Source organism: Kitasatospora sp. NPDC094028 (assembly GCF_049543595.1).
GTDB lineage: Bacteria > Actinomycetota > Actinomycetes > Streptomycetales > Streptomycetaceae > Kitasatospora.
This window is the reverse complement of record NZ_JBMVFA010000026.1, coordinates 56,210-113,880: the sequence shown is the minus strand read 5'-3', so window position 1 is coordinate 113,880 and position 57,671 is coordinate 56,210. Positions and strand designations below refer to the sequence as shown.

The window sequence follows — 57,671 nt, the reverse complement described above, 5'->3', positions numbered from 1 at the left end:
GCCAACAGGCCGTCCAGGCCGAAGCGTTCGACGGCGGCCCGGGTGCGCGGGTGCATCGGGAACAGCACCGGGGTGCCGGCGCGGGCGATCCGGTCCAGCTCGGCGAGGACGGCGCCGAGCGCCTCGGCGGTGTCGGTGTTCTCCGGGCGGTGCACGGTGGCCAGCACGTACGCGTCGGGGCTCAGCCCGTGCGCGGCGAGCAGGGCGGCGCGGACGGCCGCGTCCGGCAGCCGGCGCCGGACCACCTCGACGACGGTGTTCCCGGTGAGGGCGATCCGCTCCTCCGCGAGCGCCTCGGCGCGCAGGTTGTCGACGTTGTCCCCGGTGGCGGCGCAGAGCAGGTCGGAGACGTGGTCGACCATGACGCGGTTGTGCTCCTCGGGCATCGCCCGGTCGTGGCTGCGCAGCCCGGCCTCGACGTGCACCAGCGGGATCTCCCGGGCGTTGGCGGCGAGCGCGCCGGCCAGGGTGGCGTTGGTGTCGCCCTGGACGACGACGGCGGCGGGGCGGTCCTCGGCGAAGGCGGCGTCGAGCTGGGCGAGGGACTGGGCGATCTGGCCGGCCCGGGGGCGGCCGCCGACGCCGGTGAGCAGTTCGGGCTCGGGCAGGTCGAGGTCGCGCAGGAAGGCGCCGGACATCGCCTCGTCCCAGTGCTGGCCGGTGTGCACCAGGCGGGTGGCGTCGCCGAGTTCGTGGATCAGCGGGGCGAGCTTGACCAGCTCGGGGCGGGTGCCGAGGACGACGGCGACGCTGGACGGGGGCAGGCACGTGCTCATGGGGAACTCCGGAGAGGCTCGTGGGGGAGGAAGCTCGGGGGAGGGGCTCAGGATTCGAGGGCGGTGGGGGCGCCCACGGCGACCTTCTCGGCGTTGCGCCGGGTCTTGGCCCAGCCGTTGCGGCCGAGCAGCATCCGGGCGGCGGCGCGGGTCGCGACCACGAAGAGGTGGTAGGCGTACAGCCAGACCAGGACGCCCCAGAGCAGCCCGGTGAGCCGGCTGCGGTCGGGGTGGACGAGCGTGCGGTAGGCGAAGCCCCAGAGCACCATCGGCAGCGCGGCCAGCACGAAGGCGAGCAGCATCCACGGCCCGTACCGGAGCTGGAAGTCGGCGGTCTCGGCGGGGAAGAGCACCAGCCCGGCGGTGGTGATGGCGAGCGAGAGCGGGACGAGCAGGACGAGCAGCACGCAGACCACCGGCTGCAGGAAGGTGTACATCACCTCGGCCTTGCCGGCCGGGGTGTAGTGCGGGGAGCGCAGCACCCGGCCGGTGTAGCGCAGGCACTGCATGTTGCCCTGGGCCCAGCGGGTGCGCTGGGTGAGGAAGCGGCGCACCGAGATCAGGCCCTCCTGGGAGACGTTGGTCTCGGTGACGTGGGTGAGCCGCCAGCCGGCCAGGCGCAGGTCGAGGCCGGACTCGTAGTCCTCCAGCAGGGCGCGCTCGGGCCAGGGGCGGCCGGCCCGGCCCTCCTCGGCGGTGAGCGAGTCGAGGGCGGTGAGCCGGACGAACTGGCCGTTGCCGCCGAGGCCGACGCTGCCGGTGCGGCGGCGCAGCAGCTGCATGCCGGCGTTGTTGGCCTGGAACTCGACGTCCTGCATCCGGACGAGGGCGCGGGCGAGGGCGTTGGCGGCGCGGCCGCGGCCGGGCAGCGGGAGCTCGTCGTCGGCGTTGCGCATCCGGACGCCGATCTGGACGGCGCCGGTGTCCTCGCGGCCGAGGGCCTTGGGGTTGCAGACCTGGCCGAGGGTGCCGGGTTCGAGCTGCCCGTCGGCGTCGACGACGCCGATCACCACGCGGGAGCGGTCGGTGCCCTCGGGCAGCCGGGCGGAGATCTCGCGGTAGGCGGCGTTGAGGGCGGCGCCCTTGCCGATCCGGGCGTGCGGGCGGCGGCGCTGGACGAGGTGGACGCGCGGGTCGCGCCCGGCGGCGGCGAGGACGAGGTCGCGGGTGGCGTCCTCGCTGTCGTCGTCGATGACCCACAGGTGGGCCTCGGGGGCGGCGGCGCGCAGGCCGTCGAGGGTCTGGGTGACCACGGCCTCCTCGTCGCGGCAGGGGATGACCAGGTGCCACTGGAAGGCGGCGGGGTCGCCGGGCTCGGCGGGCGCGTTGTGCCGGTACGCGTGCCGGGAGCCGGCCCAGTAGACGAGGAATCGGCCGAAGACGAAGGCCATGTAGCCGACGAGGGCGACGGAGATCAGTGAGGCGAACCGGACCACCATGTCCTGGCGGAGCACGATCCAGTCGTGCAGGGCGTCGGGCATGGCGCAGTTCTCCTCATGATCAAAGGTTTGCGGCTCCTTGTGGTTGCGAATCGATGCTTCGTTGCGGTTCAAACTCGCAGGATCGATAGTAGAGGGAGAAATGTCCGAACATCGGGCAAAGTGCGGGCAAAGTGGTCGGTCTCACCCCGGCCCCACCCCGGCCTCACCCCGTGAGGACAAGCCGCCGACCCTCCGTAGACTGTGGTCGTGAGCGACAAGGCCGACCCGAACCCGTACACCCTTCGCCCCGCGGACGGCTCCGCCGGCGACGCCCTGCGCGACGTCGAGGTGGAACTCTCCAAGCGCTGGCCGGAGAACAAGCTGGAGCCCTCGCTCGACCGGATCGAGGCGCTGATGGACATCCTGGGCCAGCCCCAGCGGTCCTTCCCGTCCATCCACATCACCGGCACCAACGGCAAGACCTCCACCGCCCGGATGATCGAGCAGCTGCTCAACACCTTCGAGCTGCGCACCGGCCGCTACACCAGCCCGCACGTGGAGTCCGTCACCGAGCGGATCAGCCTGGACGGCGCGCCGATCGCCCCGGAGCGCTTCGTCGAGGTCTACCGCGACATCGAGCCGTACGTGCAGATGGTCGACGCGGCGCAGCCGGTGCCGATGTCCTTCTTCGAGGTGCTCACCGGCATGGCCTACGCCGCCTTCGCCGACGCGCCGGTGGACGTCGCCGTGGTCGAGGTCGGCATGGGCGGCTCCTGGGACGCCACCAACGTCATCGACGCCGCCGTCTCGGTGATCACCCCGATCGGCCTGGACCACACCGACAAGCTCGGCGACACCACCGGCGAGATCGCGGTCGAGAAGTCCGGGATCATCAAGTCCGGTGCGGTCGCCGTCGTCGCCCAGCAGCAGCTGGACGCCGCCCAGGTCATCCTGCGCCGGGCCGTCGAGGTCGACGCCACCGTCGCCCGCGAGGGCATGGAGTTCGGCGTGATCCGCCGCGAGCTCGCGGTCGGCGGCCAGCTGGTGACGCTGCGCGGGCTCGGCGGCGAGGAGTACGAGGACGTCTTCATCCCGCTGCACGGTGAGTACCAGGCACACAACGCGGCCCTCGCGCTCGCCGCCGTCGAGGCCTTCTTCGGCGTCGGCGGCGCCCGCGGCGGGCAGCTCGACGTCGACAAGATCCGCCAGGGCTTCTCCGGCGTCTCCTCGCCGGGCCGCCTGGAGGTCGTCCGCCGCAGCCCCACCATCGTCCTGGACGCCGCGCACAACCCGCACGGCGCCCGCGCCACCGTCGCCGCGCTCGGCGAGTCCTTCGGCTTCACCCGGCTGGTCGGCGTGATCGGCACCTCCGGCGACAAGGACGTGGCCGGCGTGCTGGAGGCCTTCGAGCCGATCCTGGCCGAGGTCGTCATCACCCAGAACTCCACCCACCGCGCGATGGACGTCGACGCGCTCGCCGCGCTGGCCGTCGACATCTTCGGCGAGGACCGGGTGCAGGTCGAGCCGCGGCTCGACGACGCCATCGCGGCCGCCGTCACCCTGGCCGAGGAGGAGGGCGACCTCGGCGGTGCCGGGGTGCTGGTCACCGGTTCGGTCATCACGGTGGGCGAGGCCCGCCTGCTGCTCGGGAGGAAGTGACATGAGGACGCTCTGCTCCTCGACGCTGATCGGCGAAGCGCTGCTGATCATGTTCGCGGCGCTGGTCGCGATGCGGCTCTCCGACGTGTCCACCGGCACGATCTGGCTGGTCAGCGGCATCGCGATGGCCCTGTGCATCGCGCTGTGCGGCATGATCAACCGCCCCGGCGCGGTGCCGCTCGGCTGGGCGCTGCAGATCGGCCTGATCGCGAGCGGCTTCGTCCTGCCGACCATGTTCGCGCTCGGCGTGGTCTTCGCCGGCCTGTGGTGGTGCTCGGTGCACTACGGCCGCAAGGTCGACGAGTTCAAGGCGGCCCGCGCCGCCGCCGAGGCCGCGTACGCCGCCGCGCGCGCGTAGAGGTCCAGACCGGCAAGCCGACACGCCGTGCACGCAAGGTAACCTCTGCCGTGTCGGCTGCCGCCCGCCGGCCCGACCGCCCGCATGACCCGATCCCCAGGAGACGCACCGTGTCCCAGCGCACTCTCGTCCTGCTCAAGCCCGACGCCGTCCGCCGCGGTCTGGCCGGCGAGATCATCAGCCGCATCGAGCGCAAGGCCGGCTGGCAGCTGGCCGCCGTCGAGCTGCGCACCTTCGACCGGGAGATCCTGGAGCAGCACTACGCCGAGCACGTCGGCCGCCCGTTCTACGAGCCGCTGCTGGAGTTCATGACCTCCGGCCCGTCGATCGCGCTGATCGTCGAGGGCGAGGAGGTCGTGAAGGGCGTCCGCATGCTCGCCGGGGCCACCAACCCGCTGGAGGCCGGCGCCGGCACCATCCGCGGCGACTACGCGACGATCACCCGCGAGAACCTGATCCACGCCTCCGACTCCCCGGAGTCCGCCGAGCGCGAGATCAAGATCTTCTTCCCGGCGCACGCCTGAGCCGCGGCCCCGGGCGACACGCCCGGGTGCCCTTCGGCATGCCCCGGTCGGGACCATTGGCCCGGCCGGGGCATTCTTATCGTGAAATAAGCAACCGCGGGCGCCGACACGGCGTCCCAATGCTCGGAGAAGCGATCACGCTCCGGACAATGGACGGTATGCCCCACCTCGCCGTCCGTACCGCACGGCGTGACTACGATGGACGCGACTCGAGGGCCCGGTACCGCAGCTCAACTGGTCTCCGGCCAAGCGTGGGCGCACGCATTCGTCCACCCTCCAAGAACTCCGAGCCCGGGAAGGCACCCACACCCCATGGCGAGCAACCTGTCGTTCATCGGCCGCGACTTGGCGATCGACCTCGGAACTGCCAACACGCTGGTGTACGTCAGGGGCAAGGGGATCGTCCTCAACGAGCCGTCGGTCGTCGCGGTCAACACCAACACCGGCGGCATCCTCGCGGTCGGCGCCGAGGCCAAGAAGATGATCGGCCGCACCCCCGGCAACATCGTCGCCATCCGCCCGCTCAAGGACGGCGTGATCGCCGACTTCGAGATCACCGAGCGGATGCTGCGCTACTTCATCCTCAAGATCCACCGCCGCCGCTACCTCGCCCGCCCGCGCGTCGTGGTCTGCGTGCCCTCCGGCATCACCGGCGTCGAGCGCCGCGCCGTCATCGAGGCCTCCTCGCAGGCCGGCGCCCGCCAGGTGCACATCATCGAGGAGCCGATGGCCGCCGCCATCGGCGCCGGCCTGCCCGTCCACGAGGCCACCGGCAACATGGTCGTCGACATCGGCGGCGGCACCACCGAGGTCGCCGTCATCTCCCTCGGCGGCATCGTCACCGCCCAGTCCATCCGGGTGGCCGGCGACGAGCTGGACAACGCCATCGTCCAGCACATCAAGAAGGAGTACTCGCTCCTCCTGGGCGAGCGCAGCGCCGAGCAGATCAAGATGAGCATCGGCAGCGCCTACGGCCTGGAGGGCGAGAAGGACGAGCACGCCGAGATCCGCGGCCGCGACCTCGTCAGCGGCCTGCCCAAGACCGTCGTCATCTCCGCCGCCGAGGTCCGCGAGGCCATCGACGAGCCGGTCAACTCGATCATCGACGCGGTCAAGACCACCCTCGACCAGTGCCCGCCCGAGCTCGCCGGCGACGTCATGGACCGCGGCATCGTCCTCACCGGCGGCGGCGCCCTGCTGCGCGGCCTGGACGAGCGGCTGCGGCGCGAGACCGGCATGCCGATCCACATCGCCGAGAACCCGCTCGACTCCGTCGCGCTCGGCTCCGGCAAGTGCGTCGAGGAGTTCGAGGCGCTCCAGCAGGTACTCGACGCCTCGCCGCGGCGTTAGCACCACGACGACACCCGACACCGACTCAACTGAACGGGCCGCCGCCCGGGTCCCACAGCCCCGGGCGGCCGCCAGGTACGAAGGGGCAGCACCAGCACCGTGAGGGACACACGAGAGAGCCGGCTGCTGCTGATCCTGCTGGTGGCCGTCGCCTTCGCGCTCATCACCGTGGACATCAAGGGCGGTGAGGACTCCCCGCTCGGCGGCGCCCGGCGCACCGCCGCGAGCCTCCTCGGCCCCGTCGAGCGCGGCGCCGCCACCGTCGTCGACCCGGTCGCGAACACCGTCCGGGCCTTCCGCGACGCCGCCACCGACAGCGGCCGCAGCGACCAGCTCGCCCGCGAGAACACCGAGCTGCGGCAGAAACTCGCCTCCTCCGACATGGCCGCCGGCCGCACCAAGCAGCTCGACGACCTGCTGCGCACCGCGGGCGCCGGCGGCTACACCATCAAGGCCGCCCAGGTCATCGCGATCGGCCCGGCCCAGGGCTTCTCCTGGACCATCACCATCGACGCCGGCAGCGACGACGGCCTCACCCGCGACATGACGGTCATCAACGGCCAGGGCCTGGTCGGCCGGATCACCACCGTCGCCCCGACCACCGCCACCGTGCTGCTCGCCTCCGACCCCGGCTTCTCGGCCGGCACCCGGCTGGAGGGCAGCGGCGAGATCGGCTTCGCCTCCGGCGGCGGCGACAGCCCGATGAAGGTCTCCCTGCTCAACGGCAAGGCCCAGGTCAAGGCCGGCGACCGGCTGGTCACCTTCGGCTCGCAGAGCGGTCGCCCGTTCGTGCCCGGCGTCCCGGTCGGCAAGGTCGTCGAGGTCCAGGCCAACGCCGGACAGCTCACCAAGACCGTCCTGGTCGAGCCCTTCGTCCAGTTCACCCGGCTCGACCTGGTCGGCGTCGTGGTCGTGCCGCCGCGCGCCGACCCGCGCGACGCCGTCCTGCCGCCCGCCCCCGGGCAGCCGCAGGCCCCGGCCGCGCCCGCCCAGCCGCAGGCCACCGCGCCCGCCGCCCCGCCCGCCAAGCCCACTGGGGGGAACTGAGCCATGCGCCTCGCCCGCATCCCCGTCTCCGCCGTGCTGATCCTGCTCGGCCTGATCCTCCAGGTCAGCGTCTTCGGCCGGCTCCAGCTCCCGGGAGCCACCCCGGACATACTGCTGCTCGTCGTGGTCGGCCTGGCCATGGTCTACGGGCCGACCGGCGGCTGCCTGGTCGGCTTCGCCGCCGGCCTGCTCGCCGACCTCGCCCCGCCCTCCGACCACGCGATCGGCCGCTACGCCCTGGTGCTCTGCCTGATGGGCTACGCGGCCGGACTGCTGCGCCCCGAGCACGGCCGCCAGCGCTCCGTCTCCAGCGCGCTGCTGGTCGTCGGCGCCGCCGCGATCGCCTCCACCCTGCTGTACGCGATGGTCGGCGCCCTGGTCGGCGACACCGCCGCCCGGCACGTCGGCCTCGGCGGCCTGGTGATCAGCGCCCTGCTGTACGACCTGCTGCTGGCCCCGTTCGTGGTGCCGCTGGTGATGCTGCTCGGCCGCCGCTTCGGCCGCGACCCGGTGGCCGCCGCCAGCGGCGACGACGACGCCGGCGGCCCGGGCCTGGGCTCGCTGGCCCGCTACCGCACCACCCGTGACGTGTCGACCGGCCCGACGTACAAGAAGCGGCGCGTGCCCGGTTTCGCCCGCCGCCCGTGACCCGCCGGGCCCCCGACCTGACGACCTCCCCGCACCCAGGAGCGCACGAGACGTGAGCAACATCCCCGAGACCGGCCGTACCCGGCGGGTGACGATCCGTCTGGTGGTGCTGCAGATCCTCGTGCTGTCGCTGCTCGCCACCCTCGGCGGACGGCTGTGGTACCTGCAGATCCGCAACGCCAGCGTCTACACCGCCAAGGCGACCGGCAACCACATCCGCGAGGTGGTCGAACCGGCCGTCCGCGGCGAGATCCTGGACGCCTCCGGGCGCATCCTGGCCGGCAACGAGACCCGGCTGGTGGTGTCCGTCAGCCGCACCTCGCTGATGCAGCAGAAGGACGGCGGCAAGGCGGTGCTCGGCCGGCTGGCCGGCGTGCTCGGGATTCCCGCCAAGGACGTGCAGGAGAAGGTCCGGCTCTGCGACGCCAAGACCCAACAGCCCTGCTGGAACGGTTCGCCGTACCAGCCGATCCCGGTCACCAAGGAGGCGACCACCCAGCAGGCGATGCAGATAATGGAGCGCCGCGAGGACTTCCCCGGAGTCACCGCGCAGCCCACCGCCGTGCGCCGCTACACCGGCGCCGAGGGCGCCAACCTCGCCCAGGTGCTCGGCTACCTCTCGCCCGTCACCGACGAGGAGGTCAGCAAGACCGCCGACAAGAAGGGCCTCGACCGCTACCTGCCGGCCGACCAGATCGGCCGGGCCGGCCTGGAGTCGGTGTACGACCGCGACCTGCGCGGCACCGCCGGCATCACCCAGCTGGAGGTCGACAACCTCGGCCGGGTGATCGGCACCGCCGGCACCGTCGCCCCGCAGACCGGCGACAACCTGGTCACCAGCATCGACGCCCGGGTGCAGAAGGTCGTCGAGGACAATCTGGCGCAGGCCATGAACGACGCCCGGAACACCTTCGACAAGGTCACCAACCGCAACTACGAGGCCGACTCCGGCGCCGCCGTCGTGATGGACGTGCACACCGGCCGGATCGTCGCGATGGCCAGCGCGCCGACCTACGACCCCAACCTCTGGGTCGGCGGCATCAGCGGCAAGGACTACCAGTCGCTGACCAGCAAGGACTCCAACTTCCCGCTGCTGAACCGCGCCATACAGGGTCAGTCCGCCCCCGGCTCGACCTTCAAGGTCATCTCCACCACCGCCGCCGTGCAGGCCGGCTACTCGCTGGACGGCCACTACGACTGCCCGAAGAGCATGACCATCGGCGGCCGCGAGTTCAAGAACTTCGAGAGCGAGAACTTCGGCGCGATCTCCCTGGAGAAGGCGCTGGAGGTCTCCTGCGACACCGTCTTCTACGGCCTGGCGTACGACCAGTGGATGAAGGACGGCGGCATCAAGCCGAAGAAGGACCCGGGCGACTGGTTCTTCAAGACCGCCCACCAGTTCGGCCTCGGCGCCAAGACCGGCATCGACCTGCCGGCCGAGGTCCCGGGCCGGGTGCCCGACCGGCAGTGGAAGCAGTCCTTCTACGACAACAACAAGGACGCCTGGTGCGCGCAGGCACAGAAGGGTGGCACCAGCTTCTCCGACCAGATCGCCCGCGAGAACTGCGTCGACGGCTACCAGATGCGCGCCGGTGACGCCGTCAACTTCGCGATCGGCCAGGGCGACACGCTCGTCACCCCGGTCCAGATGGCCCGGATCTACTCGGCGCTCGCCAACGGCGGCACCTTCTACCGGCCGACCATCGCCAAGGCCGTGATAAGCCCGAGCGGCCAGCTCGTGCGCGACATCGCCCCGCACGAGGACGCCAAGTTCCCCGGCGACCAGAAGCTGCTCAGCTACATCGACCAGGCCACCGCCGGCGTCATCACCAGCGGCACCGCCGCCTGGAAGTTCGCCGGGGCGGGCTGGCCGCAGGGCAAGATCGAGCTGCACGCCAAGACCGGCACCGCCGAGGTCGAGGGCAAGCAGACCACCTCCTGGCTGACCACGTACAGCAAGGACTACGCCGTCGTCATGACGATCAGCCAGGGCGGCACCGGCTCCGGCGGCTCCGGCGACGCCATCCGGCGGATCTACCAGTCGCTGTACGGCGTGGACGACAAGGGCAACGTCGACAACGGCAAGGCGCTGCTGCCCGCGCCGCAGACCGAGCTGCCCAAGTTCAACCCGGACGGCACCGCGATCATCAAGCCGGTCTCCTACCCCGGCACCGCGCCTGCCGCCGGTGCCGAGCAGGCGCCCGGCACCCTGCTGGCGCCGGTGACCGCGGGCGCCCAGCCGCTGACGTTCCTCGACCCGGCGCAGCCCACCGGCACCCCGGTGCCGTACGCCGCCGCCGACACCGCGCTGGAACCGACCCGAAGCACCGGAAGGGGGCGGGCATGACCTCCTACGGCTCCTACCGGCAGCTGCGGCTGACCCCGCAGCGCACCGGCGTCTCCAAGGCCCTGGCCAAGGACTCCCCGCTGTGGCGGCTCGACTGGATACTGCTGCTGGCCGGGCTCGCGCTCTCGCTGTGCGGCTCGCTGCTGGTCTGGTCGGCCACCCGCGGGCGCGACAACCTCACCCACGGGGACCCGCAGTACTTCCTGTACCGGCACCTGACCAACTTCGTCATCGGCCTGGTGCTGTGCGCCGTGGTGATAGCGATAGGGGCCCGGCGCACCCGCACCCTGGTGCCCTTCGTCTACGTCGCCGTGATCCTCATGCTGCTCGCGACGCTCAGCCCGCTCGGCTCGACCGTCAACGGCGCGCACTCGTGGATCCAGCTCGGCGGCGGCTTCTCGATCCAGCCCGCCGAGTTCGCCAAGCTCGGGATCCTGCTGGCGATGGCGGTCGTACTGTCCGACCAGGTGGACGCGGGGGAGCGGGAGTTCCCCTCGCACCGGGCCGTGTTCCGGGGCCTGTTCTGGGCCTGCCTGCCGATGGGCCTGGTCCTGCTGATGCCCGACGCCGGCTCGACCATGGTGATGTCGGCGATCGTGCTGGGCATCCTGCTCGGCTCCGGCGCGGCCAACCGCTGGGTGCTCGGCCTGCTCGCGGTCGGCGTCGGCGGCAGCATCGCGGTGTGGAAGCTCGGGCTGCTGAGCAAGTACCAGATCGACCGCTTCGCGGCCTTCGCCAACCCGCAGCTCGACCCCAACGGCGTCGGCTACAACACGGCGCAGGCCCGGATCGCGATCGGCTCGGGCGGGCTGACCGGCAAGGGGCTGTTCCACGGCACCCAGACCATAGGGCAGTTCGTGCCGGAGCAGCAGACCGACTTCGTGTTCACCGTGGCGGGCGAGGAGCTGGGCTTCGTCGGGGCGCTGGCGATCATCGCGCTGGTCGGCGTGATCCTCTGGCGGGCCTGCCGGATCGCCCGGCAGGCGACCGACCTGTACGGCACGATCGTGGCGGCCGGGATCATCGCCTGGTTCTCCTTCCAGGCGTTCGAGAACATCGGGATGTGCCTGGGCATCATGCCGGTGGCGGGCATCCCGCTGCCGTTCGTCTCGTACGGCGGGTCGTCGATGTTCGCGGTGTGGATCGCGATCGGATTGTTGCAGGCGGTGCGCAGCCAGCGGCCGATAGCGGCCTGAGCGGTCTCCGTGGCCTGAGCGAGGGCCGGTCCGGGGTGTCCCGGGCCGGCCCTCGCCGTCGCTCCCGGGCCCTCAGAGCAGCAGGTCGGCCGTGCTCAGCACCGCGCGGGTCTGGTGGGCCAGTTGCTCCTGCACGGGCACCCAGCGGGCGCCGAAGCGGTGGCGCAGCTGGTCCAGGCTGTCCGCGACCACGGCGCGGGCGCGCTCCCGGGCGGCCTGGGCGCCCGGGCCGCGGGCGCCCGCGAGCAGGCGCAGCAGCAGCGAGGCCACCCGCAGCGGGAGCCGGGCCGCGACCAGCCCGGCGGTGGTGACCCGGGCCACGGTGAGCGGCTGCACGTGCCAGCGCTCCAGCCACTCGTCGGCCATCCCGGGGCCCACCGCGAGGTTGAACTCGGCGGTGCGCAGCAGCGGCGCGTGCTCGTCCCGGGCCCGGGACGGGATGTACGGGAGCAGCGCGGCCAGTTCCTCGGCGCGGGCCTTGAGGGCCCGGGCGGCGGCACCGACCGCCTGGTCGGCGGCCGGGTGGGGGCGGGCGTCGCCGACCGCGTCGACGGCCCACATCGGGACCTCCAGTACGGCGGTGACCGCGCCGTACCGGGCGGCGTAGGACCAGGTGGACAGCTCGGGCTCGTCCGGCAGCGCCTGCGGGCCGCTGCCGGGGGCGGGCATCAGGTAGGTGCCGGGGGCGGGGCTGGGCCAGCCGATCGCGTCGTAGCAGTCCAGGTCCAGCGGCAGGCCGGCCCGCTCGGCGGAGCGGGCGAGGCGTTCGGACAGGCCGGGGACGGGGCCGGTGAGCTGGACGAAGGCGCCGCCGAAGTCGACCCCGTGCAGCGAGCACTGCAGGAACGGGCGCAGCTCGTCGATCAGGTCGGTCAGCGCCCGGCTCTCCGGCATCGGCGGGCGGCCGGAATCGGGGGCGGGCAGGAGTTCGGGCTGCTCCTCGAAGGAGGGGCGGAAGAAGTGCTCGTAGTGGCGGCCCATGGTGAGCGGGCCGTCGAGCCAGCCGGCGCCGAGCGCGGCGCCGTCCGGGTCCAGGCAGAGCAGCAGGTGCCAGGACAGGCCGGGGCGGGCGGGCCGTTCGAGCAGTACCTCGGCCAGCCGCAGGGCGCCGGCGGTGCCGATCGGCTCGTTGGGGTGCGGGCCGCCGACCACCAGCGCGGCGCGCGGGCCGCGGTCGACGGAGAGCAGCAGCAGCGGACGGCCGGCCCGGGAGCGGCCCACCTCGCGCAGCCGGCAGCGGTCCGGGTGGCGCAGGGCGAGCCGCCGGGCGGCGGCCTCGGCCTGCGCCTGCGTGGGGTAGCGGGCCGGCCGGGTGTCGAGGGTCCGCAGCGGGCGGATCCGCCGACCGGTGTCGGTCATGGTTCTCCTTGCGCGGGGCGCACGGCCGCCGGGTGGCGGTGGGCACCGGGGGACGGGGGCACGGCCGGTGCGGGGGACGGGTCTGCACCGGGGACGGGCGGTACCGGGGACGGGGTGCGGGGAGACGGCCGGCACCGGGGGACGGGTGGTACCGGGGTTGCGGGGACGGCGTGCCGGGACTACCGGCGCGGGCCCGAGCGTACGACTCAACTCGGGTGTCCGGAAGGGGCGCAGAGTTGTCTGACGGGGCCCTGCCAGGACGGTGGCGGCGCTCCCGGCGCGCCGGCGGCGGTCGGCGGCCCGCCCGGTGGGGTCGCACGGCGGGCACACCCCGGGCGCAGCGCGGGCACGCCCCGGGCGCCCGGGCCCGACGGGCCGTTCCCCGGATTGGGCTACCCTTGAGGGTCACCCCTCCCGTGCCGACTCGCGGCACCGAATCACGTCGTAAGGGTTCCTAGTACATGACTGTCGAATCGGTCTTCCCACGCCTGGAGGCCCTCCTCCCGCACGTCCAGAAGCCGATCCAGTACGTCGGCGGCGAGCTCAACTCGACCGTCAAGGACTGGGACGCCTGCGACGTCCGCTGGGCGTTGATGTACCCCGACGCCTACGAGGTCGGCCTGCCCAACCAGGGCGTCATGATCCTCTACGAGGTGCTGAACGAGCGCGAGGGCGTGCTGGCCGAGCGCACCTACAGCGTCTGGCCGGACCTCGAGGCGCTGATGCGCGAGCACGGCGTCCCGCAGTTCACCGTCGACGCCCACCGCCCGGTGAAGGCCTTCGACGTGTTCGGCCTGTCGTTCTCCACCGAGCTCGGCTACACCAACATGCTCACCGCGCTCGACCTGGCCGGCATCCCGCTGGAGGCCAAGGACCGCACCGACGAGGACCCGATCGTCCTCGCCGGCGGCCACGCCGCCTTCAACCCGGAGCCGATCGCGGACTTCATCGACTGCGCGGTGATCGGCGACGGCGAGCAGGCCGTCCTCGACATCACGGAGATCATCCGGGCCTGGAAGGCCGAGGGCCGCGCGGGCGGGCGCGACGAGCTGCTGCTGCGCCTGGCCCGGACCGGCGGGGTGTACGTCCCGAAGTTCTACGACGTCGAGTACCTGGCCGACGGCCGGATCGGCCGCGTCGTGCCGAACGCCCCCGGCGTGCCGTGGCGGGTGTCCAAGCACACCGTCATGGACCTCGACGAGTGGCCGTACCCGAAGCAGCCGCTCGTCCCGCTCGCCGAGACCGTGCACGAGCGGATGTCCGTCGAGATCTTCCGCGGCTGCACCCGCGGCTGCCGCTTCTGCCAGGCCGGCATGATCACGCGCCCCGTGCGGGAGCGAAGCATCACCGGCATCGGCGAGATGGTCGAGCGCGGGCTCAAGGCGACCGGCTTCGAGGAGGTCGGCCTGCTGTCGCTGTCCAGCGCCGACCACACCGAGATCGGCGACATCGCCAAGGGTCTGGCCGACCGCTACACCGAGGACAAGATCGGCCTGTCGCTGCCGTCGACCCGCGTCGACGCGTTCAACATCGACCTCGCCAACGAGCTGTCCCGCAACGGGCGCCGCTCGGGCCTCACCTTCGCCCCCGAGGGCGGCAGCGAGCGCATGCGCAAGGTGATCAACAAGATGGTGTCGGAGGAGGACCTGATCCGCACCGTCGCCACCGCCTACGGCAACGGCTGGCGCCAGGTGAAGCTGTACTTCATGTGTGGCCTGCCCACCGAGACCGACGAGGACGTGCTCCAGATCGGCGAGATGGCGAAGAACGTCATCCAGAAGGGCCGCGAGGTCACGGGCCAGAACGACATCCGCTGCACCGTCTCCATCGGCGGGTTCGTGCCCAAGCCGCACACCCCGTTCCAGTGGGCCCCGCAGCTGTCCGCCGAGGCCACCGACGCCCGCCTCGCCAAGCTGCGCGACTCCATCCGCGGCGACCGCAAGTACGGCAAGAACATCGGCTACCGCTACCACGACGGCAAGCCCGGCATCATCGAGGGCCTGCTCTCCCGCGGTGACCGCCGCGTCGGCGCGATCATCCGCGCCGTCTACGACGACGGCGGCCGCTTCGACGGCTGGCGCGAGCACTTCTCCTACGACCGCTGGATGGCCTGCGCCGAGAAGGGCCTGGCCGGCACCGGCGTCGACGTCGACTGGTACACCACCCGCGAGCGCGGCTACGAGGAGGTGCTGCCCTGGGACCACCTGGACAGCGGCCTCGACAAGGACTGGCTGTGGGAGGACTGGCAGGACGCCCTGGAGGAGGTCGAGGTCGACGACTGCCGCTGGACGCCGTGCTTCGACTGCGGCGTGTGCCCCCAGATGCAGACGTCCATCCAGATCGGGCCCACGGGCAAGAAGATGCTGCCGTTGACGGTCGTCAACAAGTAGCGAGCGTCACATCCTTCGGCCCCCGTCCGGTGCGTTCCGGGCGGGGGCCGTTGTCGGGTGGGGGCGAGGGGGCGGGCGGGGCGCGTACCCTTGCAGGTGACAGAGTCCGGGCAGTGGCGGGAATGGGCCACGCCGGACGGGGACCACTGATTAAGGACTGAGCGACCCTGGCACGCCGTACGCCCGACGGTCCGCCGCCCGCGCCGACGGTGCAGCGGATTCGCCTCCGCTACACCAAGCGCGGTCGGCTGCGCTTCACCAGCCACCGCGACTTCCAGCGCGCCTTCGAGCGCGCCCTGCGCCGGTCCGCCGTTCCGATGGCCTATTCGGCCGGGTTCACGCCGCACCCGAAGGTCTCGTACGCCAACGCCGCCCCGACCGGGGTGGCGAGTGAGGCGGAGTACCTGGAGATCGGCCTGGCCGCGCACCGTGACCCGGAGGCGCTGCGGGCGCAGCTGGACGAGTCGCTGCCGAAGGGCCTGGACGTCATCGACGCGGTCGAGGTCCGGACGCCGAACTTCGTGGAGCGCCTGGAGGCCTCCGAGTGGCTGGTCCGGCTTGACGGGGTCGAGGAGGACGAGGCGGCCCGCGCGGTCGCGGTGTTCCTGGCCGAGGAGCGGGTCGAGGTCGAACGCCTCACCAAGAACGGCCTGCGGGTCTTCGACGCGCGCGGTGCCGTGGCGGCGCTGCAGGTCGTCCCGCCGCAGGTCGGCGACGGTGCGCAGGCGGGTGCCGGGACGGGGCGCGATGTTCGGACCGGCCGTCCCTGTGCGATACTGCGCCTGGTAGTACGACACGCCACACCCGCCGTACGACCCGACGACGTATTGTCCGGTCTCCGTGCGACGGCCGACCTGGCGCCGCCGGTCCCCGCAGAGGTGACCAGGCTGGCGCAGGGGCCGCTCGACGAGGGGGCCGGCACGGTGACCGACCCGCTGGCGCTCGACCGCGCCGCGGCCCCGACCGGCTCGGAGCCGGCTGCCGGGCCGCGCGCTACCGCGTCCGCCTAGCGGGCGGGGGCCGGGTCCAGTGACTCACTGGGCCCGAAGGTCCTCCAGGTTCCCGCGGCTCCCCAGGGGAGCGAGCGTCGTCGCAGCACAGGCCGGCCACTCGGGGCCGCCGACCAGGACGGTCGGCGAGCCCGGGCGCCCCGTCCGGGAGCCACCCGGGACCGGGGACGGCGCAGCTTGCGAAAACCTCAGAAGACTGGTCAGACCAGAAGACTTTCGACACCCCGCCTAAGCGCGGGGCGCCGAGCGAGACTACGAGCCCCTGTGCGGCTTCGTGTCCGCGCGGTGGCACCGTGAAAGGGTCCGGCCCGAGCATCCTCGCGATGCCGGCCGCCCACCGGTGCCGTGCCGTGCCCGGACCTGGAGCCCGGGGGCCTGACGGGAGATCCACCCGCATGCTCGAGAACACCGATCCGCAGCAGTCTGCGGCCACGGAACACAACGAGACCACCGCGACCGGCGAGGGCGCGGCCGCCGCGCCGCCGCGCCGCCGTCGCCGGGCGGTGTCCCGCCCGGCCGGTGCGCCGCAGGGCGCCGCCGCCGAGACGGCCGAGACGGTCGTCCCGGCCGAGGCGCCCGCTGAGCGGGCTCCGGAGGCGGAGCCGGCCCCGGCGGCCGAGAAGCCCGTCCGGGCGCGCCGGACCCGCAAGCGTGCCGAGGCCCCGGCCGGGGCGCCGGAGGCGACCGCGATCGTGGTCACCGCGCCGGACGCCGCCGAGCAGCCGGTCGAGGCGAAGGCCGAGAAGGCCGCCAAGGCCGAGGAGAAGAGCGAGGAGAAGGCGGAGAAGCCCGTGCGGGCCCGCCGGACCCGCAAGCGGGCCGAGGCGCCGGTCGTGGCGGCCGAGGAGCCCGCCGCGCCCGCCGTCGAGGAGCCCGCCGCGCCCGCCCCCGTCGCCGAGCCGGTGGCCGAGGAGGCCCCGGCCGCCCCGGCCCGCCGGGCCCGCCGCCGTCGCGTGGTCGAGGCCGCGCCGGTCGTGGAGCCGGTCGTCGAGGAGCCGGTGGCCGAGGAGCCCGCCGTCGAGGAGGAGCCCGAGGAGGAGGCCGCCGTCGAGCAGCCCGCCGCCGTCGAGCCCGCCCCGGCCGCCGCGGCCCCCGCCGTCGAGGCCGAGCCGCCGCACCGCTCGCGCCGCCGCGCCGTCCGCCCGGCCACCGCGGTCTTCCAGGCCCCGGTGTTCCAGGAGCCGGCCCCGTTCACCGCCGCCCCCGCCGCGGCTGCGCCGCAGCAGGCCGCCGCGCCGGCCCCGGTGTCGGCTCCGGCCGAGGTGGAGGCCCCGGTCGCCGTCGACCGCGAGGAGGAGGACGAGTTCGAGTACAGCGGTGTCGGCCGCCGCCGCCGGGTCCGCACCCGGGTGGAGCCGACCCGTCGCAAGCGGGCCGCCGCGGCCCCGGCCGAGGCCCCCGCCGCGAAGGCCGCCGCGACGAAGGCCCCCGCGAAGGCCGCCGCCGTGAAGGCGCCGGTGGCCGAGGTCCAGGCCGTCGAGGCCGTCGTCGAGGCGCCCGCCGCCGGTCCGGAGACCGAGGACGAGTGGGAGGACGGCCGTCCGTCCCGCCGTCGCCGCCGGGGCGGCCGCCGCCGTCGCCGTGGCGAGGCCGAGGAGTTCGAGGCCGCCGAGACCGTCGAGCAGCCCGCCGCCGAGGAGCCGGCCGAGGGCTTCGAGGAGGAGGGCGACGAGGACGACGACCTGGCCGCCGGCCTGTCCTCGTCGCGCCGTCGCCGCCGCCGTCGCCGCCGCAGCGGTGAGGCCGGCGCCGTCGAGACCGCCGAGACCACCGAGGACGGCGTCCGCACGGTGGTGAAGGTGCGCGAGCCGCGCCGCCGCTCCACCGAGCCGTCGTTCGACCCGGACGAGGTGCAGTCCATCAAGGGCTCGACCCGTCTGGAGGCGAAGAAGCAGCGCCGCCGCGAGGGCCGCGAGCTGGGCCGCCGCCGGGTGCCGATCATCACCGAGGCCGAGTTCCTGGCCCGCCGCGAGTCGGTCGAGCGCGTCATGGTGGTGCGCCAGAACGGCCAGCGCACCCAGATCGGCGTCCTGGAGGACGGCGTGCTCGTCGAGCACTACGTCAACAAGGAGCAGGCCACCTCGTACGTCGGCAACGTCTACCTGGGCAAGGTCCAGAACGTGCTGCCGTCGATGGAGGCCGCGTTCGTCGACATCGGCAAGGGTCGCAACGCCGTGCTGTACGCCGGCGAGGTCAACTTCGGTGCGCTGGGCCACGGCGGCCCGCGCCGGATCGAGTCGGTGCTGAAGTCCGGCCAGTCCGTGCTGGTGCAGGTCTCCAAGGACCCGATCGGCCACAAGGGCGCCCGCCTGACCAGCCAGATCTCGCTGCCCGGCCGCTACCTGGTGTACGTGCCCGAGGGCTCGATGACCGGCATCTCGCGCAAGCTGCCCGAGAACGAGCGGGCGCGCCTGAAGCAGATCCTCAAGAAGATCGTCCCGGACGACGCGGGCGTGATCGTGCGCACCGCCGCCGAGGGCGCCTCCGAGGAGGAGCTGACCCGCGACGTCCAGCGGCTGCAGCAGCAGTGGGAGGACATCCAGAAGAAGGCCGCGACCGGCAACGCCCCGGCGCTGCTGTACGGCGAGCCGGACATGACCGTCCGGGTCGTCCGCGACATCTTCAACGAGGACTTCACCAAGGTCATCGTCTCCGGCGACGAGGCGTGGTCGACCATCCACGAGTACGTCTCCAACGTGGCCCCGGACCTCGCCGAGCGGCTCCAGCGGTGGACCTCCGAGGTGGACGTGTTCGCCACCTACCGGATCGACGAGCAGCTGATGAAGGCGCTGGACCGCAAGGTCTGGCTGCCCAGCGGCGGTTCGCTGGTGATCGACCGCACCGAGGCGATGGTCGTCATCGACGTCAACACCGGGAAGTTCGTCGGCCAGGGCGGCAACCTGGAGGAGACGGTCACCCGGAACAACATCGAGGCGGCCGAGGAGATCGTGCGCCAGCTGCGGCTGCGCGACCTCGGCGGCATCATCGTGATCGACTTCATCGACATGGTGCTGGAGTCCAACCGGGACCTGGTGCTGCGCCGTCTGCTGGAGTGCCTGGGCCGGGACCGGACCAAGCACCAGGTGGCCGAGGTCACCTCGCTGGGCCTGGTCCAGATGACCCGCAAGCGGGTCGGCCAGGGCCTGCTGGAGTCCTTCTCCGAGGCCTGCGTGCACTGCAACGGGCGCGGCGTGATCGTGCACATGGAGCAGCCGAGCGCGCACGTCCACAACCACGCCCCGGCCGCGGTCGAGGCGGGCTCGGGCGGCGGCAAGCGCCGTCGCCGGGGCAAGGGCGGGGCGGGCCACGAGGAGCCGCAGGCCGTCGAGACCGTGCTGGTCGAGGCCGTCGAGGCCGAGGTCGAGGCCGCGGAGCCGGTGCGCGAGGAGATCGAGGGCCAGCTGGCCCTGGAGGTCCCGGGTGTCGAGGCGCCGGCCGCCGAGGCCGAGGTCGTCGAGGCGCCGGTGGTGGAGGCCGTCGTCGAGGCCGTGGTCGAGGCGCCCGCCGAGCCGGCGGCCGCTCCGGCGGCCCGGCCGCGCCGCCGCGCGGTGCGCAAGGCGACGGCTCCGGCCGGTTCGCCGCAGGGCGCCGAGATCGTGGTGCTGCAGGCGAAGGCCGACGCGGCGCTGGAGGCGGCCCTGCAGGCCGCCGAGAGCGCCGTCGAGACCGCCGAGGAGCCGGCCGAGCCGGTCGCCGTCGCGGAGGCCGTGGTCGTCGAGACCCCGGCCGAGGCTCCGGCGGAGGCGCCCGTCGAGGCCGCCGCCGAGGAGGCCCCGGCCGAGGAGGCGCCGGCCCCGAAGAAGCGGGCCGCCCGCAAGACCGCCGCGAAGAAGACCGCCGCCAAGAAGACCACCGCGGCGGCCAAGAAGACCACCGCCCGCAAGACCGCGACCAAGCGGACGAGCGCGGCGGCCAAGAAGGCCGCGGCCGCCGAGGGTGATACGGCGGCCGAGTAGTGCCCACGCCCGGGGCGGACGAGGTTCCGCCCCGGGCCGTACGGGCCGGTTTGCCCCTCGGGCGGCCGGTCCGTATTCTTGACCACTGGCGTGTCTACGCCACGCTCCCGAGCACATCACCTTCCCGGAGTGGCCGCGTCCGCGCGGTGCCGAGGGGAGAGGCTCCTGTGTCCGTACCCAGGTGGCTGGCGTCGGGGGTTCCGACCGAGCAAGGAAAGCAGGTACCGCATGTACGCGATCGTTCGCGCAGGCGGCCGCCAGCACAAGGTCGCCGTCGGCGACGTGCTGGAGATCGACCGTATCGAGGCCAAGCCGGGTGACTCGGTCGAGCTCTCGACCATCCTGGTCGTCGACGGCGAGGCCGTCACCTCCGACCCGTGGGTCCTGGCCGGCGTCAAGGCTCACGCCGAGGTCGTCGACCAGACCAAGGGTGACAAGATCGTCATCCTGCGCTACAAGAACAAGACCGGCTACCGCCGTCGTCAGGGTCACCGTCAGCAGCACACCGCGGTGCGCATCACGAGCATCGACTCGGTCAGCAAGTAAGGGGATAGCGAAAAATGGCACACAAGAAGGGCGCAAGCTCTACTCGTAACGGCCGTGACTCGAACGCCCAGCGCCTCGGCGTGAAGCGCTTCGGCGGCCAGGTCGTCTCCGCCGGCGAGATCCTCGTCCGCCAGCGCGGCACCCACTTCCACCCGGGTGCCGGTGTCGGCCGTGGTGGCGACGACACCCTGTTCGCGCTGACCGCCGGTGCGGTGCAGTTCGGCAACCGTCGCGGCCGCAAGGTCGTCAACATCGTGGCCGTCGAGGCCTGAGTCCCCGCGGACTCCCGAGTCGTCTGACGACTCACACTGAAGGGTGGGCCGGAATTCTCCGGTCCACCCTTCGCGCTTTACGCAGGTAGCAAGCAGACTCTCGCGCACTGGAGGCACACCCATGACCACCTTCGTGGACCGCGTCGAACTTCACGTCGCCGCGGGTAACGGGGGCCACGGCTGCGCCTCCGTGCACCGCGAGAAGTTCAAGCCGCTCGGCGGCCCGGACGGCGGCAACGGCGGGGAGGGCGGCAGCGTCATCCTCACCGTGGACTCGCAGGTCACCACCCTGCTGGAGTACCACCACTCGCCCAAGCGCAAGGCCACCAACGGCAAGCCCGGCGCCGGCGGCAACCGCACCGGCGCGGACGGCGAGGACCTCGTCCTGCTGGTGCCGGACGGCACCGTCGTGCTGGACCGCAAGGGCAACGTGCTCGCCGACCTCGTCGGCCACGGCACCAGCTTCATCGCCGCCCAGGGCGGCCGCGGCGGCCTCGGCAACGCCGCGCTCGCCTCGGCCCGCCGCAAGGCCCCCGGCTTCGCCCTGCTCGGCGAGCCCGGCGAGGCCCGCGACATCGTGATGGAGCTCAAGTCCGTCGCCGACGTCGCGCTGGTCGGCTACCCGAGCGCCGGCAAGTCCTCGCTGATCTCGGTGCTCTCCGCCGCCAAGCCGAAGATCGCGGACTACCCGTTCACCACCCTGATCCCCAATCTCGGCGTGGTCACCGCCGGCGACACCGTCTACACCATCGCCGACGTGCCCGGCCTGATCCCGGGCGCCAGCCAGGGCCGCGGCCTCGGCCTGGAGTTCCTGCGGCACGTCGAGCGCTGTTCGGTGCTGGTGCACGTGCTGGACTGCGCCACCCTGGAGCCCGGCCGCGACCCGCTGACCGACCTGGAGACCATCGAGGCCGAGCTCTCCGAGTACGGCGGCCTGGACGACCGCCCGCGCCTGGTCGCGCTCAACAAGGTGGACGTGCCGGACGGCCAGGACATCGCCGACCTCACCCGCGCCTCGCTGGAGGAGCACGGCTACCGGGTCTTCGAGGTGTCCGCCGCCTCCCGCAAGGGCCTGCGCGAGCTGAGCTTCGCGCTGGCGGGGATCGTCGCCGAGGCGCGCGCCGCCAAGCCGGTCGAGGAGTCCACCCGGATCGTGCTGCGGCCCACCGCCGTCGACGACGCGGGCTTCACCATCGAGGAGGAGGACGGCGCCTACCGCATCCGCGGCGTCAAGCCGGAGCGCTGGGTCCGCCAGACCGACTTCTCCAACGACGAGGCGGTCGGCTACCTCGCCGACCGGCTGGCCCGCCTCGGTGTCGAGGAGAAGCTGTGGAAGGTCGGGGCGCACGAGGGTGACACCGTCATCATCGGCCCCGACGAGAACGCCGTCGTCTTCGACTGGGAGCCGACCATGGCCGCCGGCGCCGAGATGCTCGGCCGCCGTGGCGAGGACCACCGCATGGAGACCCAGCGCCCGGCGGTCGACCGCCGCCGCGAGAAGCAGAAGGGCCGGGACGCGGCCGAGGCCGAGTTCCTCGCCTTCGAGGCGCTCTCCAGCGGCCGGCAGGCCGCCGTCGAGGGCGACGACGAGGACCACTGAGCGGGCGAGTAGCGAACGGCCCCGCCACCTTCCGCAGGTGGCGGGGCCGTTCGCCGTTTCCGTGCTGACGCGGCGTCACTTCGTCCAGGCGGCCTGGACCTTGGTCGGGTCGCTGGAGTCGCCGAAGCCGACGAACGCCGGGGTGGCGCCCGCGGCGAAGGTGACGATGTCGCAGCCCTTGAAGGCGACGCCCTTGGTGGCGCCGGACCAGCTCGGGGTCGAGCACTTGGCGACCGGCGTCGAGCTGGTGGGGTTGTTGAACATGCCCAGGTTGCCGCCGGCGTCCATCACCTTGAACTTGGAGTCCGGGGCGCTGAAGGTCAGCTTGGAGTCCCCGAGGTTCTTGACGGTCCAGCTGACGTAGAAGATCGCGCGGCCGTCCAGGCCGGTGGTGGGGGCCTTGGCGTCCTGGAAGTCCTTGACCGAGCCGGGCTGGACGCCGGTGACGGTGATCTCCAGCTTCGCGGCGGAGTTGGAGGTCTTGTCCGCGAAGTCCACGGTGGCCGGCTGGCCGAACTTCACCGAGGTGCCGGCCTGCGGCAGCTTGCCGCCACCGGCACCGCCGCCCGCCGCGCCGGCCGTACCGGCGCCGCCCGCGGCGGCACCGCCGGTGGCCGCGCCCGAGGGGGCCGCGGTCGAGCCGCCGGCCGCACCGCCGGTGGCCGCACCCGGGGCCGCACTGGTCGGCGCCGGGGCCGCCCCGGTCGAGGCGCCGCCGGCCGGGGCGTCCGAGTTGTCCGGGCCGCAGGCCGCGAGCGAGAGGGCGGTGGCCGCCGCCAGGGCGGCGACGGTCAGCTTCGTGGTGTACGAACGCATGAGGCGCTTTTCTCCTGGGCGTGGCCGCGAACCGTTTCCGGCCTGCCCAGTGCGGCGCCGCCCGATGGCAGGAACGTCGAAGACGATGGGTCCAGCGGGCAAGAAGCCGTCCCCCGACATGGCTTTCGGTCAGGGACCATACCAGTCGGGCGGATCGGTGTTCGGATCCTTTCCCGGCCGGTCCAGCGGCTGGAACACCCCGGCGGCGACCTGCGCGGATCGCGTAGATTTCGGTGATGGCGGCCGGGCCGGGGCCGGCCGTACCCGCACCACACCGGAAGGGCGAGCAGCGAGATGAGCCAGGACGCACTGCGGCAGGAGGTGCTGACCGCACGGCGGATCGTCGTCAAGGTCGGCTCCTCCTCACTGACCACGGCCGCCGGCGGGTTGGACGCCGACCGGGTCGACGCCCTGGTCGACGCGCTCGCCAAGGTGCGCGCCCGCCCGGACGCGCCCGAGGTGGTGCTCGTGTCCTCCGGCGCCATCGCCGCCGGGCTCGCCCCGCTCGGCCTGGAGAAGCGGCCCAAGGACCTGGCCCGCCAGCAGGCCGCCGCCAGCGTCGGCCAGGGCCTGCTGGTCGCGCGCTACACCGCCTCCTTCGCCCGGTACGGCATCCGCGTCGGCCAGGTGCTGCTCACCGCCGAGGACGCCAGCCGGCGCGCCCACTACCGCAACGCCTACCGGACGCTGGACCAGTTGCTGGCGATGGGCGCGATGCCGATCGTCAACGAGAACGACACCGTCGCCACCGCCGAAATCAAGTTCGGGGACAACGACCGGCTGGCCGCGCTCGTCGCCCACCTCGTCCGGGCCGACCTGCTCGTCCTGCTCTCCGACGTGGACGGCCTCTACGACGGCGACCCGTCCCGCCCCGGCACCAGCCGGATCGAGCGGGTGAGCGGCCCGCACGACCTGGACGGCATCGAGATCGGCAGCGCCGGCAAGGCCGGCGTCGGCACCGGCGGCATGGTCACCAAGGTCGAGGCGGCCCGGATCGCCACCGGCGCGGGCATCCCGGTGGTGCTCACCGCCGCCAGCCAGGCCGCCGACGCGCTGGCCGGCCGGCCCACCGGCACGCTGTTCGAGCGCACCGGCAGCCGCGGCTCCGACCGGATGCTCTGGCTGGCCCACGCGAGCAGCCCGCGCGGCGCCCTGCACCTGGACGCGGGCGCCGTCGCGGCCGTCGTCTCCGGCGGCGCCTCGCTGCTGCCCGCCGGGGTCGTCAAGGTCGACGGGGACTTCGCCGCGGGTGATCCGGTGGACCTTCTTGCCGAAAACGGCCACATCGTGGCTCGCGGACTGGTCAACTTTGATGCGAGGGAGTTGCCCCGCCTGCTCGGCCGGTCCACCCACGACCTGGCCCAGGAGTTCGGCGCCGCGTACGAGCGCGAGGTCGTCCACCGCGACGACCTGGTCGTTCTGCGCGGCTGACCGGCCGGCGGGCCGGCGGCGCGGCCGATCGGTCCCGGCCGATCGGCGGAGTACGGCCGGCGGTCCGCCCCTGCGCGGGAGCGGCCCGGCCGCGGGCGAGGAGGGGCGCAGCCGTACCGGTCGGCCGGGTCCGGTCGGCGCGGGGACGACACGAGATCGCCGAACAGGAGGCCGCCGGTGGAACGCAGGCACGACGCAGCGCTGACCGCAGGGGCGGGCCGACGGCTGACCAGCATCGACGGCGGGCGCGGGGACGGGCCCGCCGAGCCGGCCGGTCCGCCGCAGGGCCCCGCCGGGGTGCGCAGGCTGCGGCCGCAGCAGGCGGAAGCGGTGCGGCCGCCCACCGTGCCCGAGCAGGCCCGGCTGTGGCACGTGGTGCTGAGCGTGGCCGGGCAGGCGACCCCGCTGCCGTCGCTGCGCGCCTCGCTGGAGCGGCTGGCGCACGACCACTCGTTCTTCCTGACCGCCCGCTACGCGGCCGACCACGCCGAGATCCGCTACTGGGAGCAGGCCCGGGACCTGCACGACGCGGCGGCGATCGCGCTGCGGCTGTGGGGCGAGCACAAGGTGACCGCGAGCCTGCCGCCGTGGGAGATCGTCGGGCTGGAGGTGGTCGACCGGGCGACGTACCACAAGCGGGTGGCGGAGGGCTTCGGCGATCCGCCGCCGCAGCCGGGCGGCGTGCACCCGTACTAGCGGCCCGCTGTTCGGATGGCGAAACGGCAGCTCGGCGGGCCCGGTGCAGTCGCTACCCTGGGTCGCATGACCAGCGACCTCGCCCCCGCCGACAGTCCCGTCCTCGCCGCCGCGCGCCGCGCCCGTACGGCGGCCGCCGTGCTCGCCCCGCTGCCGCGCCGGGTGAAGGACGCCGCGCTGCTGGCCGTCGCGGACGCCCTGGTGGCGCGCGCCGCGGAGATCGTCGCGGCGAACGCCGAGGACGTGGCCCGGGCCCGCGAGGCCGGCACGCCCGAGTCGGTGATCGACCGGCTGACGCTGACCGCCGAGCGGATCGCCGCGATCGCCTCCGACGTGCGCGACGTGGCCGGCCTGCCCGACCCGGTGGGCGAGGTGCTGCGCGGCTACACCCTGCCGAACGGCCTGGACGTGCGGCAGGTACGGGTGCCGCTCGGCGTGGTCGGCATCATCTACGAGGCCCGGCCGAACGTCACCGTGGACGCCGCCGCGCTCTGCCTGAAGTCCGGCAACGCGGTGCTGCTGCGCGGCTCCGCCTCCGCCTACCGCTCCAACACCGCGCTGGTCGCGGTGCTGCGGGACGCCGTGGCCGGGGCCGGGCTGCCGGCCGACGCCGTCCAGCTGGTGCCGGGGGAGAGCCGCGACTCCGTCCAGGAGCTGATGCGCGCCCGCGGCCTGGTCGACGTGCTGATCCCGCGCGGCGGCGCCTCGCTGATCCGCACCGTCGTCGAGGGCTCGACCGTGCCGGTGATCGAGACCGGCACCGGCAACTGCCACGTGTACGTGGACGCGCACACGGACCTGGCGATGGCGGTCGGCATCCTGCTGAACTCCAAGGCACAGCGGGTCAGCGTCTGCAACGCGGCCGAGACGCTGCTGGTCCACCAGGACGTCGCGGACGCCTTCCTGCCGCTCGCGCTGGCCGCGCTGGCCGAGGCCGGGGTGACGGTGCACGGCGACGAGGCGGTGCTCAAGGCCGCCGAGGGCGGCGCCGCCACCGTGGTGCCGGCCACCGACGAGGACTGGGGCGCCGAGTACCTCTCGCTGGACCTGGCCGCGGCCGTGGTGCCCTCGCTGGACGCCGCCGTCGAGCACATCCGCCGCTGGTCCTCCGGCCACACCGAGGCGATCGTGACCACCTCGCAGGCCGCCGCCCGGCGCTTCACCCAGCTGGTCGACTCGACCACGGTGGCCGTCAACGCCTCCACCCGGTTCACCGACGGCGGTGAGTTCGGCTTCGGCGCGGAGATCGGCATCTCCACCCAGAAGCTGCACGCCCGCGGCCCGATGGGCCTGCCGGAGCTGACCAGCACCAAGTACATCGTCACTGGTGACGGGCACGTGCGGGGCGAGGCGGCGCAGACCGTGGGCGGGGGCGCGGACGCCCGCTGAGCGGGGCCGCGGCGGCGGCCGTCACACGTGTGAAGGACCAACTGCGATGAGCCCCAGACAAATCGCCCGGCCGGTAATACGCTGAATCCGTGGCTGAGGATGTGGGGGGCTTGCCGTACCCCGACGGCGCCGACCACGGTGATGCGGACGACGAGTTCGCCACCGTGGTCTTCGATGAGGCCTTCGTCCGGTCCGCCGCCGTGCACGAGCCGACTGCCAAGGAGCGGCAACTCGCCGCCGCCGAGGCCCGGTTCGAGCCGGACACCGCGGGCCCGGGCTGGGGCTGTGACGTCACCGCAGCGGACGGGCTGCCGCTGGAGCTGCGCCCGTACCCGAGCGGACTCGACGAGGACCATCTCTACCCCGATCCGTGGTCGGGCCCGGGCCGGGCAGCCGGCGGACGGGCCCGGCGATGGGGGCGGCGCGGCTACGATCCGGCGCGCTCGCGGGGCCGGTACGTGGCCCAGCAGCGCTGGCACCGGCCGGTGGCCTGGGTGCTGGCCGTGATCATGGGCGTGAGTCTGGTCGCGGTCGCGGTCGCGGCGGTGTACCAGGGCGTGGGCGGCTCCTCCGGGACGCCCCGGCGCCCGGACTCCGGCAGCAGCAGCGCGGGGGTGGACCCGCGGCCCGCTCCGGCCGAGCCGACGCCGGTGGTCACCGCTCCGGCGGGTTGATCGGGCGCCGGGGCGTACGCCCGGGGCGGGTGGTCACGGAGCGTTCCGGGCAATCGCTCCGGGGCCCTGTGGCGGCGCCGGTGCACGGCCTACCCTGGTGGTATGGGTGACCCGCGCGAGCCTCCCGAGGGTGCGCCCGAGGGCGGTTCCGGAAACGAGGACGAGTACCGGTCCGTCGTGTTCGACGAATCGTTCGTCCGGGCTGCCCGGATCCAGGAGCTGTCGGCCCGCGAGCGGTTGTCGGGCGCGTTCGGCCGGGCCACCCGGCCACGGGTGCGGCTCGGCCCGCTGGGCACCGTGCCCCGGCAGGCGCTGGCCCTGCTGCTGATCGTGCTGCTGGCCTTCGGGGCCGCCGTGTACTTCGGCGTCAGCTCCCCGAAGGGTGTCCCGGCCCGGCCCGAGGGCAGTCAACTGACCGTCAGCCTGGTCGCGTTGAGCCCGGCTTCGGCGGTGCGGCCGGTGGCCGACCCGGCGAGGCCGTTCGCGGCGTTGCCGGCCGGGTACGGGGACGGGACGCTCGCGCTGAACACCCCGGCGGGGGCCGCCACCGAGCACTACAGCCGGGTCGAGGTGACCAAGGCGCTCGACACCGTCCAGCGCTACCTGGTCGCGTCCTCGCTGGCGCCGGCCGCGCTCGTCCAGGGCGCCACGGCGGACGTCCGGGCCTTCGTCACGCCCGGTGAGCAGGCCCAGTTCGACGCCAGCACGGCCCAGCCGGTGGACGACCGGCACCACGCGCTGACCGGCTGGGTGGTGCGCTTCGACCCGGCGCGGGTCGCGCTGGCCTCCGACACCGTGAAGGTGGCCGGGGCGATGCGGGTCGACGAGTCGGACGCCGGCACGCTGCAGATCACCACCGACCACACCTTCGTCTACGCGCTGAAGCCGGCCGGCGCCCCGGCCGGGGCGCCGGTCACCCTGGAGTCGGTGCGCCGGCAGCTGACCTTCGAGTTCGACCGGATCGACCTCTCACAGGCCCAGCTGCGGCTGGTGGACTCGGTGCTGCAGGCCGGGCCGCAGCCCTGCGCCGTCTCGATGGCGGGCTTCCTGCAGCCGGTGCTGGCCGGCCCGCAGGGCGGCGCGGCCGCGCCCGTCCCGCCGCCCTCGCCGGTCGACCCGGGCGACCACGGGCACCCGGCCTGGCAGGTGTGCGGGGTGCTGGCGGGGAGCTGAGGGGGTGCGGACACGGCGACGGCCGGCGCCCGGGCGGGCGCCGGCCGTTCCTCGCGGCGGTGAGGGGCTACTTGTCGTCGCGGTCGGACGGGCGGTCGGCGGAGCCGCTCCGGGAGCCGCCGCCGGTGAAGGTGTCGCGCAGCTTGCCGCCGACGTTCACGGCGCCGCCCGCGACGTCCCGCAGCAGGCCCATCAGCGGGTCCTTGCTCTCCTTCACCGAGGTCGTGTAGTGCTCGGCGGCGGCCTTCCACTGCTCGGAGACGGAGGCGTTCGGGTCGTCCGTGCGGCGCGGGTAGGCGCCGGCCAGGATCGAGCGGTACTCGTCGCTCTCCGCCCACTTCTTCAGCCGGGCGACCCGCACCACGGCGAACGGGTGCGTCTGCGGCAGCAGTTGGAGCAGCTTGAGGACGCCGTCGCGCAGGTCCCCGGCCCGCTCGTACTCCTCGGCCTGCTCCAGGAACGCGTCCACGTTCATCTCGCCCAGGTTGTGCCCGCCGGCCAGCTTCATCAGGGCCCGCATGGACGCGTGCAGGTCCTGCCCGGCGAGCAGGCCGGCCCGGTCGCTGGACAGCTCCGCCTTGCGGAACCACTCCTTGAGCGCGGTGATGATCGCGGTGATGGCCAGGTTGCCGAGCGGCACCCAGGCGATCCGGGTGGCGATGTTGGTGAGGATCAGCAGCATCGTCCGGTAGACGGCGTGGCCGGACATCGCGTGGCCGACCTCGTGGCCGATGACCGAGCGCAGCTCCTCCTCGTCGAGCAGCTCGACCAGGCCGCTGGTGACCACGATGATCGGGGTGTCGATGCCGATGCAGAACGCGTTGACGTTCGGGTCCTGGCTGACGTACAGGTCCGGGACCTGGTCGAGGTCGAGCACGTAGGCGGCGTCGCGGACCATCCCGTACAGCTCGGGGAACTGGCGCTCGGAGGTCTTCACGGCGGTCGCCAGGAACATCAGCCGGATCGCGCGCTCGGAGACCAGCCCGGCCAGCTTCTTCAGCACGTCGTCGAAGCCGGTCAGCCTGCGCAGCGCGACCAGGGCGGAGCGGTCGGCCGGGTGCTCCCAGGCGCGGGTGGAGATCTCGGGGAAGCGCTGGCGGCGCCGGCTCGGGGTCTTCTCGAAACTGTGGGTCATGGGTCTGAGTACCTCCTGGTCGACGGCGGCCCCGGCTCGACGGCCGGCCCCCGCTGCTCTTCGCCTGTGACGACTGACTGTGCAACGCTCGCGGTTGCGTACTCGTCCCCGGAGTCAGCGTACGCGCGGGGCGTCGGCCCGGACCGGGGCGGTCGGTGGGTGTGCGGAGCGCGCGCGGGAGGCGGCGGACGGGCCGGCGGGAGGCGGCGCGCAGGGGCCGGTGACAGGCGCGGGTGTGAGGCCGGTTTACCCTGATTGCCCTGGAGAACCGAGACCGGACCCGGCCGCGGTACCGAGAGTTCGAGGAGCCCCGCAGATGTCCACCGACGCGCTTGTCAGCCTGGCCGCGCCCATCTCCGACGACGCCGGACCGGGCCTGTTCCTGCGGATCATCGTGGTCGGGTCCTTCGTCGGGATCGGCCTGCTGGTCTGGATCATGGCCAAGGCCTTCCGCGGCAACTAGGACGCCCCTCCCGGCCCCGCCCCCTGCCACGTCGCTCACGTCCGGTCAGCGGCGGTGGGCCGCCGAGCGGTTGCCGTGTGACCCCCCGTACGATGACGGTGGGCCCTCACCGGCCCGGAGCAACCCCCAGGTCCGTTCCCCCGAGCCGAGAAGGTCCCGCCGACCATGAACACTGCCGCACTCCCCGTTCTGAACCTGCTCGCCGAGGGTGGCGAGGGGGGCAACCACGACAGCCTGAACCCGGCGCTGACGGGCGGCGCCGCGCTGTTCATCCTGCTGCTCCTGCTCTTCATCGTCACCCGCTTCAACAAGGACCGCTGAACCGGCCCCTGGAGCCCCTCGGGGAGCGCCCGGCCGGCGGCCGGCCGCTCCCTCGCGTGTGTCCGCGGGGCCCCCGACCCCGGCGCTCCCGCCCCGTAACGGGCGTCGCGTAAGGTGTGTCGGCATGGGAGAGCAGGCCGGGAATCCCGGCGGACCGGAACCGGTGAAGAAGCGCCTCGGCGTGATGGGCGGCACCTTCGACCCGATCCACCACGGCCACCTGGTCGCCGCCAGTGAGGTGGCGAGCGCGTTCCACCTGGACGAGGTGATCTTCGTCCCCACCGGGCAGCCCTGGCAGAAGAGCGACCGGCGGGTCACCCCGGCCGAGGACCGCTACCTGATGACGGTCATCGCCACCGCGGAGAACCCGCAGTTCTCGGTGAGCCGGATCGACATCGACCGCCAGGGCCCGACGTACACCGTCGACACCCTGCGCGACCTGCACGCCATGCACCCGGACGCCGACCTGTTCTTCATCACCGGCGCCGACGCGCTCGCCCAGATCCTCTCCTGGCGCGACTCCGACGAACTCTTCTCGCTGGCCCACTTCATCGGATGCACCCGCCCGGGGCACACTCTCTCGGACGCCGGGCTTCCGGTGGGCGGGGTCTCCCTGGTGGAGGTCCCGGCGCTGGCCATCTCCTCCACGGACTGCCGCAACCGGGTCGCCAAGGGCGAGCCGGTCTGGTACCTCGTCCCGGACGGCGTGGTCCGCTACATCGACAAGCGGGCGCTGTACGCCCCGCACGGGACCTGACCCAGGAGCGGGCGCATGAGTGATCGCAACGGCGGCCACCAGCCGGAGGACTGGTCCACCGGGCAGTACCGGCAGGCGTACGAGCAGCCGCACCAGCAGGGGTACCAGCAGCAGCCGTACGAGCAGCAGCCGTACGAGCAGTACGATCAGTACGGGCAGCCGGTCTACGGGCAGGGCACGTACACCGCCGGTTACCAGGAGCAGGGCTTCCAGGAGCAGCCGCACCAGCAGGGGTACCAGCAGCAGGCGTACGAGCAGCCGCACCAGCAGGGATACCAGCAGCAGCCGTACGAGCAGTACGACCCGTACGGGCAGCCGGTCCAGCAGGCCTACCAGCAGGGCGGGTACGGGTACCAGGAGCAGTCCTACGGCTACGAGGGCCACCAGCAGCCGTACCAGGCCGCGCCCCTCGCGCCCGTCGCCCCGGCCGCTCCGGTGGTCGCCCGGCCGGAACCGGAGCCGCAGGCCGCCCCGGTCGCTCCCGCTCCCGCTCCCGCCGCCGTGCCGCCGCCGCGCCGGGGCGCGTCCCGCCCGGCCGGCGAGGCGGCGCCGGCCAAGGCCGAGCCGCCGTCCGAGCAGGTCGCCGGGGCGCGCGGCGGCAAGGGCGCCGGGAGCAGGGCGCCCAAGGACTCGTACGCCACCGGCGAGTTCACCTTCGTCGACGAGGAGACGGAGGAGTCCGAGGACGTCATCGACTGGATGAAGTTCACCGAGTCCCGCGGCGAGGTGCGGGCCGAGCGGCGCCGCAAGCTGCGCACCCGGCTGATCGCCCTCGGCGTGGTGGTCGGGCTCGCGGCCGCCGGCACCGGCGGGTACCTGTGGTTCTCCGGCGACCAGCCGACCGCGGCCGCCGCGGCCGGGGGCCGCCAGGTCAACGTCGTGCACCTGCGCGACCTGCAGGGCAAGGTGTCCAGCGCGCTGCTGGTCGACGACACCGGCGGCAAGAAGGGCACCGTGCTGCTGCTGCCCGACAACCTGCGACTGCCCGGCCCCGGCGACCCGCCGGTGACCACGGTCGGCCAGGCCATGGACAGCATCGGCGCCTCGGCCACCCGCGACGGCCTGTCCACGGTGCTCGGCGCCCCGGTCGCCGGCACCTGGCGGCTGGACACCCCGTACCTGGAACTGCTGGTCTCCCAGCTCGGCGGCATCCGGGTGGACGCCAACGCCGAGACCAAGGACGCCGCCGGCAAGCAGCTGTCCCCGGCCGGCAAGAACGTGCTGCTCAACGGCAAGGCCGCGGTCGCGTACGCCACCCTGCAGGCGCAGGGCGAGAACCGGGACGCCCAGCTGGCCCGGTTCGGGCAGGTCATGGACGCGGTGGTGCGCACCATGCCGACCGAGTTCAAGGACGCCAAGGACGACGTGCACCGGATGAACGCGGTGCTCGACCCCTCGCTGCCCGAGGACGCCCTCGCCGGGGTGCTGGTCCAGCTCGCCCAGCAGGCCAAGGACGGCCACTTCGGGACCGCCGCGCTGACCGTCAAGCCGGACGGCGGGCTGGACGAGGCCACCGCGGGCAAGCAGGTCAAGGACGTGCTGGGCGGCACCGTGAAGTCCGCGGGCGCCGGCGACTCGGCCCCGGCCCGGGTCTCGATCCAGGACGCCACCGGCAACGACCAGGCGGCGGCCGCCGCCCAGGTCCAGGTCACCAACGCCGGTCTGACCTTCATCCCCGGCGGCTCGAAGACGGCGCCGCAGGCCACCAGTGAGATCCGCTACACCGACGACGCCCGGCAGGCCGCGGCGAAGTCGCTGGCGACCAGCCTGGGGCTGCCGGACACGGCGGCGAAGAAGGTCGGCGACGCGCAGAACGCGGACCTGGTGGTCGTGCTCGGCAGGGACTACCAGCCGCCGAAGAACCAGTAGGCCGGTTCCGGCCGGGCGGCCCTCGGTCCGCCTGGCCGCCCGGTCGGCGCCGGTGCCCGGCCGAAATGCGTTCCGGGGGCGCCCGGGCGGCGTGAGATCCTGGAAGGCGACCCCCGGCCAAGTGCCGGGGGCACTCCCAAGCCGCCGATCCGGAAGAACACCGTGACCGTCACCGACCACAGCCAGCAGCTCATCACCGTCGCCGCCCAGGCCGCGGCCGACAAGCTCGCGCACAACATCATCGCGTTCGACGTCAGCGAGGTGCTGTCGATCACCGACGCCTTCCTGATCGCCTCCGCGAACAACGACCGCCAGGTCCGCTCGATCGCCGAGGAGATCGAGGACCAGCTGCGCGAGCAGCTGGACATCAAGCCGGTGCGCCGCGAGGGCGAGCGCGAGGGCCGCTGGATCCTGCTCGACTACCTGGACATCGTCGTCCACGTCCAGCACTCCGAGGAGCGCTCCTTCTACTCGCTGGACCGGCTCTGGAAGGACTGCCCCGAGCTGCCCCTGCCCGCCGACGCCGTCGAGTCGCGCAACCGCCCCGACGCCCACACGGACGAGGCCGGCAACGCCGTCGCCCCGGCCGACGACTTCGGCAAGCCCGAGGACCTGCACTGAGCCGGGCCGCGCGGGGCCCGCGCATCGTCTTCTGGCGGCACGGTCAGACGTCCTGGAACCTCGAATCGCGGTTCCAGGGCACGACCGACATCGAGCTGACCGAGCAGGGCGTCGAGCAGGCCCGGCGGGCGGCCCGGCTGCTCTCCGGGCTCCGGCCCGACCTGCTGATCTCCTCGGACCTCCAGCGCGCCCGGCGCACGGCCGCGGAACTCGCGGCGGTCACCGGGCTGGACGTGCAGCACCACGAGGGCCTGCGCGAGACGTACGCGGGCTCCTGGCAGGGCCTGACCAACGCCGAGATCCGTGCTCGCTACCCCGAGGAGTACGCGGCCTGGGCGGCCGGCGAGCCGGTGCGGCGCGGCGGCGGCGAGCTGGCGACCGAGGTCGCCGACCGCTCGGTACCGGTGGTGCTGGAGGCCGTCGAGAAGCTGCCGGACGACGGCACGCTCGTCGTGGTCAGCCACGGTGGGACGATCCGCACCATGCTCGGGCGGCTGCTCGGCCTGGAGGCGCCCGTGTGGGAGCGCTTCGGCGGACTGTCGAACTGCTGCTGGTCCGTGCTCGGCCGGGGGGCGCGCGGCTGGCGACTGCTGGAGCACAACGCGGGCACGCTGCCGCAGCCGGTCATCGGCGACGACACCTGAGCGGTGCCGGCGGGGGCGCGGCAGGGGTGGAGCGGGGGCCCGGGGGAGCGGATTTCGCAGTTCCGGCCCTGACCAGCTAGAGTCTTCCTCGTTCGCAGGGAAGGAACGCGGCCCGGAAGGGAAGCGGGAGATCCGGTGAGTGCGGGGCTATAGCTCAGTTGGTAGAGCGCTTGCATGGCATGCAAGAGGTCTGGGGTTCAATTCCCCATAGCTCCACTCCGCATCGGCGGTCGTGGAAAGCATCCAGGGTCGCCCGCGTCGCGGGGCTATAGCTCAGTTGGTAGAGCGCTTGCATGGCATGCAAGAGGTCTGGGGTTCAATTCCCCATAGCTCCACAGCAGTTCGGAAGGCCGTCACCCGGTGGGTGGCGGCCTTCCGGCGTTCCGGACCGCCGGTGGCCCCGGTGGCCCCGGCGGTCCTACGGCGTGCAGGTGTGCGTCCAGCCGCCCGGCGCCAGGGAGTTGAGCCGCTCGACCAGCTCCCGGTCGGACGGGCCCTCCGGGACGTACACGACGATGTAGCACTCCGGGACGCCCGGCATCGTCAGGTAGGTCGCGTTCAGCCGCATCACCCCGAGCACCGGGTGGCGGAAGATCCGCAGCAGGGTGTGCGGCGGCGCCACCTCCTGGCGGGCCCACAGCTCCCGGAACACCTCGCTGCCCGCCGACAGCCGCTGCACGTGCGCCTCCCAGACCGGCTCGCCGACGTGCTTGCCGTACGCCGAGCGCAGCACCGCCACCATCCGGGGCAGCGTCTCATCCGGGTTCTCGCACGGGTTGCAGCACTCCGGCGAGGTCAGCATGCACCAGAGGCTGTTGAAGTAGGCCCCGTGGGCCGGGCGCATCCGCTCGGTGCCGAACAGCGAGCGGTAGGGCGGGTTGAAACCCAGCACGTCGAACCGGGTGTTGGAGACCGCCGCCGGAAGCGGGGCGAGCGAGTCCAGGATCACCTGGATCGACGGGTTCAGCTCCGGCGCGTCCGGCTGCGCGAGCGGTGAGGGCTCCATCCCGGCGAGCCGGAACAGGTGCTGCTGCTCGGTGCCGTCCAGCCGCAGCGCCCGGGCCACCGCCACCAGCACCTGCTCGCTCGCGTTGATCGGCCGCCCCTGCTCCAACCACGTGTACCAGGTCACCCCGACCCCGGCCAGCTGCGCGACCTCCTCGCGCCGCAGCCCCGGGGTGCGGCGGCGCAGCCCGGGCGGCAGGCCGACGTCCTCGGGGGTGACCCGCGCCCGGCAGGCCTTCAGGAAGCGGGCCAGCTCGGTGCGGCGGTGGCCGCGGCCGGCCGCCGCGGCGGGGAGTTCCTCCAGGACGGTCATGGACTCCATCGTGCCGCAGGGCGCGCGGGCGAGACAGGTGCCGGCAGTACCAGGATCAGCAGGCTCTAACCACTGGTACCGGCCCGCCCGCAGGCTGGCGGCCATGACCGACCTTCAGACCCGGCCCGGCGTGGCGGCGGGCCCCGGCGCGGCCCCGGCCGTCCGGCCCGGGCTGCTCCTCGCGCTCGTCCTGTGCGGGCAGTTCATGGCCGTGCTCGACGGCTCCATCGTCAACGTCGCGGTGCCCACCATCCGCACCGACCTGGGCGCCTCCGGCGCCGCCCTGCAACTCGTGATCGCCGGGTACTCCATCGCCTACGCGGTGCTGCTGATCACCGGTGCCCGGCTCGGCGCCCGGTACGGGTACAGCCGGCTGTTCCAGGCGGGCCTGGCCGGCTTCACCGCCACCTCGCTGGCCTGCGGCCTCGCCCCGAGCACCGGCTGGCTGATCGCCTTCCGGCTGCTCCAGGGCGCCGGGGCGGCGGTGATGGTGCCGCAGGTGATGAGCCTGCTGCAGCGCACCTTCACCGGTGCCGCCCGCACCCGCGCGATCGGCCTCTACTCGGCGGTGCTGGCCGTGGCCGTCGCGGCCGGGCAGGTGCTCGGCGGAGTGCTGGTCAGTGCCGACCTGTTCGGCACCGGGTGGCGGCCGGTGTTCCTGGTCAACGTGCCGATCGGGCTGGTGCTGCTGGCCGCCGGCGCCCGGCTGCTGCCGCGGCTGCCCGGCGACGCCTCGCGCGGCTTCGACCTCCCCGGCCTGGTGGCACTGGCCACCGCGCTCGGCCTGCTGGTGGTGCCGCTGGTGCTCGGCCGCGAACTCGGCTGGCCGGACTGGGGCTGGGCGGCGCTCGCGGGCAGCGTGCTGGTGTTCGGCCTCTTCGTGGCGGTCGAGCGCGGCGTCGCCCGGCGCGGGGGGCAGCCGCTGATCCCCGCGCGGGTGCTGCGGGCCCCCGGGCTGCGCCCGGCCGTGGCCGCGCTGTTCACGGTGATGGCCGCCTACGCGGGCTTCATGTTCACCTTCGCCCTGCACCAGCAGGCGGCCCTCGGCCACGGCGCGCTGGAGGCCGGGCTCTGCTCGGCGCCCGTCGCGATCGGCTTCGGCCTGGGCAGCCTGCGCTGGCACAGGCTGCCGGCCCGGCTGCACGGGGTGCTGCCGCTGCTCGCCGGGGCGCTGCTCGGGGGCGGCTACCTGGTGCTCGGGCTGCTGCTCGGCGGCGGCGCCGACACCGGGCCGCTGGTGCTCGCGGAGACGGGCGCGCTCGGCCTCGCCGCCGGCTGCACGTACGCGCCGCTGTTCGCCCGGGCGCTCGCGCACGTGGCGCCCGAGGACGCGGCCGACGCCAGCGGGGTGACGGTGACCGTCCTGCAGCTCGGGCAGGTGGTCGGGGTCGCGGCCCTCGGCTCGGTGTTCCTCGGGCAGGTGGACCTGCCGGCGCCGGCCGCCGACTCGGGGCACGCGGTGCTGGTCACCCTGGCGGTCAACGCCGTCATGGTGCTGGTGGGGGTCGGCTTCGCGTCGCGCAGCCGGCGGGCGGGCGCGGCGAAGGGCTGACGGGACGGCGCCCGGGCCGGGCCGCGCCCCGGTCCGGCCCGGCCGCGGGAAACGGATTTCAGGAGCACGCCCGGGACCGTGTAAAGTAGTCGATGTCGCCGAGGGAAACGGACGGAAACGAACCGGAACCACGGTGACATCGCAGGTCAAGGGGCTATAGCTCAGTTGGTAGAGCGCTTGCATGGCATGCAAGAGGTCTGGGGTTCAATTCCCCATAGCTCCACAGTGGTTGAAGGGCCGCCTCCCGATGTGGGAGGCGGCCCTTCGCCGTTGTGTCCAGGTGTGTGCATGCCACCGGCGCCCGGGCCGCGAATCCCGCTACCGTCGTCCCATGGCCGATCTGCAGCGAAGGCGGAACGAGGAGCTGGCCCGGATACTGCACCAGCTCGGCTGGAGCCCGGAACGGCTGGCCCGCGAGGTCAGCCTGGCCCTGCCGCCGGGCCTGGCGATCAGCTCCACCGCCCCGTACAAGTGGCGCGACCGCGGCATGGTGCCGCGCAGCCCGCACGACCAGGCGGTCTGCGAGGTGCTCAGCCGCACCCTCGGCATCGCCGTCACCTACGAGCAGCTGTGGGGCCGGATGGGCGGCCACCGAGGCGCCAAGATCCTCTCGCCCGGGCTGCTCAGCGACGCGTGGACCGCCGACACCGCGCAGACCGCGCTGCGCGAGGCCGCCACCGACGCCGGGCCCGTCCGGCTCACCGACCTGTTCCGCAGCGCCGACCTCGACCAGGCCGCCGAACGCCTCAGCACCTCGCCCCCGCCGGTCGGCGGCGGCGAGGGCGCGCTGCGCGTCGACCCCTCGCTGGTCGGCGACCTCGGACTCTCCTACCGCAGCAAGCAGCGCCTCGAACGCTCCTGCGGCGGCGGCCTCGTCCTCGGCCCCACCCGGGCCGAACTCGCCATGCTGGCCAAGCTGCTGGAACTCGGCGCGTACGACGAACGGCTCGGCCGCGAGCTGTACGGCACGGCCAGCAGGCTCGCCCGGCTGGCCGGCTGGGCCGCCTACGACCTCGGCCACGACGCCGCCGCCCAGCGGGCCTTCGTCGCCGCGCTGCGCGCCGCGCACGTCAGCGGCGACGTCCGGCTCGGCGTCGCCGTGCTCGGCGCGCTGGTCGTCCTCGCCACCCAGGGCGCCGGCGGGCGCGGCCTGGACGCCGTCTCCGCGCTCAGCGCCGCCCTCGACAGCCACGGCGAGGCACTCAGCCCCACCGGCCGGGCCCGCCAGCTCGGCCGGATCGCCCGCGCGCACGGCCGCCGCGGCGAGGCCGAGCAGGCCGAGGACGCCGCCGCCCGGGCCTTCGCCGAACTCGACGGGGTGCCCGGCGCCGAGGAGGCCCGGGCCTGCCTGGCCGGGATGGTGGGCGAGGGGCGGCTCGCGCTCGGCCGGCACCGGATGGCCAAGGCGCAGCTCGCCGAGGCCGTCGCCGGGCTCGGGCCGGGGCGAGCACGGACCAAGGCGCTGCTGATGGTGCGCCTCGCCGAGACCCACCGGCGGCTCGGCGACCGGCGGGAGGCGGCGCGCACGGCGGAGCTGGCGCGCGGGCTGGCGGCGGGCATGCAGTCCGAGCGGCTGGCCCGGGCGCTGCGGGACTTCGACGCGGCGGGGCGGGTGGGGGCGTAGGCCCCGGGGGCCTTGGCGGGGGCACGGCGGGGGGCTTGGTGTGGGCGCTGCCGGGGGGCCTTGGCAGGGGCGTTGACGGGGGTTTCGTACGGGGCCGGGGGAGTGCCGGGGAGGGGCCCTCGGGCGGGGACGGGGGAGTGCCGGGGAGGGGCCCTCGGGCGGGGGCGGGGTAATGCCAGGGAGGCCGTCGAGCCGCTTGCGGTACCCTGAGCCCATGCGAACCGTGCGCCTGCTCCTTAGCCGGCCGCGCTGACCAGGACCGGCTGAGCCCACGGGCGGTGCCGGAGTCGGCGTGGCGTCCCCTCCTGCGAGGGGCTTTTTTGTTTTTCCGCTTTGTTTCTCCGCCCCCATGCCCCGTGCCCGGCCCGTCCGCGGCCGCGCCGAGGGGCGGGCCCACGGGACGGCCGCGCCGCGCGGTTCGCCAACTGACATCGATGGAGCTTGAAGGACCATGAGCGAGACGACCCCTGCGTCCGGCGCGGCCGAGGCCGCCACCGAGCCGTTCCGGTACAGCGCCGCGCTGGCGGCGGAGATCGAGTCCCGCTGGCAGGACATCTGGGAGAAGGAGGGCACCTTCCACGTGCCCAACCCGGTCGGGCCGCTGGCCGACCCGTCCGCCGGTGACGTCGCCGCGAAGCCGCACAGCTTCATCATGGACATGTTCCCGTACCCCTCGGGCGCGGGCCTGCACGTCGGCCACCCGCTGGGCTACATCGCCACCGACGTCTTCGCCCGCTACCAGCGGATGACCGGCCACAACGTCCTGCACACCCTGGGCTACGACGCCTTCGGCCTGCCCGCCGAGCAGTACGCCGTCCAGACCGGCACCCACCCGCGGGTCTCCACCGAGGCCAACATCGCCAACATGCGCCGCCAGCTGCGCCGGCTGGGCCTGGGCCACGACCCGCGCCGCTCGTTCTCCACGATCGACCCGGAGTACTACCGCTGGACGCAGTGGATCTTCCTGCAGATCTTCAACTCCTGGTACGACGCCGACGCGGCCAAGGCCCGTCCGATCGCCGACCTGGTCGAGCAGTTCGCGGACGGCTCGCGCCGGCTGCCCGGCGACCGCGAGTGGGCCTCGCTGACCGGTGCCGAGCGCGACGAGGTGCTGGCCGAGTACCGGCTGGCCTACGCCAAGGAGGTGCCGGTCAACTGGTGCCCGGGCCTGGGCACCGTGCTGGCCAACGAGGAGGTCACCGCGGACGGCCGCTCCGAGCGCGGCAACTTCCCGGTGTTCAAGTCCAACCTGCGCCAGTGGATGATGCGCATCACCGCGTACTCGGACCGGCTGATCAACGACCTGGACATGCTGGACTGGCCCGAGGCCATCAAGCTGCAGCAGCGCAACTGGATCGGCCGCTCCGAAGGCGCCCGGGTGGACTTCGCCGTCGACGGTGAGAAGATCACCGTCTTCACCACCCGCCCCGACACCCTGTTCGGCGCCACCTACATGGTGCTGGCGCCCGAGCACGACCTGGTCGACGCCATCGTCCCCGCCGCCTGGCCGGAGGGCGTGCCCGCCGAGTGGACCGGCGGCGCCGCCACCCCCGCCGAGGCCGTCGCCGCCTACCGCGCCACGGCCGCCGCCAAGTCGGACGTCGAGCGGCAGGTCGAGGCCAAGGTCAAGACGGGCGTCTTCACCGGCGCCCACGCCGTCAACCCGGTCAGCGGCGAGTCCGTCCCGGTGTTCATCGCCGACTACGTGCTGATGGGCTACGGCACCGGCGCCATCATGGCCGTCCCCGCCCACGACCACCGCGACTTCGCCTTCGCCCGCGCCTTCGGCCTGCCGATGCGCTGCGTCGTCGAGCCGACCGACGGGCGCGGCTCCGACCCGGCCGAGTGGGACGACGCCTTCGACACCTACGACTCGGTCATCGTCAACTCCACGCGCGACGGCCTGACCCTGGACGGCCTGACCGTCGTCGACGCCAAGGCCCACGTCACCGCCTGGCTGGCCGAGCGCGGCATCGGCGAGGGCACCGTCAACTACCGCCTGCGCGACTGGCTGTTCAGTCGCCAGCGGTACTGGGGCGAGCCCTTCCCGATCGTCTACGACGAGGACGGCGTCATGCACGCGCTGCCCGAGTCGATGCTGCCCGTCGAGGTCCCCGAGGTCGACGACTACTCGCCGCGCACCTTCGACCCGTTCGACGCCTCCTCCTCGCCGGAGACCCCGCTGTCCCGCAACGAGGCCTGGGTCAACGTCGAACTGGACCTGGGCGACGGCGTGAAGAAGTACCGCCGCGAGACCAACACCATGCCCAACTGGGCCGGCTCCTGCTGGTACGAGCTGCGCTACGTCGACCCGTCGAACACCTCGGCCGTCGCCGACCCCGCCAACGAGCGCTACTGGCTGGGCCCGACCGACACCAAGCCGGCCGGCGGCGCCGACCTGTACGTCGGCGGTGCCGAGCACGCCGTGCTGCACCTGCTGTACGCCCGCTTCTGGCACAAGGTGCTGCACGACCTGGGCCACGTCTCGTCCGTCGAGCCGTTCCACAAGCTGTTCAACCAGGGCATGATCACCGCCGACGTCTACCGCGACGAGCGCGGCTTCCCGGTGCCCGCCGCCGAGGTCGAGGAGCGCGACGGCGCGTACTTCTGGGAGGGCGAGCCGGTCAAGCGCGAGGCCGGCAAGATGGGCAAGTCCCTGAAGAACGCCGTCGCCCCGGACGACATCTCCGACGAGTACGGCGCCGACACGCTGCGCCTGTACGAGATGTCCATGGGCCCGCTGGACGTCTCCCGCCCCTGGGACACCCGGGCCGTCGTCGGCCCGTACCGCTTCCTGCAGCGGCTGTGGCGCAACATCGTCTCCGAGTCGACGGGCGAACTGGTCGTCACCGAGGAGCAGGCCGACGAGGCCACGCTGCGCGTCCTGCACAAGGCGATCGACGGCATCCGCGGCGACATGGCCGCGCTGCGCTTCAACACGGCCGTCGCCAAGGCGATCGAGCTGAACAACTACCTGGTCAAGCGCGGCTCCACGCCGCGCGAGGTGGCCGAGCAGCTGGTGCTGATGGTCGCGCCGCTGGCCCCGCACGTCGCCGAGGAGCTGTGGCGCCGGCTGGGCCACACCGAGTCGCTGGCGCACACCGACTACCCGGTCGCGGACCCGGCGTACGTGGTGGACGAGTCCGTCACCTGCGTCGTGCAGATCAAGGGCAAGGTGAAGGCGCGGCTGGAGGTCGCGCCCGGCATCACCGACGCCGAGCTGGAGACGCTGGCGCTGGCCGAGCCGGTCGTCGTCGCGGCGATCGGGGACGCGGCGGTGCGCAAGGTGATCGTGCGGGCGCCGAAGCTGGTGAACATCGTCACGGGCTGAGCCGGGCCGGAACACCTTTCTCGGGCGGGCGTCCTTCGGGGCGCCCGCCCGGGGCGTTGTGGGGGCGTTGTCGGGGGGTGTCGTGGGGTTCGCCGGGAGTGTTCCGGGCCCTCGGGGGAGGGGCGTGCGGGCCCTCGGGGAGATCCCCGATCTGTCCCTGATCTCCGGCTGCCGGGCCCGTTCGGCCCGCCTCGGGAGGGGGCTCGGCGGCTACGGTGGAACCCACGGCGATGCGGCCCTCGTTGGGCCTGCGTGGGGGCCGATCTGGCAGCGGAAGGTGACGCTCGATGGACGTGTTCGGCGTGATGATCGGCCTGGTCCTGCTCTTCGGGATCGCGGTGCTGGTCCTGGCCGTGGTCGGTACGGTCAAGGCTGCCAAGGCCGTCGCCGCGAAGGTCGAGCGGCACGAGGCCAACGCCCGGCGCGCCGTCGAGAACGCCACGCTCAAGGCCAGGACGTACACCAAGGTCGGGCCGCCCGCGCAGATCGCCTCCGTCCGGCTCAAGCTCCGCACGGCGCTCGACGGCACCCGGCAGGTGCTGGAGGGCGGTGTCGAGCAGGACGGGCAGCTCGGCGAGGCGCTCGCCCTGCTCACCCGGCTCGATGCCCACGCGGCCGAACTCGACGGCGAGCTGCGGATGTTGGAGCGCGAGCCGGACACCGGGCGGATCGCCGCCAAGCTGCCGGAGCTGCGGGAGCGGGCCGAGCGGATCACGCACTCGGCGGAGACCATGCGGTGGGCGGCGCAGGACCGGATGCACCGGTTCGCGGACGACGAGCTGAGCCGGCTGAGCCAGGAGTGCGAGAGCGAGGCGGGGGCGCTGCGGCACTGGGACGGGGCCTCGTCGTCCCCGTCGTCCTCGTCGCCCTCGCGGTCCTCGTCGGCTTCGGCCTCGTCGGCTTCCGGGGCGGGTGCTGCGGGCTCCGGTGTGCGGCCCCGGGCCGGGCTCACGGACGGGAAGGGGCGGCCGAGCGCGGAGGACCTGCTCGGGCTCGCCGATCCGCTGGCCAAGCTGGCGCAGCGGCTGCGCAAGCCGTCCGCGGGGCCCTCGGCGGGGCCGTCCACGGGGCCCTCCGCGAGCTGATGAGCCGATCGTCGGGGCGGTGCCGCGGCGCCGCGCGTCGGGCGCTGTCCTCCCGAACGAACGGGGAGTAACCTCCGCCTCATGCCCTCCGACCTCGCACTTGTCACCGATTCCACGGCCTATCTGCCCCAGGAGTCCCTGGACCGGCACGGGATCACGGTGGTACCGCTGAGCGTCGCGGTCGGCGACTCGGTCCTCAGCGAGGGCGTCGAGATCTCCCCGAAGGACGTCGCGGAGGCGCTGCGGGCCAAGCGGCGGGTGACCACCTCCATGCCCAACCCGGACGCGTTCGCCGCCGCCTACCGGGCCGCCGCCGAGGCCGGGGCCGAGGGGATCGTCTCCGTGCACATCTCCGGCGAACTGTCCGGCACCGTCGAGGCGGCCCGGCTGGCCGCCGCCGAGGCGCCGGTGCCCGTCCGGGTGGTCGACAGCCGGCTGGTCGCCATGGCCCTCGGGTACAGCGTGCTCGCGGCCGCCGAGGCGATCGCGGCCGGGCGGGGGCTGGCGGAGGCCGCCGAGGCGGCGGGCCGGCGGGCCGCCGTGACCAGTGGGTTCTTCTACGTGGACACCCTGGAGCACCTGCGCCGGGGCGGGCGGATCGGGGCCGCGCAGGCGCTGCTTGGCTCGGCGCTGGCGGTCAAGCCGCTGCTGCACCTGGACGGGGGGCGGATCCAGCCGCTGGAGAAGGTGCGCACGGCGTCGCGGGCGATCGCCCGGCTGGAGGAGATCGCGGTCGAATGCTCCGGGGAGGGCGAGGTCGACATCACCGTGCACCACCTGGCCGCCGAGGACCGGGCCGAGCCGCTCGCGGAGCGGCTGCGGGCGCGGGTGCCGGGGCTGCGGGAGCTGTACGTGGGGGAGGTCGGGGCGGTGATCGGCGCGCACGTCGGGCCGGGGCTGCTCGCGGTGGTGGTCGCGCCGCGCTGACTGGGGCGTTTCGGCCACTGCGTCAATTTGGGAGGGGCCTCCCCACTCGTGTGAGTGACACGATTTATCCACAACCCCCGGGTTATCCACAGGTTCCCGGTAATTTCCGCGCGTTCGGCGGCGGACTCCTACCGTCCTCGCCATGACGACCTTGGGCCTGGGCGCGGCGAAGAAGCGCCATGTGATCGACGAGACGGTGCGGCTGCGGATGGCGGCGCTGCTGCCGGAGAGAGGCACGGGCGCCGGGCCGGCGGAGCCCGTCGTCCCGGTGGAGCCCGTGACGCAGGCGGAGCCCGTGGTGTCGGCGGAGCCCGTGGTGCCGGTGGACCCGGTGATGCCGTTGGATCCGGTGGGGGTGGCCGACCGGCCGGGCGGTGTCGGGGCGCGGCTGCGGTTCGCCTCGGCGCTGGCGCTCGACCGGCGGGCGGTGGCCGGGTTGGGCATCCTGCTGCTGTTCGCGGTCGGCTACGCCGTCCAGCACTTCTGGCTGGGCAGGCCGGAGGCGGTCGCCGTCCCGGCGCTGACGGCCGCCTCGGTGCCGGCCGCCGGGGTGTCGGCGGGGACGGCGGCCGAGGCCGGTCCCGCGCTCGGGCCCGGGGCGGTGCCGGGGGTGGCGGCCGGAGCAGCGGCCGGGGCGGGCCCGCCCGAGGGCTCGGCCTCGTCCGCCGAGGTCGCCGTCGTGGTCGACGTCGGCGGCCGGGTCCGCTCGCCCGGCCTGCACGTCCTGCCGGGCGGCTCGCGGGTGGCCGACGCCGTCCGGGCGGCGGGCGGCGCCCTGCCGGAGACCGACACCAGGAGCCTCAACCTCGCCCGGGTCCTGACGGACGGCGAGCAGATCGTCGTCGGAGATCCGGCACCCGCCCCCGCACTGGCGGCGGCCCCCGCCTCCGGCGCCGGACCGCCCGGGGCCGTCGCGCCCCGGCCACCCGTCAGCCTCAACCGCGCCACGCTCGAACAGCTCGACACCCTCCCCGGCGTCGGCCCGACCCTCGCCCAGCGCATCCTCGCCTACCGCGTCTCGCACGGCTCCTTCCGCTCGGTCGACCAGCTCCGGCAGGTCAGCGGCATCGGGGCCCGGACGTTCGCGGAGCTGCGCCCGCTGCTCACCCTCTGACGTTCCGTCCGCCGTCCCCGACCGCCGCTCCTCGTCGGCCGATGCCCAATGCTGCCCGCCGCTGCCCCTCGAAGGGAGGTACCACCATGTCCGCCGTCGTCAACGCGCCGGTGCCGCACGCCCGTTCCGCGGGCAGCGACTTCCGGCTGCTCTTCCCCGCCGTTTCGGCCTGGGTGGTCACCGCGCTGCTGCTGCGGCTGGAGCCGGGCCACGAGGCCCTCGTCCTCGGAGCAGCGGTGGCCGCCACCCTCGCGGCCGTCCTGCTGCTCGCCCGGCCGGGCCTCCGCCGCCGGCACGGGGCGGTGGCGACGCTCGCCGCCGTCCTGCTCACGTCGGCGGCCGCCGCCGTCGCGACGCCGCTGCACACCGCCGACCTGCATCGGGGCCCGCTGCCGGAACTCGTCCGCACGGCCGAGCGCACCCCGGGTGCGGCGCCTCCGGTCGAGGTGGAACTCACCGTCACGGGGGATCCGAAGACCCACACCGTCCAGGGCGGCACCGGCGGCGGGCAGGCGCTGCTGACCGTCGCCGCGGTGGCCGACCGGGTCACCGTCCTGCCGGACGGCGGCACCACCCGGACCAGGACGCCCGTGACGGTCATGGTCCGGGGCGCGGAGAGCGCGCCGTGGCAGCGGCTCCTGCCGTCCGCGCGACTGGCGGCCGACGCCGACGTCCGGCCGCCGGGGGAGGGCCGGGGCGCGGAGTCCGCCGCACTGCTGGTCGTCCACGGCCCGCCGCGGCTCCTCGAAACGCCGGACTTCGCCCAGCGGATCGCCGGGCGGCTGCGCGACGGCCTGCGCACGGCCAGCGACGGGCTGGCGCCGGATGCGCGGGGGCTGCTCCCCGGCCTGGTCGTCGGCGACGTGTCGCGGCTGCCCGACGACCTCGACGAAGCCTTCCGGGCCACCGACCTGGTGCACCTGGTGGCCGTCAGCGGGGCGAACCTGGCGATCGTCCTCGGCGTGCTGCTGGGATCCCCCGGACAGGCCGGTACCGCGGAACGGCGCGGGCTGGCACCGGTGTTGGGGATCCCGCTGCGCACCAGCGCGCTGCTCGGCACGGCACTGACGCTGGCCTTCGTCACCATCTGCCGGCCCGAGCCGAGCGTGCTGCGGGCGGCGGGCACGGGGTTGATCGGCATGCTGGCCCTGGCCACCGGCCGCCCCCGGAAGGCGGTGCCCGCGCTCGCCGGCGCCGTCCTGGTGCTGGTCCTGCTCGACCCGTTCCTGGCCCGCTCCTTCGGCTTCCTGCTCTCGGTGCTCGCCACCGCCGGCCTGCTCGTCCTCGGGCCGCACTGGGCCGAGGCCCTGCGTGCCCGGGGCTGGCCGCACCACCTGGCGGGCGCCTTCGCGGCGGCGGCCGCCGCCCAGGCGCTGTGCGCGCCGGTGACGGTGGTGCTCTCCGGGCACATCAGCCTGGTCGGGATCCCGTGCAACCTGCTCGCGGAGCTGGCGGTTGCCCCGGCCACACTGCTCGGCTTCGGGGTCCTGGTGCTGCAGCCGGTCCTTCCCGGTGCGGCCCGGCTGCTGGCGGAGCCTGCCGGGGTGCCGGCCGGCTGGCTCGCCCAGGTGGCGCGCCGCGGTGCGGAGCTCCCGGGTGGCCAACTGTCATGGCCGGGAGGCTGGTTCGGGACGGTGACGGTCGCGCTCGGGGTCCTGGCGGCCTGCTGGGCGGCGCCGCTCCTGCTGCCGCGGCGGGCCGAGCCCGGCCGCCCGGTGCGGGCCCGCCGCCGGTGGGTGCGCGCGGTGGTGACCGGGGTGCTGCTGGTCGTCCTGCTCGGTGTGCTGCTGCGGCCGCCGCAGCTCACCCGGATCGCCACCGGCTGGCCACCGCCGGGGTGGCGGCTGGTGATGTGCGACGTCGGGCAGGGGGACATGGTGGTCCTGTCCGCGGGCGCGTCGGACAGCGCGATCGTGGTCGACACCGGCCCGGAGCCGGCTGCCGCCGATCGGTGCCTGCGCGATCTGGGCGTGACGGAGGTTCCGTTGCTGGTGCTGACGCACTTCCACGCGGACCATGTGGAGGGCGTGCCTGGGGTCCTGCGGGGGCGCCGGGTCGGTGCCGTCGAGGGCACGACCGCGGACGACCCGCCGGGCGAGGCGGCCCGGGTGGCGGCCTGGGCGGCGGGTGCCGGAGCCCCGCTGCTGCGTGCGGGGCGCGGTGAACGGCGCTCGGCCGGTGCGGGGCTGTCCTGGGAGGTGCTGTGGCCCGATCCCGGGGCGGCGGTCGAGGCGCCGGGGGCGAACAACGCGAGCGTCGCGCTGGCGGTCACCTTGGCGGGCGGCCTCCGGATGGCGCTGCTCGGGGACCTCGAACCTCCTGCCCAGGCGGCGCTGTCGGGGCGGGTGGGGCGGGTGGACGTACTGAAGGTCGCCCATCATGGTTCGGCGCATCAGGACTGGGACCTGGCCGGCGCGTTGCGGCCCCGGCTGGCGTTGATCTCCTGCGGTGAGGGCAATGCGTACGGGCATCCGTCCGGGCGGACGGTCGACCGGTTGCGCGCGCTCGGTGCGACGGTGCTGCGGACGGATCGGGCCGGCGACATCGCGGTGACGGGGGACTCCCCGGCTGCCCTCGGGGTGTCCGTGCACGCGTCGACGGGCACGCACGAGGTGCGCAAGCCGCATCCCCGGGCCACCACTGCCGGCACTGCGGCCACCGCTGACCGTGCCATCGCCCCGCGCGCTCCGCCCGGGTGATCCCCGCTCTCCTCCTCCCGACCACGAAGTGGGGAAGGGCTGGGGGTGGGGGTGGGGAGGAGGAGGGAGGGCGGGAGGGGGGCGGGGGCGGGGGCCCGGGGAAATGGGTGGCGGCGCGCTCCGGGCAGGCCCGGAGCGCGCCGCGAAGAAGCGGCGGCGTCGGGGCGGGTGCCCGTCCCCGGCCCTGTCCCCGTCCCCGGACGTGTGCACCGCCAACGGCCAGGCAGCGAGAGCGACTTCCCGACCGGCCCGCTCGGGGTGATCGCGAACCGCGAACAGCGGCGCCGCAAGGCACGCCCTAGGAGCGGCCCAGGAGGGCGAGGCCGGCGGGGGTGGGGGTGTGGAGGGCGGTGTTGCGGTGGCGCAGGGTGGTGATGAGGCCGGCCTCGCGCAGGACGGTGGCGTGTTGGCTGGCGCCGGACGGGCCGATGGCCAGGGCCGTGGCGATCTCGCCGGTCGTGCAGCCGGGGCGTTGCGCGATGACGTGCAGGACGGCGGCGCGGGTGCGGCCGAGCAGCGCGGCCAGTGGCGCCGGGGTGTCGTCGGCCGGGGCCCGGGTGGTGAGGGCCAGCGGGCCGGCCTGTTCGTCGCGGTGGGCGGGGTAGGTCAGGATGGGCTGGGGTTCGGCGTCCGGGTTGATCACGGGCGCCTGGGTGGCGAAGACGGACGGCACCAGCAGCAGGCCACGGCCTTCCAGGTGGACGTCGCCTTCCAGGCCTGAGACCAGGTCGACCTCCAGGACGGGCGCCCGCCACCGGATGCGCGGCGGGTAGAGCCCGTTCAGCAGCCGTTCGACGCCGCCGTGCAGGAGGTCGTGGGAGCGGACGGCCCGGTCGGCCGCGACCTGGGCGGTGACCTGGGGCCAGTAGGGGGCCAGGGCGACGGCGTGGACCTGGTCGAGGGCGTCGACGAGTTGCCGCAGCACCTCGGGGCTGTCGCCGAGCCGGGAGGCCCAGCCGGGCAGGCGCTGCCGCTCGGCGATCTGGGCCAGGGTCGTCCGGAGCCGTGTGGTCGGCGTGGCGGCGACCTGCTCCAGCAACTCGGGGACGCCGCCCGGCCCCTGCGGGATCAGGAAGCCGGGCGTCCAGCCGTGCCGGGGTGTCAGGTCGAGCACCATGCGCGCCTGGGGCGGCAGGCGGGTCCAGACCTCGCGGCGCCACGCGCCGAAGCGCAGGGCCTGGTTGCGGTCCTGGAGGACGCGCAGCGCGATGCTGAGTTCTTCCAGCGGCGGCACGGACGGGGCGACCCGGGTGCGGGCGAGGTCGGCGCCGGTGAAGTGGAACCGGTAGACCATGTGCCCTCCGCCGCCCGCCCGGTGTGTCGCTGCGGCTGTCGATTCTTCCGACTCGCGCACGCTCGGGCCAGGCCGGAACAGGACGACGTCGCGCCGGGGCGCCGGAGGGGGCGTCCGGGCGGCCGTACATCACGCGGGTACGGCCGCCCGGGGATTCAGCGGACCGGCAGTACCCGGGTGTGTTCCTCGCGGACGGCCTGCAGGGCGTCGGGCTTGAGGCCGAGCAGCTTCAGGATGGTCGGCGCGATCTGCTTGGTCTCGACCTTCTCGTCCGAGCGGACGCCGTCCGGGGTGGCGGCGCCGGAGACGACCAGCGGCACGTCCAGGTCGTCGGCGTGGGCGCCGCCGTGCTCGGCGATCTTGCTGCCACCGGTGTAGACGACGCCGTACTGCGCGACGCCGAAGACGTCGGGCACCCGCGGGTCGCCCGGCGCGACGTGGAAGCGGTCGGCGGCCTCCTCCCCGGCGTAGGCCGTTTCGATGCCGCCGTGGGTGAACGGCCGGGCCTTGCCGTTGATGTCGACGCCGTTGCCGTTCTGCGCCAGCAGGTAGGCCTTGGCGAATGCGGTGGCGGCCGTGGAGCGGTCGTTCAGCCAGAGCAGCACGCCGTCGTCGTCGACGGCGTGGGCGACGAGGTCGCCGGCGCCCGGGTGGGCCGCCTTCCAGGCGGTGTTGAGGCCGGCCAGCAGCGGGCCGTCGTCGATCCGGTTGAGCGCGGTCGGGTCGATCGGGGACTGGCCGTGCTTGGCCGAGAGGATGACGGTGGTGGAGCCGCCCAGGTGCTGCTTGCGCAGTTCCCCGGTCAGCGCGTCGATCTGGCGGTCGACGAACTCCAGGTTCTTCGTGAGCAGCGGCCCGGGCACGCCCTTGGTGGCGTAGCCGCCCTGGAGGCCGTCGGAGGTCTTGAGCTTCTGCGCGGTGGAGACCGACTGGAGGTTGAGGCCGAAGACCGCCGGGGTGCCGACCTGGTGGGTGCGGCTGTGGTCGTAGCCGTCGATCTCGTTGAGGACGGCCTGCACCTTGTACGCGTCGTACTGTTCGGTGGCCTGGTTGTCCTTGGTCCAGTCGCCGCTGTACCCGGTGGCCCGGCTGTTGATCTCGGGGGTGAAGAGGTCCTGGATGCCTTCGCCGGAGGGGCCGTTGAGGATCTCGTAGGCGGCGTGCTTGTCGGACCACGCGGTGCGCAGGCCGGCCTGGCGGGCGACCTCGAAGACGGTGTTGACCTGGAGGTAGGAGTGCGGCTGGACGGGCTTGCAGGTGTGCGGGTCGACGGGGAGCTTGGCCGGGTTGATCAGGGTCTGCGGCCGGCCGGTCATCTGCAGGATGGAGCCGGGCAGGCCGGCGAGGCCCTGGCCGGCGTCGAGCGCGTCCTGGTTCCGGTCGAGGTCCTCGGTGAGGTCCACCTCGACGCCGGGCTTGGCGTTCGTGCAGTCGGTGGTGCCGGCCGGGAGCAGCGCGGCGTCGTAGGTGTCGTCGTAGTAGACGCCGGTGGTGCCCGGGCCGCCGCCGGTCAGCTGGGCGACCATGCCGGGGAAGGAGTCCGAGGGGTTGGTGGTGCGGGCGTGGGTGTACTCGACGCCGCCGCGGACGAGCCGGGCCAGGGCCGACTGCGGGTGCTGGGCGACGAACCAGGCGAGGTCCGACTGGTGCAGCCCGTCGACGGAGACCAGCAGGACGTGCTGGGCATGCCGGGCGTGGGCGCCGCGGCCCTCCTCGGGGTCCGCCTGGGCGACGGATGCCTGGGCGACGGTGGATCCGGCGAGCACACCGGCGGTGCCGAGGGCGGCGGCCAGCCGAACATAACGACGGGTCACAGAGGGCTCCTGCGGGGGGGGGAAGGTGGCTGCGGCGGTGCGCCCCCCAGGGTGGGAGTCCCCGGTGTACCGGCGGCGGCGGGGAGGTGAACGGGGCCGGGCCCCTGTGCGGAGGGGCGGGCGGTCTTACCGAGTTCTCACCGACTGGGCTCCGCAGGCGTCGAGGACGGTGTCGTCGTGGCCGGCCCGCGCGGCCGGACGCCTCAGGCCTCCTCGCGCCAGCCTTCGTGGGCGGCGGCGAGGATGTCGAGGGCCTGGAGCAGGGCCGGGGTCCAGCCGCCGTCCGGCGCGTCGAGGACGAGGAGCCACTGCGCGTCCTCGGCGTCGTCCTCGCCGGCCAGGGCGTCGCGGACGATCTCGGGTTCGTCGAGGCCGGGCCGGGCGGCGGCGAGCTCTTCGGCGGTCTCCTCGGCGGTGTCGCGGTCCGGGAGGACGAGCAGTTGGCGTGCGTACGGGTCGTCGACGGCCGGGAGGCCGGCCGGGCGGTGGTTCTCGGTCACCGCACCATTGTCCAGGCCGGGCGGCCGGGGCCGGAGGCGAGGGGGAGTGTCCGCGGCCCGTGGGATGCTGGTAGGCGATGGCCAGGAAGAGTGCACCCGACGACCTGCTCGCCCCGCTGACCCTCGCGGTCGGCCAGGAGGAGCTGCTGCTGGACCGCGCGGTCGCCCAGGTGGTGGCGGCGGCGAAGGCGGCGGATCCGGACACCGATGTGCGGGACCTGCCGCCCGGTGGCCTGCAGCCCGGCAGCCTGGCCGAGTTGACCACGCCGTCGCTGTTCGCCGAGCGCAAGGTGATCGTGGTCCGGGCCGCGCAGGACCTCGGCGCCGATTCGGTGAAGGAGCTCAAGGCGTACCTGGAGGCGCCGGCCGACGAGGTGATCGTGGTGCTGGTGCACGCGGGCGGCGCCAAGGGCAAGGGCCTGCTGGACGCGGGGCGCAAGGCGGGCGGGCGCGAGGTGGCCTGCGCGAAGCTGACCAAGGCGAGCGAGCGGCTGGCGTTCGTGAAGGGCGAGTTCCGCACGCTGGGCCGCTCGGCGACCCCGGAGGCCTGTCAGGCGCTGCTGGACGCGCTGGGCAGCGACCTGCGCGAGCTGGCGGCCGCGTGCAGCCAGTTGACCTCGGACGTCGAGGGCGCGATCGACGAGACGGTGGTGGCCCGTTACTACAGCGGCCGGGCGGAGGCGACCGGCTTCGAGGTGGCGGACCTGGCGGTGACCGGCCGGGCGGCGGAGGCGCTGGAGCGGCTGCGCTGGGCGCTGGCGGTCGGCCAGCCGCCGACCGGCATCACCTACGCGCTGGCGTCCGGGGTGCGCAGCATCGGCCGGCTGGCGACGGCGGGGCGCAACCTGCGCCCGGGTGATCTGGCCCGGGAGCTGGGGATGCCGCCGTGGAAGGTGGACCGGGTGCGCCAGCAGATGCGCGGCTGGACGGGCGACGGCGTGGCGGCCGCGCTGACCGCGATCGCGCAGGCGGACGCGGCGGTCAAGGGCGGTTCGGACGATCCGGCGTACGCGCTGGAGCGCGCGGTGGTCGCGGTGGCCCGCGCCGCCCGGGCCGGCTCCCGCCCGTCGTACTGACGGGAGCGGTCGCGGGCGGCGGCCCGGGGCCGTCGCGGACGGCCTACTTGTGCATCGAGCGGGTGGTCGCCCAGGTGTCGGTCTGCATGGCGACGCGCAGGTCCTCCTTGCTCGGGACCTTGGTCTTGCCTTCCGAGTAGCTGCCGCTCCAGGAGAAGAAGTAGGTCATCCCGCCGTCGCGGACGTTCACCTCGGCGTGGACGTTGTGCCAGGTCTTGTCGGAGCCGCCCTGGCCGGTCTCGTCGAGGTAGGCGAAGTAGGCCTCGTCGCCGAGGTCGGGGATGTCGGTGAGCTGGTAGTTCCGCTGCCGGTAGGCGTCCTTGCTGGCGGCGAACTCGGGTGCCGGGTTGACGGCCTTGTGCAGGTCGGCCCGCATGTAGGAGGACGCGTACTGGGCGTCGTTGGTGCTCGGGTTGCTGCGCTCCAGCGTCATGGAGCAGACCATGGTGTCCATGTTGGCGTGCCGGTCGGTGTGCCTGTACGGCGGGTTGCTGTCCGGGATCTTGTAGAGCCGGAGGAGTTCCTGGGGTTTGCCGCTGGTGCAGAAGTCGTCGGAGAGCTTGAAGGCGCTGACGCTGCGCGGTGAGGTGTCGCTCTGGACCAGGTTCGGGAGGGCGGTGACGGCGGCGGCCCAGCCGCCGGAGGCGAGCACCGCGCCGACGAAGGCCCAGACGGCGTTGCGGCGCAGGTTGCCGCCCCTGGTCCGTCCGCCCGCGCCGCTGTCGGGAGCTCCGGGCACCCCCGGCGTCCCCGCCGGCTGCGGCGGCCCGAACCCCGCCGGGCCGGGCGCCTGCTGCGGGAAGCCGTACCCGGGCCCGTTCGGCGATGCGGGCGGTGGCATGGTCATGGAATCCCCCTCTGGTCCGGCGCGAGCGCGCTCCCCCGCACCTCGACGCCCCTGATCGTGCGGGACCGACCCTAGGGTCTGGGCCCGGAAACCGACAGGCGCCGCGGCCGCCCCTGAGGAAGGGGCTTGCCGCGGCGCCTGCCGCACTGCTCTGGGCACCGCACCCGCGTGGCGAACGCAGGCCGCGTGCGGTGCGAGTTCTCGCGCACCTCGGGGACCGGGTAGAGGGCCGGGTCGTCCCGGGGCGGGGTGGGGGCCGGAGCCCCCGGGGGCGACGTCAGGCCTGGACGGCCGTGGCGACGTGCTTGGTGATGGCCGACTTCTTGTTGGCGGCCTGGTTGGCGTGGATGACGCCCTTGCTCACGGCCTTGTCCAGCGCCTTGGAGGCGGCGCGGGCCAGCAGGACGGCCTTCTCGGTCTCGCCGGCGGCAGCGGCCTCACGGGCCTTGCGCAGAGCGGTCTTCAGCGAGGACTTGACGGCCTTGTTGCGCAGGCGCGCCTTCTCGTTGGTCTTGTTGCGCTTGATCTGGGACTTGATGTTCGCCACGAAGGAGCCTCAGTCTGTGAAAAGTTGAACGGGTTTCGCACCGGCGGCCTCCGGACCTGCTGAGAGGGCATGCCGGGGCCAGGTGCAGCTGACCACGCTACCAGGGGCCCGCTGCCCGGCCCAAACCGGCCGGGGCGGGCCCGTGCGACCGGCCGGGGCGGGCCTACGCGCTCGGCACCGGCTCCCCGTCGTGCTCGACCTCCGGGAACGGCCGGTAGAAGCGGTGCAGCAGCTCCCGCCACCGCCCGTACGAGGGTCCTGGGCGGCCGTCCTGACACCGGGAGGCGGGTGGCGGAAGGCTGTGAGGTGCCCGAACGGCGGGCCGTGCCGCGGTCGTGGGAAGATGGGAGGAACTATTTCGATCGGACGAGACTGTCCGGTCCCCGGGATAGCCGGTCAGCGATGATCGGGACACCCCCGGCCCCGGACCAACGGAGAATCGGACCAAGGTGCCCGCGACCCCCAGCAATGTGCCAGAGCCCAGCCGTACCGACCCGGCGCTGATTCGCAACTTCTGCATCATCGCCCACATCGACCACGGCAAGTCGACGCTCGCAGACCGGATGCTGCAGATCACCGGCGTCGTCGACCCCCGGCAGATGCGCGCCCAGTACCTCGACCGGATGGACATCGAGCGCGAGCGCGGCATCACCATCAAGTCGCAGGCGGTCCGCCTCCCGTGGGCCCCGAAGACCGGGCCGGATGCCGGGACGACGCACATCCTCAACATGATCGACACCCCGGGCCACGTGGACTTCACGTACGAGGTGTCCCGTTCCCTGGCGGCCTGCGAGGGCACCATCCTGGTGGTCGACGCGGCCCAGGGCATCGAGGCGCAGACCCTCGCCAACCTGTACCTGGCGCTGGAGAACGACCTCACGATCGTCCCGGTGCTCAACAAGATCGACCTGCCGGCCGCCCAGCCGGAGAAGTACGCCGCGGAGATCGCCCACATCATCGGCTGCGACCCCTCGGACGTGCTCCAGGTCAGCGCCAAGACGGGCCTGGGCGTCGAGGACCTGCTCGACCACATCGTCAACACCATCCCGGCCCCGGTCGGCGTCAAGGACGCCCCGGCCCGCGCGATGATCTTCGACTCGGTGTACGACGCCTACCGCGGCGTGGTCACCTACGTCCGTGTCGTGGACGGCCAGCTGACCAAGCGCGAGCGCATCGCGATGATGTCCACCGGCGCCACCCACGAGCTGCTGGAGATCGGCGTCATCTCGCCGGAGCCGAAGGTCGCGGACGGCCTCGGCGTCGGCGAGGTGGGTTACATCATCACCGGCGTGAAGGACGTCCGGCAGTCCAAGGTCGGTGACACGATCACCTCGCAGCACAAGGGCGCCACCGAGCCGCTGGGCGGCTACAAGGACCCGCGTCCGATGGTGTTCTCCGGCCTGTACCCGCTGGACGGCTCGGACTACCCGCTGCTGCGCGACGCCCTGGACAAGCTGCGCCTGAACGACGCCGCCCTGGTGTACGAGCCGGAGACCTCGGTCGCGCTCGGCTTCGGCTACCGCTGCGGCTTCCTCGGCCTGCTGCACCTGGAGATCATCCGGGAGCGCCTGGAGCGCGAGTTCAACCTCGACCTGATCTCCACCGCCCCGAACGTGGTCTACCGGGTGGTCATGGAGGACGGCACCGAGCACACCGTCACCAACCCGAGCGAGTTCCCCTCCGGCAAGATCGCCGAGGTGTACGAGCCGATCGTGCGCGGCACCATCCTGGCGCCCAACGAGTTCGTCGGCGCGATCATGGAGCTGTGCCAGTCCCGCCGCGGCAGCCTGCAGGGCATGGACTACCTGTCCGAGGACCGCGTCGAGCTGCGCTACACCCTGCCGCTCGCCGAGATCGTCTTCGACTTCTTCGACCAGCTGAAGTCCAAGACCCGCGGCTACGCCTCGCTCGACTACGAGCCCATCGGCGAGCAGACCGCGGCCCTGGTCAAGGTCGACATCCTGCTGCACGGCGACGCGGTGGACGCGTTCTCCGCGATCGTGCACAAGGACAAGGCCTACGGCTACGGCGTGATGATGGCCGGCAAGCTGCAGAAGCTCATCCCCCGCCAGCAGTTCGAGGTGCCGATCCAGGCCGCGATCGGCTCCCGGGTGATCGCCCGCGAGACCGTCCGCGCGATCCGCAAGGACGTCCTCGCCAAGTGCTACGGCGGTGACATCTCCCGTAAGCGCAAGCTCCTGGAGAAGCAGAAGGAAGGCAAGAAGCGGATGAAGATGGTCGGCAGCGTGGAGGTCCCGCAGGAGGCCTTCATCGCCGCGCTGTCCACCGACGCCGAGTCGCCGAAGGACAAGAAGTAGCAGCGGACACGGAAGGGCCCGGGCGGACGCATCCGCCCGGGCCCTTCCGCGTTCCTACTTGAGCGCGCTGAACACGACGCCGACGATCCCGGCCTTGGCGAGCCGCCCCGCGGTGCCGGTGAGGACGGTGGGCTTCATCGAGTCGTCCGGGTGGACGAGCTGCAGGAGCCCGTCCCGGCGGCCGAGGCTCAGGCACTGCACGACGTACTTGAAGCCGAACGGCTTGTCGGTGCGCCCGTCGAGCAGCTTGCCGAGGTACTGGCCCTGCGGCAGGGCGGTGGCGCAGCCCATCCGCAGGGTGCCGATGCCGGGGACGGTGACGGCGGCGGCGTCGCCGACGACGTGGATGTCGGGGTGCGAGAGCGACCGCAGGTGGTCGTCGACGAGGGCTCGGCCGTGCTCGTCCACGGCGAGTCCGGCCTCGGCGGCCAGCGGGTGGGGTTCCAGCGAGGCGGCCCACAGGGTGAGGTCGGCGGCGACCGGGCCGGCGGTGGTGCGCAGCCCGTCCGGGGTGACCTCGGTGACGGTGGCGTCCTCGTGGACGGCGACGCCGAGCCGGTCGAGGACCTTGCGGATGTGGGCGCGGCCCTTGGGCGAGTAGATGCCGCCGACCTGTCCGCCCGCGACGATCCGCACCCGCGAGTCGGGGTGGGCCTCGGCGAGTTCGGTGGCCAGTTCGATGCCGGTGGCGCCGCCGCCGACGACGGCCAGGGTGCCGGGGCGGGCGGCTTCGCGGATCAGGCGCCGGACCTGGTCGGCGCGCTCCACGGGGTGGGCGTGCTCAGCGGCGCCGGGGACGCCGTGCCAGGCGGTGCGGCTGCCGAGGGCGTAGACCAGGGTGTCGTAGCCGAGGGTGGTGCCGTCGTCGAGGACGACCTTGTGCCCGGCCGGGTCGATCCCGACGGCGCGGGCGCGGCGGTGCTCGATCCGGCGGCCGCGGGCGAGGTCGCCGATGGCGGGCCAGTCACGGCCGCGGCCGGCCGCGGTCTCGTGCTGGCGGATGCGGTGCAGCAGCCGCTCCTCGGGGGCGACCAGGGTGACGGTGTGGTGCCGGCCGGCGCCCTTGGCCGCGGTGAGTCCGGCGTATCCGGCGCCCAGGACGACGATCCGCTGCTCGGTGGTGGTGCTCATCTCGTCCGCCTCCTTGCGGGGTGCGCTCCCGCGGAGCGCTGTTCGG

The 57,671-nt window shown here is 73.7% G+C and carries 46 protein-coding genes and 3 tRNA genes (1 of these 49 cut by a window edge); 37 read left to right on the top strand and 12 right to left on the bottom strand.

Annotated elements, in window-relative coordinates; all coding sequences use genetic code 11:
- Positions 1–776, bottom strand: partial view of a non-hydrolyzing UDP-N-acetylglucosamine 2-epimerase gene (gene wecB / locus ACPC54_RS30265; RefSeq protein WP_498969330.1) — the 5' portion only. 364 nt of this gene lie to the left of the window's left edge; 776 of the gene's 1,140 nt are visible here — the first part of the coding sequence; it begins with the start codon at positions 774–776; its stop codon lies off the left edge, out of view.
- 47 nt (positions 777–823) lie between these two features.
- Complete coding sequence (locus ACPC54_RS30260; RefSeq protein WP_498969344.1) at positions 824–2,167, bottom strand: XrtP-associated glycosyltransferase; 1,344 nt, start codon at positions 2,165–2,167, stop codon at positions 824–826.
- A gap of 297 nt (positions 2,168–2,464) precedes the next feature.
- On the opposite strand from ACPC54_RS30260, the gene folC reads away from it, so the two are divergent.
- From folC to rodA, 8 genes are all read left to right on the top strand, one after another.
- Positions 2,465–3,856: a bifunctional tetrahydrofolate synthase/dihydrofolate synthase gene (folC, locus tag ACPC54_RS30255; RefSeq protein WP_498969329.1), complete on the top strand. Its 1,392-nt coding sequence runs from the start codon at positions 2,465–2,467 to the stop codon at positions 3,854–3,856.
- Between the two features lies 1 nt (position 3,857).
- A complete protein-coding gene (locus ACPC54_RS30250; RefSeq protein ID WP_498969328.1) occupies positions 3,858–4,214 on the top strand; it encodes a DUF4233 domain-containing protein in 357 nt (118 codons plus the stop codon).
- A gap of 110 nt (positions 4,215–4,324) precedes the next feature.
- A complete protein-coding gene (gene ndk / locus ACPC54_RS30245) occupies positions 4,325–4,738 on the top strand; it encodes a nucleoside-diphosphate kinase (protein ID WP_498969327.1) in 414 nt (137 codons plus the stop codon).
- A 324-nt stretch (positions 4,739–5,062) separates the two neighbouring features.
- Positions 5,063–6,088: a rod shape-determining protein gene (locus tag ACPC54_RS30240; protein WP_045696920.1), complete on the top strand. Its 1,026-nt coding sequence runs from the start codon at positions 5,063–5,065 to the stop codon at positions 6,086–6,088.
- Between the two features lie 99 nt (positions 6,089–6,187).
- Positions 6,188–7,135 (top strand): rod shape-determining protein MreC, encoded by a 948-nt coding sequence (mreC, locus tag ACPC54_RS30235; RefSeq protein ID WP_498969326.1) that lies wholly within the window; start codon positions 6,188–6,190, stop codon positions 7,133–7,135.
- A 3-nt stretch (positions 7,136–7,138) separates the two neighbouring features.
- Positions 7,139–7,783 carry a rod shape-determining protein MreD gene (gene mreD / locus ACPC54_RS30230; protein WP_498969325.1) on the top strand — a complete coding sequence of 215 codons (645 nt, stop codon included), beginning with the start codon at positions 7,139–7,141 and terminating at the stop codon, positions 7,781–7,783.
- A 52-nt stretch (positions 7,784–7,835) separates the two neighbouring features.
- Positions 7,836–10,130, top strand: a complete 2,295-nt coding sequence (gene mrdA, locus ACPC54_RS30225; RefSeq protein ID WP_498969324.1) for a penicillin-binding protein 2 — start codon at positions 7,836–7,838, stop codon at positions 10,128–10,130.
- Entirely contained in the window at positions 10,127–11,326 is a 1,200-nt protein-coding gene (rodA, locus tag ACPC54_RS30220) for a rod shape-determining protein RodA (RefSeq protein ID WP_498969323.1), read from the top strand. Before mrdA ends, rodA begins: the two co-directional genes overlap by 4 nt.
- A 72-nt stretch (positions 11,327–11,398) precedes the next feature.
- Here the strand turns inward: rodA and ACPC54_RS30215 are convergent, their stop codons facing one another.
- Positions 11,399–12,685, bottom strand: coding sequence for a M14 family zinc carboxypeptidase (locus ACPC54_RS30215; RefSeq protein WP_498969322.1), 1,287 nt, complete (start codon positions 12,683–12,685; stop codon positions 11,399–11,401).
- 461 nt (positions 12,686–13,146) lie between these two features.
- Here ACPC54_RS30215 and ACPC54_RS30210 point away from each other — a divergent pair, with 461 nt between their 5' ends.
- From ACPC54_RS30210 to obgE, 6 genes are all read left to right on the top strand, one after another.
- On the top strand, positions 13,147–15,075 hold the full coding sequence (locus ACPC54_RS30210) for a TIGR03960 family B12-binding radical SAM protein (RefSeq protein WP_498969321.1): 1,929 nt from the start codon (positions 13,147–13,149) through the stop codon (positions 15,073–15,075).
- Between the two features lie 209 nt (positions 15,076–15,284).
- Entirely contained in the window at positions 15,285–16,085 is an 801-nt protein-coding gene (locus ACPC54_RS30205; RefSeq protein ID WP_498969320.1) for a TIGR03936 family radical SAM-associated protein, read from the top strand.
- A gap of 395 nt (positions 16,086–16,480) precedes the next feature.
- On the top strand, positions 16,481–20,041 hold the full coding sequence (locus ACPC54_RS30200) for an Rne/Rng family ribonuclease (RefSeq protein ID WP_498969318.1): 3,561 nt from the start codon (positions 16,481–16,483) through the stop codon (positions 20,039–20,041).
- 228 nt (positions 20,042–20,269) lie between these two features.
- Positions 20,270–20,587 carry a 50S ribosomal protein L21 gene (rplU, locus tag ACPC54_RS30195; protein ID WP_030397424.1) on the top strand — a complete coding sequence of 106 codons (318 nt, stop codon included), beginning with the start codon at positions 20,270–20,272 and terminating at the stop codon, positions 20,585–20,587.
- A gap of 14 nt (positions 20,588–20,601) precedes the next feature.
- The gene (rpmA, locus tag ACPC54_RS30190; protein WP_030058248.1) at positions 20,602–20,859 is read left to right on the top strand and encodes a 50S ribosomal protein L27; all 258 of its coding nucleotides are present in this window, start codon (positions 20,602–20,604) and stop codon (positions 20,857–20,859) included.
- A gap of 121 nt (positions 20,860–20,980) precedes the next feature.
- Entirely contained in the window at positions 20,981–22,459 is a 1,479-nt protein-coding gene (gene obgE / locus ACPC54_RS30185) for a GTPase ObgE (protein WP_498969315.1), read from the top strand.
- 75 nt (positions 22,460–22,534) lie between these two features.
- Here obgE and ACPC54_RS30180 read toward each other — a convergent pair whose 3' ends face one another.
- The gene (locus ACPC54_RS30180; protein ID WP_498969314.1) at positions 22,535–23,275 is read right to left on the bottom strand and encodes a hypothetical protein; all 741 of its coding nucleotides are present in this window, start codon (positions 23,273–23,275) and stop codon (positions 22,535–22,537) included.
- Between the two features lie 294 nt (positions 23,276–23,569).
- On the opposite strand from ACPC54_RS30180, the gene proB reads away from it, so the two are divergent.
- The 5 genes from proB (at position 23,570) to ACPC54_RS30155 (ending at position 28,638) form a co-directional block, all read left to right on the top strand.
- Entirely contained in the window at positions 23,570–24,706 is a 1,137-nt protein-coding gene (gene proB / locus ACPC54_RS30175) for a glutamate 5-kinase (protein ID WP_498969313.1), read from the top strand.
- 177 nt (positions 24,707–24,883) lie between these two features.
- On the top strand, positions 24,884–25,402 hold the full coding sequence (locus tag ACPC54_RS30170; RefSeq protein ID WP_498969311.1) for a DUF8830 family protein: 519 nt from the start codon (positions 24,884–24,886) through the stop codon (positions 25,400–25,402).
- A 66-nt stretch (positions 25,403–25,468) separates the two neighbouring features.
- Positions 25,469–26,791: a glutamate-5-semialdehyde dehydrogenase gene (locus tag ACPC54_RS30165; RefSeq protein WP_498969310.1), complete on the top strand. Its 1,323-nt coding sequence runs from the start codon at positions 25,469–25,471 to the stop codon at positions 26,789–26,791.
- A gap of 101 nt (positions 26,792–26,892) precedes the next feature.
- Positions 26,893–27,465, top strand: a complete 573-nt coding sequence (locus ACPC54_RS30160) for an SCO2584 family spore wall biosynthesis protein (RefSeq protein ID WP_498969342.1) — start codon at positions 26,893–26,895, stop codon at positions 27,463–27,465.
- 102 nt (positions 27,466–27,567) lie between these two features.
- Positions 27,568–28,638 carry an SCO2583 family membrane protein gene (locus ACPC54_RS30155; protein WP_498969308.1) on the top strand — a complete coding sequence of 357 codons (1,071 nt, stop codon included), beginning with the start codon at positions 27,568–27,570 and terminating at the stop codon, positions 28,636–28,638.
- A gap of 67 nt (positions 28,639–28,705) precedes the next feature.
- On the opposite strand, the gene ACPC54_RS30150 is transcribed toward ACPC54_RS30155, so the two are convergent.
- Positions 28,706–29,773: a M48 family metallopeptidase gene (locus ACPC54_RS30150; RefSeq protein WP_498969306.1), complete on the bottom strand. Its 1,068-nt coding sequence runs from the start codon at positions 29,771–29,773 to the stop codon at positions 28,706–28,708.
- 316 nt (positions 29,774–30,089) lie between these two features.
- Between ACPC54_RS30150 and ACPC54_RS30145 the strand changes: the two genes are divergently transcribed.
- The 8 genes from ACPC54_RS30145 (at position 30,090) to ACPC54_RS30110 (ending at position 34,783) form a co-directional block, all read left to right on the top strand.
- Complete coding sequence (locus tag ACPC54_RS30145; protein ID WP_498969305.1) at positions 30,090–30,236, top strand: hypothetical protein; 147 nt, start codon at positions 30,090–30,092, stop codon at positions 30,234–30,236.
- A gap of 165 nt (positions 30,237–30,401) precedes the next feature.
- Entirely contained in the window at positions 30,402–30,557 is a 156-nt protein-coding gene (locus ACPC54_RS30140) for a hypothetical protein (RefSeq protein ID WP_498969303.1), read from the top strand.
- A 124-nt stretch (positions 30,558–30,681) separates the two neighbouring features.
- Entirely contained in the window at positions 30,682–31,314 is a 633-nt protein-coding gene (gene nadD / locus ACPC54_RS30135) for a nicotinate-nucleotide adenylyltransferase (protein ID WP_498969302.1), read from the top strand.
- A 15-nt stretch (positions 31,315–31,329) separates the two neighbouring features.
- Complete coding sequence (locus ACPC54_RS30130) at positions 31,330–33,183, top strand: LCP family protein (RefSeq protein ID WP_498969301.1); 1,854 nt, start codon at positions 31,330–31,332, stop codon at positions 33,181–33,183.
- A 162-nt stretch (positions 33,184–33,345) separates the two neighbouring features.
- Complete coding sequence (gene rsfS, locus ACPC54_RS30125; protein ID WP_498969299.1) at positions 33,346–33,804, top strand: ribosome silencing factor; 459 nt, start codon at positions 33,346–33,348, stop codon at positions 33,802–33,804.
- Positions 33,801–34,448, top strand: a complete 648-nt coding sequence (locus ACPC54_RS30120) for a histidine phosphatase family protein (protein ID WP_498969341.1) — start codon at positions 33,801–33,803, stop codon at positions 34,446–34,448. The genes rsfS and ACPC54_RS30120 overlap by 4 nt, the downstream gene beginning before the upstream one ends.
- Before the next feature lie 143 nt (positions 34,449–34,591).
- A tRNA-Ala gene (locus ACPC54_RS30115) sits at positions 34,592–34,664 on the top strand.
- Positions 34,665–34,710: 46 nt separating this feature from the next.
- Positions 34,711–34,783 (top strand) — tRNA-Ala (locus ACPC54_RS30110).
- Between the two features lie 83 nt (positions 34,784–34,866).
- Here ACPC54_RS30110 and ACPC54_RS30105 read toward each other — a convergent pair.
- The gene (locus ACPC54_RS30105; RefSeq protein ID WP_498969297.1) at positions 34,867–35,766 is read right to left on the bottom strand and encodes a helix-turn-helix transcriptional regulator; all 900 of its coding nucleotides are present in this window, start codon (positions 35,764–35,766) and stop codon (positions 34,867–34,869) included.
- Between the two features lie 103 nt (positions 35,767–35,869).
- On the opposite strand from ACPC54_RS30105, the gene ACPC54_RS30100 reads away from it, so the two are divergent.
- The 8 genes from ACPC54_RS30100 (at position 35,870) to ACPC54_RS30065 (ending at position 48,098) form a co-directional block, all read left to right on the top strand.
- Positions 35,870–37,318, top strand: a complete 1,449-nt coding sequence (locus tag ACPC54_RS30100) for an MFS transporter (protein WP_498969296.1) — start codon at positions 35,870–35,872, stop codon at positions 37,316–37,318.
- Between the two features lie 150 nt (positions 37,319–37,468).
- A tRNA-Ala gene (locus tag ACPC54_RS30095) sits at positions 37,469–37,541 on the top strand.
- 108 nt (positions 37,542–37,649) lie between these two features.
- On the top strand, positions 37,650–38,942 hold the full coding sequence (locus tag ACPC54_RS30090; protein ID WP_498969294.1) for an NsdA family TPR-like regulatory protein: 1,293 nt from the start codon (positions 37,650–37,652) through the stop codon (positions 38,940–38,942).
- A 451-nt stretch (positions 38,943–39,393) separates the two neighbouring features.
- Positions 39,394–42,273, top strand: a complete 2,880-nt coding sequence (gene leuS / locus ACPC54_RS30085; RefSeq protein WP_498969293.1) for a leucine--tRNA ligase — start codon at positions 39,394–39,396, stop codon at positions 42,271–42,273.
- Between the two features lie 287 nt (positions 42,274–42,560).
- A complete protein-coding gene (locus tag ACPC54_RS30080) occupies positions 42,561–43,358 on the top strand; it encodes a hypothetical protein (RefSeq protein WP_498969291.1) in 798 nt (265 codons plus the stop codon).
- A gap of 81 nt (positions 43,359–43,439) precedes the next feature.
- On the top strand, positions 43,440–44,285 hold the full coding sequence (locus ACPC54_RS30075; protein WP_498969290.1) for a DegV family protein: 846 nt from the start codon (positions 43,440–43,442) through the stop codon (positions 44,283–44,285).
- Positions 44,286–44,427: 142 nt separating this feature from the next.
- On the top strand, positions 44,428–45,399 hold the full coding sequence (locus tag ACPC54_RS30070; RefSeq protein ID WP_498969289.1) for a ComEA family DNA-binding protein: 972 nt from the start codon (positions 44,428–44,430) through the stop codon (positions 45,397–45,399).
- Between the two features lie 86 nt (positions 45,400–45,485).
- The gene (locus ACPC54_RS30065; RefSeq protein ID WP_498969287.1) at positions 45,486–48,098 is read left to right on the top strand and encodes a ComEC/Rec2 family competence protein; all 2,613 of its coding nucleotides are present in this window, start codon (positions 45,486–45,488) and stop codon (positions 48,096–48,098) included.
- A gap of 298 nt (positions 48,099–48,396) precedes the next feature.
- Here the strand turns inward: ACPC54_RS30065 and ACPC54_RS30060 are convergent, their stop codons facing one another.
- The 3 genes from ACPC54_RS30060 to ACPC54_RS30050 all read right to left on the bottom strand — a co-directional run bounded on the left by ACPC54_RS30060 (position 48,397) and on the right by ACPC54_RS30050 (position 51,706).
- Positions 48,397–49,392, bottom strand: a complete 996-nt coding sequence (locus tag ACPC54_RS30060) for an ArsR/SmtB family transcription factor (protein ID WP_498969285.1) — start codon at positions 49,390–49,392, stop codon at positions 48,397–48,399.
- Positions 49,393–49,547: 155 nt separating this feature from the next.
- On the bottom strand, positions 49,548–51,206 hold the full coding sequence (locus ACPC54_RS30055) for an alkaline phosphatase family protein (RefSeq protein ID WP_498969283.1): 1,659 nt from the start codon (positions 51,204–51,206) through the stop codon (positions 49,548–49,550).
- 203 nt (positions 51,207–51,409) lie between these two features.
- Positions 51,410–51,706, bottom strand: a complete 297-nt coding sequence (locus ACPC54_RS30050; RefSeq protein WP_498969282.1) for a hypothetical protein — start codon at positions 51,704–51,706, stop codon at positions 51,410–51,412.
- 77 nt (positions 51,707–51,783) lie between these two features.
- Between ACPC54_RS30050 and holA the strand changes: the two genes are divergently transcribed.
- On the top strand, positions 51,784–52,782 hold the full coding sequence (gene holA / locus ACPC54_RS30045) for a DNA polymerase III subunit delta (RefSeq protein WP_498969280.1): 999 nt from the start codon (positions 51,784–51,786) through the stop codon (positions 52,780–52,782).
- A gap of 43 nt (positions 52,783–52,825) precedes the next feature.
- Here holA and ACPC54_RS30040 read toward each other — a convergent pair whose 3' ends face one another.
- Both ACPC54_RS30040 and rpsT read right to left on the bottom strand, forming a co-directional pair.
- Positions 52,826–53,629: a hypothetical protein gene (locus tag ACPC54_RS30040; RefSeq protein ID WP_498969278.1), complete on the bottom strand. Its 804-nt coding sequence runs from the start codon at positions 53,627–53,629 to the stop codon at positions 52,826–52,828.
- Positions 53,630–53,906: 277 nt separating this feature from the next.
- Positions 53,907–54,176: a 30S ribosomal protein S20 gene (rpsT, locus tag ACPC54_RS30035; protein ID WP_498969277.1), complete on the bottom strand. Its 270-nt coding sequence runs from the start codon at positions 54,174–54,176 to the stop codon at positions 53,907–53,909.
- Positions 54,177–54,625: 449 nt separating this feature from the next.
- On the opposite strand from rpsT, the gene lepA reads away from it, so the two are divergent.
- On the top strand, positions 54,626–56,494 hold the full coding sequence (lepA, locus tag ACPC54_RS30030) for a translation elongation factor 4 (RefSeq protein WP_498969276.1): 1,869 nt from the start codon (positions 54,626–54,628) through the stop codon (positions 56,492–56,494).
- A 54-nt stretch (positions 56,495–56,548) separates the two neighbouring features.
- Here the strand turns inward: lepA and ACPC54_RS30025 are convergent, their stop codons facing one another.
- Positions 56,549–57,625: an NAD(P)/FAD-dependent oxidoreductase gene (locus tag ACPC54_RS30025; RefSeq protein ID WP_498969274.1), complete on the bottom strand. Its 1,077-nt coding sequence runs from the start codon at positions 57,623–57,625 to the stop codon at positions 56,549–56,551.
- Positions 57,626–57,671: the final 46 nt, after the last annotated feature.

Bases quoted from the DNA above. Each gene is read 5' to 3' on its own strand.
- ACPC54_RS30260 (WP_498969344.1), bottom strand. From the start codon at position 2,167: ATGGCCTTCGTCTTCGGCCGATTCCTCGTCTACTGGGCCGGCTCCCGG.
- ACPC54_RS30250 (WP_498969328.1), top strand. From the start codon at position 3,858: ATGAGGACGCTCTGCTCCTCGACGCTGATCGGCGAAGCGCTGCTGATC.
- mreD (WP_498969325.1), top strand. From the start codon at position 7,139: ATGCGCCTCGCCCGCATCCCCGTCTCCGCCGTGCTGATCCTGCTCGGC.
- rodA (WP_498969323.1), top strand. From the start codon at position 10,127: ATGACCTCCTACGGCTCCTACCGGCAGCTGCGGCTGACCCCGCAGCGC.
- ACPC54_RS30215 (WP_498969322.1), bottom strand. From the start codon at position 12,685: ATGACCGACACCGGTCGGCGGATCCGCCCGCTGCGGACCCTCGACACC.
- ACPC54_RS30210 (WP_498969321.1), top strand. From the start codon at position 13,147: ATGACTGTCGAATCGGTCTTCCCACGCCTGGAGGCCCTCCTCCCGCAC.
- ACPC54_RS30200 (WP_498969318.1), top strand. From the start codon at position 16,481: ATGCTCGAGAACACCGATCCGCAGCAGTCTGCGGCCACGGAACACAAC.
- rplU (WP_030397424.1), top strand. From the start codon at position 20,270: ATGTACGCGATCGTTCGCGCAGGCGGCCGCCAGCACAAGGTCGCCGTC.
- rpmA (WP_030058248.1), top strand. From the start codon at position 20,602: ATGGCACACAAGAAGGGCGCAAGCTCTACTCGTAACGGCCGTGACTCG.
- obgE (WP_498969315.1), top strand. From the start codon at position 20,981: ATGACCACCTTCGTGGACCGCGTCGAACTTCACGTCGCCGCGGGTAAC.
- ACPC54_RS30180 (WP_498969314.1), bottom strand. From the start codon at position 23,275: ATGCGTTCGTACACCACGAAGCTGACCGTCGCCGCCCTGGCGGCGGCC.
- proB (WP_498969313.1), top strand. From the start codon at position 23,570: ATGAGCCAGGACGCACTGCGGCAGGAGGTGCTGACCGCACGGCGGATC.
- ACPC54_RS30165 (WP_498969310.1), top strand. From the start codon at position 25,469: ATGACCAGCGACCTCGCCCCCGCCGACAGTCCCGTCCTCGCCGCCGCG.
- ACPC54_RS30155 (WP_498969308.1), top strand. From the start codon at position 27,568: ATGGGTGACCCGCGCGAGCCTCCCGAGGGTGCGCCCGAGGGCGGTTCC.
- ACPC54_RS30150 (WP_498969306.1), bottom strand. From the start codon at position 29,773: ATGACCCACAGTTTCGAGAAGACCCCGAGCCGGCGCCGCCAGCGCTTC.
- ACPC54_RS30145 (WP_498969305.1), top strand. From the start codon at position 30,090: ATGTCCACCGACGCGCTTGTCAGCCTGGCCGCGCCCATCTCCGACGAC.
- ACPC54_RS30140 (WP_498969303.1), top strand. From the start codon at position 30,402: ATGAACACTGCCGCACTCCCCGTTCTGAACCTGCTCGCCGAGGGTGGC.
- nadD (WP_498969302.1), top strand. From the start codon at position 30,682: ATGGGAGAGCAGGCCGGGAATCCCGGCGGACCGGAACCGGTGAAGAAG.
- ACPC54_RS30130 (WP_498969301.1), top strand. From the start codon at position 31,330: ATGAGTGATCGCAACGGCGGCCACCAGCCGGAGGACTGGTCCACCGGG.
- ACPC54_RS30105 (WP_498969297.1), bottom strand. From the start codon at position 35,766: ATGACCGTCCTGGAGGAACTCCCCGCCGCGGCGGCCGGCCGCGGCCAC.
- ACPC54_RS30100 (WP_498969296.1), top strand. From the start codon at position 35,870: ATGACCGACCTTCAGACCCGGCCCGGCGTGGCGGCGGGCCCCGGCGCG.
- ACPC54_RS30090 (WP_498969294.1), top strand. From the start codon at position 37,650: ATGGCCGATCTGCAGCGAAGGCGGAACGAGGAGCTGGCCCGGATACTG.
- leuS (WP_498969293.1), top strand. From the start codon at position 39,394: ATGAGCGAGACGACCCCTGCGTCCGGCGCGGCCGAGGCCGCCACCGAG.
- ACPC54_RS30080 (WP_498969291.1), top strand. From the start codon at position 42,561: ATGGACGTGTTCGGCGTGATGATCGGCCTGGTCCTGCTCTTCGGGATC.
- ACPC54_RS30075 (WP_498969290.1), top strand. From the start codon at position 43,440: ATGCCCTCCGACCTCGCACTTGTCACCGATTCCACGGCCTATCTGCCC.
- ACPC54_RS30070 (WP_498969289.1), top strand. From the start codon at position 44,428: ATGACGACCTTGGGCCTGGGCGCGGCGAAGAAGCGCCATGTGATCGAC.
- ACPC54_RS30065 (WP_498969287.1), top strand. From the start codon at position 45,486: ATGTCCGCCGTCGTCAACGCGCCGGTGCCGCACGCCCGTTCCGCGGGC.
- ACPC54_RS30060 (WP_498969285.1), bottom strand. From the start codon at position 49,392: ATGGTCTACCGGTTCCACTTCACCGGCGCCGACCTCGCCCGCACCCGG.
- holA (WP_498969280.1), top strand. From the start codon at position 51,784: ATGGCCAGGAAGAGTGCACCCGACGACCTGCTCGCCCCGCTGACCCTC.
- ACPC54_RS30040 (WP_498969278.1), bottom strand. From the start codon at position 53,629: ATGACCATGCCACCGCCCGCATCGCCGAACGGGCCCGGGTACGGCTTC.
- ACPC54_RS30025 (WP_498969274.1), bottom strand. From the start codon at position 57,625: ATGAGCACCACCACCGAGCAGCGGATCGTCGTCCTGGGCGCCGGATAC.